45 protein-coding genes, 1 other RNA gene and 3 pseudogenes (1 of these 49 cut by a window edge) are annotated in these 55,103 nt (G+C 42.5%); 41 read left to right on the top strand and 8 right to left on the bottom strand.

What is annotated here, in order from left to right:
- From ACVR1G_RS07390 to ACVR1G_RS07340, 11 genes and pseudogenes are all read left to right on the top strand, one after another.
- Window positions 1-1,069, top strand: a pseudogene (locus ACVR1G_RS07390) (hypothetical protein); the annotation flags it as partial.
- A 15-nt stretch (window positions 1,070-1,084) separates the two neighbouring features.
- Window positions 1,085-1,747 (top strand): DUF443 family protein, encoded by a 663-nt coding sequence (locus ACVR1G_RS07385; protein WP_447452539.1) that lies wholly within the window; start codon window positions 1,085-1,087, stop codon window positions 1,745-1,747.
- Between the two features lie 35 nt (window positions 1,748-1,782).
- Entirely contained in the window at window positions 1,783-2,091 is a 309-nt protein-coding gene (locus ACVR1G_RS07380; protein ID WP_447452538.1) for a DUF4176 domain-containing protein, read from the top strand.
- 5 nt (window positions 2,092-2,096) lie between these two features.
- Entirely contained in the window at window positions 2,097-3,557 is a 1,461-nt protein-coding gene (locus ACVR1G_RS07375) for a hypothetical protein (RefSeq protein ID WP_447452537.1), read from the top strand.
- A complete protein-coding gene (locus ACVR1G_RS07370; RefSeq protein WP_447452536.1) occupies window positions 3,547-4,056 on the top strand; it encodes a hypothetical protein in 510 nt (169 codons plus the stop codon). The genes ACVR1G_RS07375 and ACVR1G_RS07370 overlap by 11 nt, the downstream gene beginning before the upstream one ends.
- Window positions 4,057-4,076: 20 nt before the next feature.
- Window positions 4,077-4,580 carry a hypothetical protein gene (locus ACVR1G_RS07365; RefSeq protein WP_447452535.1) on the top strand — a complete coding sequence of 168 codons (504 nt, stop codon included), beginning with the start codon at window positions 4,077-4,079 and terminating at the stop codon, window positions 4,578-4,580.
- 70 nt (window positions 4,581-4,650) lie between these two features.
- Complete coding sequence (locus ACVR1G_RS07360; RefSeq protein ID WP_447452534.1) at window positions 4,651-4,854, top strand: hypothetical protein; 204 nt, start codon at window positions 4,651-4,653, stop codon at window positions 4,852-4,854.
- Window positions 4,841-5,158 (top strand): hypothetical protein, encoded by a 318-nt coding sequence (locus ACVR1G_RS07355; protein ID WP_447452533.1) that lies wholly within the window; start codon window positions 4,841-4,843, stop codon window positions 5,156-5,158. Before ACVR1G_RS07360 ends, ACVR1G_RS07355 begins: the two co-directional genes overlap by 14 nt.
- Before the next feature lie 85 nt (window positions 5,159-5,243).
- Window positions 5,244-7,552: pseudogene (locus ACVR1G_RS07350) on the top strand (AAA family ATPase); the annotation flags it as partial.
- A gap of 78 nt (window positions 7,553-7,630) precedes the next feature.
- Entirely contained in the window at window positions 7,631-7,912 is a 282-nt protein-coding gene (locus tag ACVR1G_RS07345) for a ClpB D2-like domain containing protein (protein WP_447452543.1), read from the top strand.
- A 376-nt stretch (window positions 7,913-8,288) separates the two neighbouring features.
- Window positions 8,289-9,950, top strand: coding sequence for a CHAP domain-containing protein (locus ACVR1G_RS07340; RefSeq protein WP_447452532.1), 1,662 nt, complete (start codon window positions 8,289-8,291; stop codon window positions 9,948-9,950).
- 488 nt (window positions 9,951-10,438) lie between these two features.
- Here ACVR1G_RS07340 and tyrS read toward each other — a convergent pair whose 3' ends face one another.
- Window positions 10,439-11,695, bottom strand: a complete 1,257-nt coding sequence (tyrS, locus tag ACVR1G_RS07335) for a tyrosine--tRNA ligase (RefSeq protein WP_447452531.1) — start codon at window positions 11,693-11,695, stop codon at window positions 10,439-10,441.
- Between the two features lie 103 nt (window positions 11,696-11,798).
- Between tyrS and pbp1b the strand changes: the two genes are divergently transcribed.
- From pbp1b to tnpA, 10 genes and pseudogenes are all read left to right on the top strand, one after another.
- Window positions 11,799-14,192, top strand: coding sequence for a penicillin-binding protein PBP1B (gene pbp1b / locus ACVR1G_RS07330; protein WP_447452530.1), 2,394 nt, complete (start codon window positions 11,799-11,801; stop codon window positions 14,190-14,192).
- A gap of 319 nt (window positions 14,193-14,511) precedes the next feature.
- The gene (gene rpoB, locus ACVR1G_RS07325) at window positions 14,512-18,105 is read left to right on the top strand and encodes a DNA-directed RNA polymerase subunit beta (protein ID WP_447452529.1); all 3,594 of its coding nucleotides are present in this window, start codon (window positions 14,512-14,514) and stop codon (window positions 18,103-18,105) included.
- 155 nt (window positions 18,106-18,260) lie between these two features.
- A complete protein-coding gene (rpoC, locus tag ACVR1G_RS07320; protein ID WP_447452528.1) occupies window positions 18,261-21,899 on the top strand; it encodes a DNA-directed RNA polymerase subunit beta' in 3,639 nt (1,212 codons plus the stop codon).
- A gap of 703 nt (window positions 21,900-22,602) precedes the next feature.
- Entirely contained in the window at window positions 22,603-24,270 is a 1,668-nt protein-coding gene (locus tag ACVR1G_RS07315; RefSeq protein ID WP_447452527.1) for a peptide ABC transporter substrate-binding protein, read from the top strand.
- A 256-nt stretch (window positions 24,271-24,526) separates the two neighbouring features.
- On the top strand, window positions 24,527-25,441 hold the full coding sequence (locus ACVR1G_RS07310) for an ABC transporter permease (RefSeq protein WP_447452526.1): 915 nt from the start codon (window positions 24,527-24,529) through the stop codon (window positions 25,439-25,441).
- Between the two features lie 12 nt (window positions 25,442-25,453).
- Window positions 25,454-26,485, top strand: coding sequence for an ABC transporter permease (locus ACVR1G_RS07305; RefSeq protein ID WP_447452525.1), 1,032 nt, complete (start codon window positions 25,454-25,456; stop codon window positions 26,483-26,485).
- 10 nt (window positions 26,486-26,495) lie between these two features.
- Complete coding sequence (locus tag ACVR1G_RS07300; RefSeq protein ID WP_447452524.1) at window positions 26,496-27,545, top strand: ABC transporter ATP-binding protein; 1,050 nt, start codon at window positions 26,496-26,498, stop codon at window positions 27,543-27,545.
- Window positions 27,542-28,465: an ABC transporter ATP-binding protein gene (locus tag ACVR1G_RS07295; RefSeq protein ID WP_447452523.1), complete on the top strand. Its 924-nt coding sequence runs from the start codon at window positions 27,542-27,544 to the stop codon at window positions 28,463-28,465. The genes ACVR1G_RS07300 and ACVR1G_RS07295 overlap by 4 nt, the downstream gene beginning before the upstream one ends.
- Before the next feature lie 221 nt (window positions 28,466-28,686).
- On the top strand, window positions 28,687-29,055 hold the full coding sequence (locus ACVR1G_RS07290) for a DUF1033 family protein (RefSeq protein ID WP_447452522.1): 369 nt from the start codon (window positions 28,687-28,689) through the stop codon (window positions 29,053-29,055).
- A gap of 395 nt (window positions 29,056-29,450) precedes the next feature.
- Window positions 29,451-29,900, top strand: a pseudogene (tnpA, locus tag ACVR1G_RS07285) (IS200/IS605 family transposase).
- A gap of 126 nt (window positions 29,901-30,026) precedes the next feature.
- On the opposite strand, the gene ACVR1G_RS07280 reads toward tnpA, so the two are convergent.
- The 4 genes from ACVR1G_RS07280 to ACVR1G_RS07265 all read right to left on the bottom strand — a co-directional run bounded on the left by ACVR1G_RS07280 (window position 30,027) and on the right by ACVR1G_RS07265 (window position 33,562).
- Window positions 30,027-31,106, bottom strand: coding sequence for an ArsR/SmtB family transcription factor (locus tag ACVR1G_RS07280; RefSeq protein ID WP_447452521.1), 1,080 nt, complete (start codon window positions 31,104-31,106; stop codon window positions 30,027-30,029).
- A 68-nt stretch (window positions 31,107-31,174) separates the two neighbouring features.
- A complete protein-coding gene (locus tag ACVR1G_RS07275) occupies window positions 31,175-32,251 on the bottom strand; it encodes an alpha/beta fold hydrolase (RefSeq protein WP_447452520.1) in 1,077 nt (358 codons plus the stop codon).
- Window positions 32,252-32,296: 45 nt separating this feature from the next.
- The gene (locus ACVR1G_RS07270; protein WP_447452542.1) at window positions 32,297-33,301 is read right to left on the bottom strand and encodes an MFS transporter; all 1,005 of its coding nucleotides are present in this window, start codon (window positions 33,299-33,301) and stop codon (window positions 32,297-32,299) included.
- Between the two features lie 21 nt (window positions 33,302-33,322).
- Complete coding sequence (locus ACVR1G_RS07265; RefSeq protein ID WP_447452519.1) at window positions 33,323-33,562, bottom strand: hypothetical protein; 240 nt, start codon at window positions 33,560-33,562, stop codon at window positions 33,323-33,325.
- A 572-nt stretch (window positions 33,563-34,134) separates the two neighbouring features.
- On the opposite strand from ACVR1G_RS07265, the gene comGA reads away from it, so the two are divergent.
- The 11 genes from comGA (at window position 34,135) to ACVR1G_RS07210 (ending at window position 43,981) form a co-directional block, all read left to right on the top strand.
- Window positions 34,135-35,076 carry a competence type IV pilus ATPase ComGA gene (comGA, locus tag ACVR1G_RS07260; protein ID WP_447452518.1) on the top strand — a complete coding sequence of 314 codons (942 nt, stop codon included), beginning with the start codon at window positions 34,135-34,137 and terminating at the stop codon, window positions 35,074-35,076.
- Entirely contained in the window at window positions 34,958-36,043 is a 1,086-nt protein-coding gene (gene comGB, locus ACVR1G_RS07255) for a competence type IV pilus assembly protein ComGB (RefSeq protein ID WP_447452517.1), read from the top strand. The genes comGA and comGB overlap by 119 nt, the downstream gene beginning before the upstream one ends.
- Window positions 36,040-36,366 carry a competence type IV pilus major pilin ComGC gene (comGC, locus tag ACVR1G_RS07250; RefSeq protein ID WP_447452516.1) on the top strand — a complete coding sequence of 109 codons (327 nt, stop codon included), beginning with the start codon at window positions 36,040-36,042 and terminating at the stop codon, window positions 36,364-36,366. Before comGB ends, comGC begins: the two co-directional genes overlap by 4 nt.
- Entirely contained in the window at window positions 36,320-36,754 is a 435-nt protein-coding gene (gene comGD / locus ACVR1G_RS07245; RefSeq protein WP_447452515.1) for a competence type IV pilus minor pilin ComGD, read from the top strand. Before comGC ends, comGD begins: the two co-directional genes overlap by 47 nt.
- Window positions 36,726-37,019: a competence type IV pilus minor pilin ComGE gene (gene comGE, locus ACVR1G_RS07240; protein WP_447452514.1), complete on the top strand. Its 294-nt coding sequence runs from the start codon at window positions 36,726-36,728 to the stop codon at window positions 37,017-37,019. Before comGD ends, comGE begins: the two co-directional genes overlap by 29 nt.
- Window positions 37,003-37,440 (top strand): competence type IV pilus minor pilin ComGF, encoded by a 438-nt coding sequence (gene comGF, locus ACVR1G_RS07235; RefSeq protein ID WP_447452513.1) that lies wholly within the window; start codon window positions 37,003-37,005, stop codon window positions 37,438-37,440. The genes comGE and comGF overlap by 17 nt, the downstream gene beginning before the upstream one ends.
- Entirely contained in the window at window positions 37,418-37,852 is a 435-nt protein-coding gene (gene comGG, locus ACVR1G_RS07230; RefSeq protein ID WP_447452512.1) for a competence type IV pilus minor pilin ComGG, read from the top strand. Before comGF ends, comGG begins: the two co-directional genes overlap by 23 nt.
- Before the next feature lie 227 nt (window positions 37,853-38,079).
- Complete coding sequence (locus ACVR1G_RS07225) at window positions 38,080-39,042, top strand: class I SAM-dependent methyltransferase (RefSeq protein ID WP_447452511.1); 963 nt, start codon at window positions 38,080-38,082, stop codon at window positions 39,040-39,042.
- A 62-nt stretch (window positions 39,043-39,104) separates the two neighbouring features.
- Window positions 39,105-40,301 (top strand): acetate kinase, encoded by a 1,197-nt coding sequence (locus ACVR1G_RS07220; RefSeq protein WP_447452510.1) that lies wholly within the window; start codon window positions 39,105-39,107, stop codon window positions 40,299-40,301.
- Window positions 40,302-41,076: 775 nt separating this feature from the next.
- A complete protein-coding gene (locus ACVR1G_RS07215; RefSeq protein WP_447452509.1) occupies window positions 41,077-41,544 on the top strand; it encodes a CtsR family transcriptional regulator in 468 nt (155 codons plus the stop codon).
- Window positions 41,537-43,981, top strand: coding sequence for an ATP-dependent Clp protease ATP-binding subunit (locus ACVR1G_RS07210; protein ID WP_447452508.1), 2,445 nt, complete (start codon window positions 41,537-41,539; stop codon window positions 43,979-43,981). Before ACVR1G_RS07215 ends, ACVR1G_RS07210 begins: the two co-directional genes overlap by 8 nt.
- Window positions 43,982-44,037: 56 nt before the next feature.
- Here the strand turns inward: ACVR1G_RS07210 and ACVR1G_RS07205 are convergent, their stop codons facing one another.
- Genes ACVR1G_RS07205 through hslO form a run of 3 tightly spaced genes read right to left on the bottom strand, consistent with a single transcriptional unit; the run spans window position 44,038 to window position 46,817 of the window.
- On the bottom strand, window positions 44,038-44,940 hold the full coding sequence (locus tag ACVR1G_RS07205; protein WP_447452507.1) for an SLAC1 family transporter: 903 nt from the start codon (window positions 44,938-44,940) through the stop codon (window positions 44,038-44,040).
- Between the two features lie 37 nt (window positions 44,941-44,977).
- Window positions 44,978-45,958 (bottom strand): tRNA dihydrouridine synthase DusB, encoded by a 981-nt coding sequence (gene dusB / locus ACVR1G_RS07200; RefSeq protein WP_447452506.1) that lies wholly within the window; start codon window positions 45,956-45,958, stop codon window positions 44,978-44,980.
- Window positions 45,945-46,817, bottom strand: a complete 873-nt coding sequence (gene hslO / locus ACVR1G_RS07195) for an Hsp33 family molecular chaperone HslO (RefSeq protein WP_447452505.1) — start codon at window positions 46,815-46,817, stop codon at window positions 45,945-45,947. The genes dusB and hslO overlap by 14 nt, the downstream gene beginning before the upstream one ends.
- A gap of 149 nt (window positions 46,818-46,966) precedes the next feature.
- Here hslO and yajC point away from each other — a divergent pair, with 149 nt between their 5' ends.
- The 9 genes from yajC to ACVR1G_RS07150 all read left to right on the top strand — a co-directional run.
- Entirely contained in the window at window positions 46,967-47,329 is a 363-nt protein-coding gene (gene yajC, locus ACVR1G_RS07190; protein ID WP_447452504.1) for a preprotein translocase subunit YajC, read from the top strand.
- Between the two features lie 119 nt (window positions 47,330-47,448).
- Entirely contained in the window at window positions 47,449-48,204 is a 756-nt protein-coding gene (uppS, locus tag ACVR1G_RS07185) for an undecaprenyl pyrophosphate synthase (RefSeq protein ID WP_447452503.1), read from the top strand.
- Between the two features lie 11 nt (window positions 48,205-48,215).
- Entirely contained in the window at window positions 48,216-49,010 is a 795-nt protein-coding gene (locus ACVR1G_RS07180) for a phosphatidate cytidylyltransferase (protein WP_447452502.1), read from the top strand.
- 243 nt (window positions 49,011-49,253) lie between these two features.
- On the top strand, window positions 49,254-50,519 hold the full coding sequence (rseP, locus tag ACVR1G_RS07175; protein ID WP_447452501.1) for an RIP metalloprotease RseP: 1,266 nt from the start codon (window positions 49,254-49,256) through the stop codon (window positions 50,517-50,519).
- Between the two features lie 83 nt (window positions 50,520-50,602).
- Window positions 50,603-52,465 carry a proline--tRNA ligase gene (locus ACVR1G_RS07170; RefSeq protein ID WP_447452500.1) on the top strand — a complete coding sequence of 621 codons (1,863 nt, stop codon included), beginning with the start codon at window positions 50,603-50,605 and terminating at the stop codon, window positions 52,463-52,465.
- 276 nt (window positions 52,466-52,741) lie between these two features.
- Window positions 52,742-53,521, top strand: a complete 780-nt coding sequence (locus ACVR1G_RS07165) for an MBL fold metallo-hydrolase (protein ID WP_447452499.1) — start codon at window positions 52,742-52,744, stop codon at window positions 53,519-53,521.
- Complete coding sequence (gene tadA, locus ACVR1G_RS07160) at window positions 53,518-54,033, top strand: tRNA adenosine(34) deaminase TadA (protein ID WP_447452498.1); 516 nt, start codon at window positions 53,518-53,520, stop codon at window positions 54,031-54,033. Before ACVR1G_RS07165 ends, tadA begins: the two co-directional genes overlap by 4 nt.
- A 59-nt stretch (window positions 54,034-54,092) precedes the next feature.
- An RNA gene (gene ffs / locus ACVR1G_RS07155) (signal recognition particle sRNA small type) lies at window positions 54,093-54,173 on the top strand.
- 203 nt (window positions 54,174-54,376) lie between these two features.
- A protein-coding gene (locus tag ACVR1G_RS07150; protein WP_447452497.1) for a glucose-6-phosphate isomerase crosses the window boundary here: on the top strand, window positions 54,377-55,103 show its 5' portion. The gene runs 623 nt beyond the window's last position; 727 of the gene's 1,350 nt are visible here — the first part of the coding sequence; it begins with the start codon at window positions 54,377-54,379; the stop codon falls past the right edge of the window.

Below are 55,103 nucleotides of genomic sequence, written 5' to 3'. Positions count from 1 at the left end.
TTACGACGCAGCATCGTCAGGTTTCTTTAGTGATATAGCTGGGCTTGAGGCTGATGTCAGCTCAGGCTTAACGCTATTAAACCAAGGGATTGCCGGGTTCAACGGGAGCTTCACTATGCCGAGTAAGAAGGACCTAGAGTGGACCAAGACGATTAATTCTCAGTGGGATGAGCGGGATAGGAGGTTGACGGAAGCTTACCAATCAGTTGTCAGAAAAGTTAGCAATGGTGAAGAACTGACGGATAGTGATATTAAAGCCTTAATTACCTATGCACAGAACCATCCAAATACGCAACTTTCCACTCCAATGATGAATGCTATCAACACCTATTATACAAACCATGGTGTTAACGTTCCAACAAAAGAAAGTAATAAGGATTCAGGGCCTTCCATTGCTAATACTATTTTACAATATATGAGTAATATTGGTGATCTGGTAAAAGGAGCTGGTGGCTGGGTTGTATCTAGCGGAACGGACAGGCTAGCTAAGATTATTAGTAAAATCACTGTGGCCTCTCAAGGGGGGGCTGGTGGTTTTGTGATACTTGACACAGGCAAAAGGTTATATAGGAATGGTTATCAGAAAGGGCTTGCAACGGTAAGCAAAGGGAATGCAATCAGTAAATTTGGTAGAGTTTTAAGTAATCCTTATGTCCAACTTGCTGCCTTTGGTGTAGGTGTTTGGAACGACGTTGCTAATAAGGGGAAAACAGTCGGTCAAGGCATTACTCATACAGGAGCAAGTACAGCAGTCGGTTTAGGAACTAGCGCCTTGACTACAGCAGTGATAACTGGTATTGCAGGTGGACCAGTTGGCTGGGCTGCTTTGGCAGGAGCTGCTGTGGGATACGGAGCAGTTCAATTGTTCGAGTTGGGTTATGATCATAATTTCTTAGGAATGCAAGATGGCTTAGACGCTGCTGGAGAATGGATTGATAAGGGGGCTGGAAAGGCAAAAGACTGGGTTGAGGATAATGCAGGAAAAGCAAAAGACTGGGTTGAAGATAAAGCGGATAAGGTAGGCGACGCTATATCAAGCGGCATAAGTGCCATTAATCCATTTGATTAATGAGAGGAATTCACAATGCAGAAAGCCGAAATCGAATTTTTGAGAAAAAGGAATTTACGATACCGTATTTTAAAATCTACGAATCAATATTACCTTTTAGATGCAGATACTCCCCTTCTCATTGTTTACTTTTTTCCAGTTCTTATTTACTTTGTTCCTCACCGTTGTTATCCTATAACGCAAACAGAGTATCAACAACTATCTAACTCTCCCGAAATGAGTGAGCATATTCGTGAAGTTTTCAGCCGCTATGGTTTTCGCTATAGCTTAGGTTCGGGATTGTTAGCCATGCTGCTTGGAATTGGTTTTAATGTTAATCAATATCTATATTTTTCTGCAGGAATGTTCAATTATATATTAGCTATTTTTATAGGCTTTATGGTTATAGGCTTACGTATTTGGATGACACAAGCTTATAAGTTGCCAGATAGTTACTACAAAAGAAGCTATCAAAAAATTTGGATTTTTCCCCGTTTTGTAAAACGTCTTCTGCTGTTTGCTTTTTCCTATTTGGTTATTTTAGCTGTTTGTACAGCTATTATCTACGCCTTTTTGACTGCTCAAGTTGATAACTATATTGTCCATATCAATTTGTTAACTCTTCCACCCCTATGTTTATGCGCTGGTAATTTTGTATTTCTTGCTCCCAACAAATACTGGATCAAGCTTCAAAATTAATCGTATGTAAATTTTAAAAATCAGGAGAATAAGATATGCTTAGTATTGGTTCGATTGTACAATTACATGATGGTACACAAAAATTAATGATTTTAAATAGAGCTCCTCTTATAAATGATGGTGAGAGGATTGTTAGATATGATTACAGTGCTTGTAAGTACCCTGTAGGTTTGAATCCTCAAAAGGTTTTCTATTTTAATGAGAAAAATATTAAGAAAGTCGTTTTTGAAGGATATCATGATGAAAGCGAAGATAAATTTGACGAGCTCTATCAGCAATGGTTAGAAGAAGAAGGTTCTCAAATTCCTCAAGGGGAAGTTATAGGACCCTTGGAAGGAGATTAGATAATATGGTAAAAATGGTCTTGGGGAGTTCAGATACCCAAGCGAGTTCTGTGGCGACGCTAGCCGATAACTACACGACTGGCTTTGAGAGTATCCTCTCAGCGATTTCCACGCTGAAGGGTTCCGATAAGCTCAAAGGGACAGCCTATACCAATGCCAAGGAGTATGGGGATACAGTTGTCACCCCCTTGGCTAAAGGGATGATTCTTTTAGCCGAAGCGGCTAAGACCGATACGCAGATGTTGCCGGATAGGTACCGCTCAGATGTGGGTGAGGATGAATTATCCGATGATACGGAGGTGTTGTCGGCAGAGATCGAAGCCTTGAATACTACAATCAATACCAACAATTCGCTTTTGGAAGGGATGGCGTCTGACGATCCCAATAGGACAACCACAGAGAATGCGGTGAACAGTGATACAGCGGAGCGGGACAAGCGCCAAAAGAAGCTGGATAAGATCAATGCTTACGACGCAGCATCGTCAGGTTTCTTTAGTGATATAGCTGGGCTTGAGGCTGATGTCAGCTCAGGCTTAACGCTATTAAACCAAGGGATTGCCGGGTTCAACGGGAGCTTCACTATGCCGAGTAAGGGACAGCTCAAGTGGGCGAAGAACATCAATACCAACTGGGAAAAGCTTATCATAGTTTTGGATTATGTTAATTCCTATGGATTTGATCGTGAGACAGCCGAGACGCTGTATAGGCTACAGCAAGGAATTCTTGAAAAAGCTGACAAGGAGAACTGGAGCAATGAGAAGGTTCTTTATGAATATAATCGATTGATTGCTTCTTTCGCACCGGACAGCTATGTTTCAACCCGTTGGAAAGCGATTTGCGGGACAGAAGAAAAATCTGAACGGGATAAGCTATGTAAAGAATACGGATTATCAAGCAGCGATATCAAAAAACTTGAAGACGGAATTGAGGCCCAACATGCAAATCCTGACGCTTCCAAGGACTTTGCCCATGAAGCAGTTCAAATCGCTGCTTTTACAGAGGAAAGCTGGGATACTTTTTCAACGGATAATGCGGTTCATAATTTATCTCATCTCGCTAACGAGGGTCTAGAGCACGAGGAAATCTCTTTTAAAGGTGATGTGGATTCTGGGCGATACAGTGATTCAGATTTTAATTCAGATTTGGATGCTATTAATTACTACAAACGGGCAACTGCCGATAAAGTCGACAGAGATGATATTTTTACAATTGGCGCTGAATATAACTCTGGTATTTCTGATAACAGTATCAATCGTGTCAATGAGTTTTACGATAATTATGATGATCCTGGCACTATTTTTGGATGGGGCAAGAAATCAGGTGAGGATGTTGTCGAAGATATTATTGAAGACGAGACTATAGGAAGCAACCATATTTCGTCCCCATACAGTGATGACGAAAAAGATAAGCACAAACAGGACTTTTATGATTACTTGGAAAGAGGAGAGAAGAAAAATGTCAGGTAGACAAAAAGGGTACATCATTGTGAGCATGTTTGCGCTTGTTTTCCTTTTAGTTGGAGGGGGGCTTTGGGGGTGGCACCGCTATCAGTCAAGTGCTTTTCAGAGAGCCTATGAGCAAGGCAATGCCTATGAGCAGTTGAACAGTCTAATGAATACCACTCGCTATGCGAAAGAAGTTCGCAAGGCCGGTTACTCAGTAGACGACTATGGTCTCAAGATGAATGAACGAATCGATAACTTAACAACCAAGACGACTCCAGCAGTTGTAATAAGTGTTCCAACAAAAAGCGGTATAGATACAGCCATATCATTAAAAGAAAACGAGAGATTTCGTTTAGAATTTAATTCTGAAATGAAGTTAGTCTCTATCCTTTATTATAAAGATGGAAAGTATTTACTTAATAATGAGATCTCCAAAGAAGAACAGGAGAAGTATGAAGCGTTCGTCCGCAAAGCCATAGCCAAAACGATTAAAGATATCTATGATAGTATGGCTTCTTAGAATAAAGAGGGATCAGAATCATGTCAGTTAAACGACAGCAGCGGCTCCTATTGACTCTCCTCTTGCTTCTCCCTCTGTTAATCGGCAGCTTTTTCTGGGGGCGGCACCGCTATCAATCTAGTGCTTTTCAGAGAGCCTATGAGCAAGGAAATACCTATGAGCAGTTGAACAGTCTAATGAATACCACTCGCTATGAGAAAGAAGTTCGCAAGGCCGGTTACTCAGTAGACGACTATGGTCTCAAGATGAATGAACGAATCGATAACTTAACAACCAAGACGACTCCAGCAGTTGTAATAAGTGTTCCAACAAAGAGTGGAGTTATTATCCGCATGGATATTAATACAGAAGAAGACCTTATGGTGGAATTTGATGAAAGGATGAGAGTGAAGTCGATTCTTTACCACAAGGATGGTAAAAATTTATATAACGATGAAATTCCCAAAGAAGAACGTGATAAGTATGAAGGGTTCGTCCGCAAAGCCATAGCCAAAACGGTTAAAGATATTTATGATAGTATGTAGACCCAGAAGAATAGGAGAATAAAATATAGCAGACAAAAGAAAAGCTGCACCTCAACCTCAACTCGATGAAGTGTCTTATGCCTCAGAGATAGAATTTCATGCTGACGCTGTTGATAATTGGAAAAAATATATATCAGGTTTTAATTGGCAAGAAAGAGCCCTTAGAGCAGATATGGGACTTGGTGAAGAAGATGAAAGCGGTATTTATGACCGATACTATATCTTAGAAGATGACAGTGTAAAAAAACAGAAGGAAGCTCATGGTGAAAAATAAAAAAATAGTCTCAATAATGCTAATTTCTTTTGTTATATGCATTGTTTCATTATTTCTTTACTTTCATAATCAAGTTTATTGGAAATATGATAATCATTGGATGCTAGGAAAAAACAGAACCGAAATTGAAACACGATACGGCAAGTTTGACCCATCCATACTGGGTCATAACAAAGAAGTTTATGTGATAAAAGATAATCCTTTGTCTCTAATATACGATAATGATAAAGCTTACTTTGTTATGGCCTTTGACAATAAAGGTAAGTGCGTTAAAGTCTACCAATATACGCCACCAGGCTTATAAGTATGCATTTTAACGATTATAGTGACGAATATGACAAAGTTACATTATCCTTAGAGATTACGATGGATTTTAGATTATTTTTTATATGACAATGGCAGGAAGTAATGAGGAAGTTAAAGTCTACCATTTGGGAAACGAAAGGATTACTATGACGGAAGCTAACACTGTTCTTAACTATCAGATGACCCCTCAGACTAGGGAAGCCTTAGAACTGGCTGCCGCTGTGGTTGGTGATCATAAAGAAGCCTGCCTGACATCGCAACTGTTACTGCTATCCCTTTTGAGCGCTAGAGATTCTGGAGCCGGATTTGCTTTGGGAAGATATGCTATTACGAAAAGCAAGATTTCAAAGGAAATAGCTGCTGCTTCCCATGTTCGAGCAAGGGAGTCCTTTGTCTTAGAAGAGAGTTCGGATTCGAGTTACGCAGTTACATCAGAGCGCAAGTATCAAGAAAAACGGCGGCAGTGGCTGAGTGAGCACCCTGTTCAACTACTACCTGAGCCACCTTCTGATAAGGTTCTACAAGGGATTGATTGTCCTATCAGTCAAGTGGTGCTTGATATTCTTACCTTCGCTGACGAATTGCGCTTTCAAGAAGATCCCACTGAGGGGATGGATACCTACTATATTCTGTTGGGGATAATTCACCATCCAGAGTCTAACGCAGCGGTCATTCTTGAAAAATTGATGGCTGAAACTCCTAGTCTCTCTTATGAAGAGCCTCTGAAAGCTATTTTCACGATGAAGGAAGACCGACAGTATCGTAAAGCCCGAGATGGGCATTCTACAATGTCCTCCAGAGAGCGCTATTCCCGAAAGCAGGTGCCAGATCAGCCTATCTTAGAGTTGATTGCTTTTGACATCACGGCTCAAGCTGAACAGGGACTAATTCAGCCAGCTGTTGAACGTGATCAGGAATTAAAACAGATAGAAGCAGCCTTGCTCCGTCGTCATAAGAAACCTGTTCTCCTTCTGGGAGACAGTGGCGTTGGAAAGGCGGCAATAATTGACGCCTTAGCCTTAAAAACTGCTCAACAGGGACTTGTTAGTCTTGAGGAAACGCGAATTCTGCGGTTAGATCTTAGGACACTCCCTAGTCTGACCAAAGAGTTTGATGGCGATGCGATAGCCATGGCTTTGGCAGAGGAATTAAGACAGGAGCCAGATTTGTTACTGTATATTGACGACCTCCGAAGCATTCAGGATGACTATTATTTGAAAAAGTCGATTCAGCCTCTTCTCCTTAAAGAAGGGTTTAATGTGATTGGAACAGCAACACCTGCCGATTGGGAGCATTTGCTCTTCCATGAGACTACTCTGACTCAGTATTTTAGTATCATTAGAATTTCTGAGCCTTCCGAGACGCAAGCCAAAACCATGCTTAAGCACCGATTGCCTTTTTATGAAGCCTATTATCAGATAAACTATGCTCCAGAGGTAGTGGATATCGCTGTTGATTTGGCAAAGAAATATTTAACTGGTGAATGCCTTCCAGCCAGTGCATTCAGCCTAATTGATGATGCCGGGGCTCTTCTGAGCAATCAGGAAGGTCAGCCTACTCTCCGTCAGGAACTGGAACACGAAATGAGATACTGGCGGCAGCAACTGGCTAAAGCGCGTGCAGCACCTATCCCTGACTCGGTTATTATTGAAACACTTGAAGAACGTATAGACAAGGCAAAAGAGAAGTTCCAAAAGACCCAGCTGTCTTTCAGCAGCGTACCCCAAGAAACTTCCCTAACGGTGACACCTGAACAGATTAGGGAAATAGTGGAGACTAGGACAGGAGTACCTGCAAAAGAACTGGTAGTTGTGTTAAACCAAGAAGCGCCCTTATGCAAGCTGCAGAACTTGCCGAAACGTCTCTCAGAAAAAGTCATTGGGCAGCCAGAAGCAGTTGATCTCATCTCCAAGGCTATTGTCCGCTCCTATACCGGATTTCGTGATCCTAACCGCCCAGTAGGTGTCTACTTGTTTCTGGGGACAAGTGGTGTTGGTAAGACCGAGACAGCTAAGGTACTAGCTGAAGAACTATTTGGCAGCCCTAAAATGATGATGCGTTTTGATATGTCCGAATACCAACAAGAGCATACAGTTTCTCAACTTATCGGATCTCCTCCTGGTTATGTCGGATTTGAACAGGGCGGACGACTGACAGAGCATATCAAGAATCACCCCTATTCTGTTATTTTGTTCGATGAAGTTGAAAAGGCTCATCCTAAAATGTTTGATTTGATGATGGTATCTTGACTAGCAGTCGCGGAGAGACAGTTGATTTCACACATACAATTATTATTTTAACGTCTAATTTAGGAACTAAAGACATTTACCAGTCTCATCCCATTGGTTTTAATACAGAATTGGCAGCTCGAGACCATCAATATATTCATGATAATGTTCAATCGGCTGTTAAAGATTATTTCCGACCAGAGTTCTTAAATCGTATTGATGAAACAGTTGTTTTTAGACCCTTGGATGATGATAATATTTTAGAGATCACGCGACTATTGCTGCAGCGGGAACAAGTTATACTGGCACAGCAAGGAATTGAAGCTGATTTTGACGAAAAAGTTGCAGCTTATATTGCAAAGACCTGTTTTGATCCTATCAACGGTGCTCGTCCAATCAAACGAGGGATTGCTCGTCTAATTGAAGATAAGCTATCTCAACTTTTGATTTATCAAGAAATTACAAAAGGTGATCATATCCTGATTACAGAAGATAATCAAGAAATCAAAATTATCAGACATTAATTTTTGGACGGGCGGATAGTAGCGAGATAAAGCAGTTAATCAAAACTTTCAGATATAAAACAGTCCGCCTGCGTTCCAAGTTTCTATATGGATGAACCTTTGTTTTAAAAGAACCAGAAATATAGCAATTTTGAGTTCAATCGATTGACAAAAGACTGCCCAATGGCATAAAATCGTTTATATACCAGTAAAAAGAGTCGCTTTTTAAAAGCGCAGCTCTTCTTACAGATTTAGTATTTTATTACAGGAGCGCCCACTCCTACTAAAAGCTTCAAGAAAAAGATTACCTCGCTTGTCTTCAAGGACACAGTTTTACTCTCTTATTTTTTCTTGACGCCCTTAGTATCCTATAAAGAAAGGAAAGTGATAATCACTTATGAAACTCCCCAAATGGCTATCCTTGGCTATGCTGGTGACCTTTTCAGGCTCTTATCTAGCACCGAGCTTAGCTCTAGCACAAACAAATGACGGCCTTTTACCATCCAGCGAGGCTCCTTCACAACAGACTCAAGAGTCTTCCAAATCCCAAGAAGACAATGATCATAATGGTATTCCCGACCATGAGGAAGACAAGAACCACAACGGTGTTCCCGATGACGAAGAGGATGCCAACAAAAATGGGATCCCTGATGATTTAGATGCTAAGGAGGAACAGTCCTCATCAAGTTCTGAGGCTAGTTCTAGCCAAGAGACGGGCACTGATCAGGGTCAGTCTCAAGCTTCTTCGAGTGCACAAAGCTCTCCAAGCAGTTCGACGAACGAAGCTAGCTCAAATGCAGCTGATGATCAGTCTAAAACTGAAAGTTCTGCTTCACCAACCAGTGAAGAGGAGGCGAAGGCCCATTCTTCAGGTTCTAAGGAAAACGATATTCCCGCCAAGGAAGAGCCTAAAACTAACTTAGGCAAAAATTCAGCTGAAAGTAAAAAGCAAGTCATTCTAAATTCTTTTCAAGTAGATCTTAAGCTTCCGTCAAACTCAGCTAGTAACACAAGGCAGACAAGTCAAGCTGATCGTTGGTTTGGCCCTGTTGATAATACACCGACAACACCGCCAAGCTATACGGCCTACGTAGAACACTGGTCAGGCGACTCTGCCTATACCCACAACCTTCTGTCCCATCGCTACGGGATTACGGCTGAACAGCTAGATGGCTATTTGAATTCTCTGGGAGTTTCCTACAATCACAATCGGATTAATGGTAAACTTTTGCTTCAATGGCAAAATGACAGTGGCCTAGATGTGCGCGCGATTATCGCTATTGCTATGGCAGAGAGCTCGCTAGGAACAGCTGGTGTCGCTACTATTCAAGGCTCCAACATGTTTGGCTATGGTGCTTTTGATGCCAACCCTGATAATGCGGCCAACTTTTCTGATGACAAGGCTATTACAAAAATGACAGCTGAAACCATCATTCAAAATAAAAATTGGACCTTTAAGATTCAAGACGATAAGGCCAAGAAGAATGCCATGGGTCAACTTAACCCTATTGCAGATGGGGGTGTTTATTTCACCGATACCTCGGGAACTGGCAAGCGCCGGGCGCAAATCATGCAAGATATTGATACTTGGATTGACCAGCATGGTGGCACACCGCCTATCCCAGAGGATCTTAAGCACTTAAATGGTACCAGTGCCATGGCTGTCCCTAGTGGCTATCAGATTTCGCATCCCATGAGTACAGATAGCTATATAGCAGCTTCTTACCCTTGGGGGCAATGTACATGGTATGTTTATAACCGTGCCAAAGAACTGGGTTACAGCTACGATGCTTATATGGGTAATGGCGGTGATTGGCAGCATAAAGCCGGCTATGATGTGGGTCATACGCCCAAAGTTGGCTATGCGGTATCCTTTGCACCAGGACAGGCCGGTGCTGATCCTAGCTATGGTCATGTCGCTATTGTCGAAGAAGTTAAAGCTGATGGCTCCATTCTTATCTCAGAATCCAACGCCCTTGGTCTAGGAGTCGTTTCTTACCGCACCTTCTCTGCAGCCCAAGCCTCAACCCTCACCTACGTCATCGGTCATAAAAGCTAAGATACTAAAACCGTAAAATATGAGATTTTAAGAAGGTAATGCTGTGTGCTTGCACACAAGGAAGCCTACCTAAATCCTGAGTTTCTAGCTTGTGCTTACCTAACAAAAATATAAGAAAAAATCCCTTTGCTCTGAAGGGATTTTCGTGTATACAAGAGACACTTTGTTAGCCGATGAATAACTTATCTTAACATCAAACAGGGGACAAGTTTTGTCTAGATCTTAGTTTACCTTATAAGAGGCTTTTTGTACTTCGCATAAAGGGTGTCCTAAGCTCAATATATGAAGACTAATGGCTTGGTTGCTGATTAGGAATTTTATTTCTTGTTTTTAGCCTAAACTTTTGACAGTTCCTTTTAACTGTTAAAGGGGAAACTATAGACCGCTAACTTTGTCAATCTCAAATCTTAATCAACTGTGTAGGGGTGAGGTAAGGAAATTGAGACCTCGCCTACTAATTTTTATCATCCCCCTCTTCCTTAGCTTACTTAATAAGTTAATACAAAGTATTTTTTCTTACCACGACGAATGACTGTTAATTCATTATCAATCTTATCTGTCGCAGATAGAGTATAATCGAGGTCTTGAATACGCTCACCATTAATATAAATAGCACCATTTTGCACATCTTCGCGAGCTTGGCGTTTAGAGTTAACTATTTGAGCAGTTACAAGAATGTCAACAATATTAAGACTGTCGCTTTTTTGGATAGCATAGTTAGGGACGTTGCTCAACCCTTGTTTTAGCTCAATTGCAGATAGATTTTTGATATTACCTGCAAAAAGTTGTTCGGTAATTTTTAGAGCTTCTTGATAGGCTTCCTGGCCGTGAACAAGTGTGACCACTTCACGTGCAAGGATTTTTTGTGCTAAACGTTCATGGCGGGCACCATCAAATTGTTTTTCGATTTCGGCGATTTCATCCAAAGATAGGAAGGTGAAAATTTTCAAAAAACGTACAGCATCGTCATCCATGACATTAAGCCAGAATTGGTACATTTCATAAGGAGATGTTTTGTCAGCATCTAGCCAAACAGCATTGCCCTCTGATTTTCCGAATTTTTTACCAGTGGAATCAGTAATGAGCGGAACAGTGATGACATGGGCGGTCTTGTCAGCTTTACGACGAATGAGTTCGGTACCGGCAGTCATATTTCCCCATTGGTCAGACCCACCAATTTGCAAAGTGACATTGTATTTTTGGTTTAGCTCATAGAAATCATAACCTTGCATGATTTGATAAGCAAACTCTGTGTAAGAGATACCGGTTTCGATTCGCTTTTTTACAGATTCCTTACTCATCATGGTATTGACGGTGAAATATTTTCCAACGTCGCGCAGGAAATCGATGAAACTGATAGAGCCAAACCAATCATAGTTGTTGACCATAACGGCCTTGTTATCGCCATTATCAAAATCAAGAAAACGAGATAACTGGTTTTGAATCTTTTTTACCCATCCTTGAACGGTTTCTTTCGTTTGTAGATTTCGTTCAGCGTCCTTAAAGGAAGGATCGCCAATCAATCCTGTCGCTCCGCCGACTAAAGCATACGGTTTATGACCAGCTAGTTGTAGGCGACGGGATGTTAAAATAGCCACTAAATGCCCCAAATGCAGGCTGTCAGCTGTTGGATCGTAACCAGTATAATAAGAAACTGTCCCTTCTTCAAGAGCCTTTTTTAAACTGTCTTCATCGGTGGTCTGAAAAATTAAACCGCGTTCTTTTAATTCATCAAAAATTGTCATAGTATCTCTCCAGTGATTTATAGTGCTAAGGCTCATTATACCAAAAACTCTGAGGCTCATGCAAGTTGACCTTGATTTTGGTATAATGGCTTAGAGGTAGATTATGGTTGAATTCTTCAAGAAGCTTTGGCAAGATTTAGTTGCCTTTTTTAAAAGGTCAAGGACTCCAAAGCATTTAAAATCTAAGAATAAGCTGGGCAAAGGGCAGAAAAATAGTGATTCTGATTCGGAATTCGAACTGTCAGGGGCAGATAGAGTTTCTGTTGTGCTCAGCAGTTTAAAGATGATATCGGATTTCTTTTACATTGTCGTTTTGCTTGTTTTTATGCTTGTTTCTGGATTAGGTGTAGGTTATCTAGCCAGCCAAATTGATAGCGTTAAAGTTCCTGATCGAGCGACCCTTGTCATGCAGGTGCGTTCGATTAGTCTAGTGTCCACTTTGGCCTATGCTAATGGACACGATATTGCGGAAGTGGATACAGACTTGCAGCGCAGCCCCGTAAAGGGGGAAGATATCGGTAGTAATATCAAACAGGCAGTTATTGCAACTGAGGATGAAAATTTCAAATCTCATCACGGTGTTGTCCCAAAAGCGGTATTTCGTGCTCTCGTTTCCTCGGTGTTAGGCGTTGGTTCTAATAGTGGCGGTTCTACCTTAACTCAGCAGTTGGTCAAACAGCAAGTAGTTGGTGATGACCCTACTTTTAAGCGTAAAGCACGCGAAATTATTTATTCATTAGCCTTAGAACGCTATATGACAAAAGATACAATCCTAACCTCTTATTTAAATGTATCCCCTTTTGGTCGTAATAATAAGGGGGAGAATATTGCCGGTGTAGAAGAGGCTGCTAAGGGGATTTTTGGAGTATCGTCAAAGGCATTAACAGTTCCACAGGCAGCTTATATCGCGGGATTGCCCCAAAGTCCGATTACTTACTCTCCCTATGCTGCAGATGGACGTTTAAAAGATCAGGAAAGTTTGACTTATGGCCTGAAACGTCAGCAAGCGGTCCTCTATAATATGTATCGAGCAGGTTATTTGAGCAAAAGAGATTATCGCCACCATAGACAATACGATATTCAACAAGATTTCATAGCTTCTGAAGAATCCAGTAGTGTTAGTCATGATTATCTCTACTATGCGGTTATGGAGGAAGCTCAACAGCATATGTATGACTATCTGATTAAGCGGGATGAAGTTTCTCAATTTGACTTGAAGAATGATGAAACTGTGGCCAATTATCAACAATTGGCTTTAGAAGCTTTACAGACAGGAGGATACAGGGTTACAACAACTATCAATGAAAATATCTATAAAGCTATGCAAGAATCCGCACAAAATTCCGGAGGCCAATTGGATGCTGGCAACAGCAGCAGAGTAGACGTTGGTAATGTTTTGATGGATAATAAAACTGGAGGGATTCTCGGTTTTGTTGGTGGCCGCGATTATAAGGTTAATCAAAATAACCATGCGCTAGACACAAAGCGTTCTCCTGGTTCTAGTATCAAGCCTATTATTGCTTATGGCATTGCTCTTGATCAGGGGATGCTGGGGTCAGCCTCTATCTTGTCTAATTATCCAGCGACTTTTTCGGGTGGAACAAAGATCATGCATGGCAATGATGAGGGGACTGGGGCTGTTAGTCTTCAGGAAGCTCTAGATACTTCTTGGAATATTCCAGCCTACTGGACCTATCGCATGTTACAAGAACAAGGTGTTGACGTTGAAGCTTATATGACTAAAATGGGGTATCAGATTGATCATTACGATATTGAAAGCTTGCCATTGGGTGGAGGTATTGAGACAACGGTCCTGCAACAGACCAATGCTTATCAAACGTTAGCTAATGAGGGTATATATCAAAAAGGTTATATGGTTCAGTCCATTACTGATAATAAGGGTCGAAAGATCTATGAGCATGCCGAGAATCCTATTCCTGTTTATGGTAAGGAAGCGGCTAGTATTATGACTGATTTGCTTAAGGGACCGATTGCATCGGGCAAAACAACTAAATTTAAAGACCATCTAACATCAATAAATGCAGGATTGGCTTCCAATATTGACTGGATTGGTAAAACTGGAACAACCGATAATTACAGTGACGTTTGGCTCATGTTATCTACCCCAACGGTTACCTTAGGTGGCTGGGCAGGTTATGATAATAACGCCTCAATGAGTTCTAATACGGGCTATGAAAATAATGCACAATATATGGCGAATTTAGTCAATGCTATTGATGCTGCTGATTCTTCTGTTTTTGGAGGTGGACAGAAATTTTCACTGGCTTCCAATGTTATTAAATCGACAGTGCTTAAGTCAACAGGTTTGAAACCGGCAACGGTGTCTCATAATGGTAACAGCATCAATTTATCTGGTGAAACAACTACTAGTAATTGGGCTAAGAATGGCGCTGGTGATACAACATACAGCTTCATGGTCGGTGGTAGTGACAGTGATGATGAGGCAGCTTGGAAGACAGTAACAGGGCAGCAATAAACTTGCGTAATGGTACAAAATAGGTTATAATGTAAACAACTATTTGTCGTCTTACTTGGTTGAAATATTGTCCAATCAAGAGATACAGCAGTTAAATCAAACTTTTTCAGTCAGATTTAGCTGCTCTTTTTGTGCCTAATTTCAGGAATTTTTATATTTGTAATAAAAAAATAAAAATTCTAAAAATTACGGGTGCAAAAGGTGTCCCGCGACAAATAAACTGTTAATCGACCTCGACCTAAGTTCTGTTTGCTGATGAGGCTAACCTTGCTCCAACAGACGAATGGTCTTTGTATCTTACTATAAAGGAGATAGAAACGTGGCAGGACATGACGTTCAGTACGGGAAACACCGCACCCGTCGCAGTTTTTCTAGAATCAAGGAAGTTCTTGATTTACCCAATTTGATTGAAATCCAAACGGATTCATTCCAAGAGTTTTTGGACAATGGTTTGAAAGAAGTATTTGAGGATGTACTTCCAATCTCTAACTTTACAGATACCATGGAACTGGAATTTGTAGGTTATGAGCTGAAAGAACCTAAGTATTCGCTTGAGGAAGCGCGTATTCACGATGCGTCTTACTCAGCACCGATCTTTGTGACTTTTCGTTTGATCAATAAGGAAACCGGTGAAATCAAAACTCAGGAAGTTTTCTTTGGTGATTTTCCAATTATGACGGAAATGGGTACCTTTATTATCAATGGTGGTGAACGCATTATCGTATCGCAATTGGTACGTTCTCCGGGAGTTTACTTTAACGACAAAGTTGATAAGAATGGCAAAGTTGGCTATGGTTCAACGGTTATCCCCAACCGCGGCGCTTGGTTAGAGTTGGAAACAGATTCGAAAGATATTGCCTACACTCGTATTGATCGTACGCGTAAGATCCCATTTACGACTTTAGTGCGTGCCCTTGGTTTTTCAGGTGATGATGAAATTCTGGATATTTTTGGTGACAGCGAATTGGTTCGCAATACTATTGAAAAGGATATCCATAAGAATCCAGCAGATGCGCGTACAGATGAAGCTCTCAAAGAAATATACGAGCGCTTGCGCCCAGGAGAGCCAAAGACTGCTGACAGCTCGCGTAGTCTGTTGATGGCCCGTTTCTTCGATCCGCGTCGTTATGATTTGGCAGCTGTTGGTCGTTACAAGATCAATAAGAAACTCAGTGTTAAAACACGTCTCCTGAATCAAGTCCTTGCCGAAAATTTGGTAGATAATGAAACGGGTGAAATTCTTGTTGAAGCTGGTACTGAAATGACACGTGATGTCATTAATTCAATCTCAGAACAAATCGATAAGGGCTTGAATAGCTTCATGTACACACCAAATGATTATGCGGTAGTGACAGAACCTGTTGTCTTGCAAAAATTTAAGGTCGTATCACCGATTGATGCTGACCGTGTTGTGACAATTGTTGGGAATGCCAATCCAGACGACAAGGTCCGTGCCCTTACGCCGGCGGATATTTTGGCGGAAATGTCTTACTTCCTCAACTTGGCTGAGGGGCTAGGTAAGGTAGATGATATTGACCACTTGGGTAATCGTCGTATCCGTGCGGTAGGTGAACTTTTGGCTAACCAGTTCCGTATTGGTTTGACTCGTATGGAACGTAATGTGCGTGAACGTATGTCCGTTCAAGATAACGACGTTCTGACACCACAACAAATCATCAATATTCGTCCTGTGACAGCAGCGGTTAAAGAGTTCTTTGGATCATCTCAGCTGTCTCAATTTATGGATCAACACAATCCATTGTCAGAGCTGTCTCACAAACGCCGTTTGTCAGCCTTGGGACCTGGTGGTTTAACCCGTGACCGTGCTGGATATGAAGTGCGTGACGTGCACTACACCCACTACGGTCGTATGTGTCCGATTGAAACTCCTGAAGGACCAAATATTGGTTTGATCAATAACTTGTCTTCATACGGACATCTGAACAAGTATGGATTCATCCAAACGCCCTATCGTAAGGTTGATCGCGCAACTGGTAAGGTCACTAATGAGATTGTCTGGCTGACTGCGGATGAAGAAGATGAATATACTGTTGCTCAGGCCAATTCAAAACTTAATGAAGATGGCAGCTTTGCGCAAGAAATTGTTATGGGTCGTCATCAAGGTAACAACCAAGAGTTCCCTGCAAGCTCTGTCGATTTTGTCGATGTATCGCCTAAACAGGTCGTTGCGGTTGCGACAGCATGTATTCCATTCTTGGAAAACGATGACTCCAACCGTGCCCTTATGGGGGCTAACATGCAGCGTCAGGCTGTGCCATTGATTGATCCTAAGGCACCATTTGTTGGTACAGGGATGGAGTATCAAGCAGCCCATGACTCAGGTGCTGCTGTGGTAGCTAAGCATGACGGCCGCGTCACCTTCTCGGATGCTGAGAAAGTTGAAGTGCGCCGCGAAGATGGTTCACTTGATGTTTACCATATTACCAAATTCCGTCGTTCAAACTCTGGTACAGCTTATAACCAACGTACCTTGGTTAAGGTTGGTGACCAAGTTGAAAAAGGGGACTTCATTGCAGATGGTCCTTCTATGGAAAAAGGAGAAATGGCTCTCGGACGTAATCCTATTGTTGCTTACATGACATGGGAAGGTTACAACTTCGAGGATGCCGTCATCATGTCTGAACGCCTAGTCAAAGAAGATGTTTATACGTCTGTTCACTTGGAAGAGTTCGAGTCAGAAACACGTGATACAAAATTAGGCCCTGAAGAGATTACCCGTGAGATTCCGAACGTCGGCGAAGACGCTCTTAAGGATCTCGATGAAATGGGGATTATCCGCATCGGTGCCGAGGTTAAAGAAGGCGACATCTTGGTTGGTAAGGTAACACCAAAGGGGGAAAAAGACCTTTCGGCTGAGGAACGACTCCTCCACGCTATCTTTGGTGATAAATCACGCGAAGTGCGTGACACATCACTTCGCGTGCCGCACGGTGGTGATGGTATCGTGCGTGATGTTAAGATCTTTACACGTGCAAATGGTGATGAGCTGCAATCAGGTGTTAATATGCTGGTTCGTGTCTACATCGCCCAAAAACGTAAGATTAAGGTTGGAGATAAGATGGCTGGCCGTCACGGGAACAAGGGTGTCGTTTCGCGCATCGTTCCTGTTGAAGATATGCCCTATCTTCCAGATGGAACTCCGGTTGATATCATGCTGAACCCGCTCGGGGTACCATCACGCATGAATATCGGACAAGTCATGGAGCTCCACCTTGGTATGGCAGCTCGCAACTTGGGGATCCACATTGCGACACCAGTCTTTGACGGAGCATCTTCTGAGGATCTCTGGGAAACTGTGGAAGAAGCTGGTATGGCTAGTGATGCCAAGACAGTTCTCTATGACGGCCGTACAGGTGAGCCGTTTGATAACCGCGTTTCTGTTGGTGTCATGTACATGATCAAGCTTCACCATATGGTCGATGATAAGCTTCACGCTCGCTCTACTGGTCCTTATTCACTCGTTACGCAGCAGCCACTCGGAGGTAAGGCTCAGTTTGGTGGACAACGTTTCGGAGAGATGGAAGTTTGGGCCCTTGAAGCTTATGGTGCATCAAATGTCCTTCAAGAAATCTTGACTTACAAGTCAGATGATGTTACAGGCCGTTTGAAAGCCTATGAGGCAATTACCAAGGGCAAACCTATTCCAAAACCAGGAGTTCCAGAGTCTTTCCGTGTCTTGGTCAAGGAATTACAATCGCTTGGTCTGGATATGCGTGTCTTGGATGAGGATAACCAAGAAGTTGAACTTCGTGACCTTGATGAAGGTGAGGATGACGATGTGATGCACGTTGATGACTTAGAAAAAGCTCGTCAAAGACAAGCAGCCGAAGCAGCTCGTGCAGCTCAAGAGGCTCCAGAGACTGCTGAGGCGCAGGAAGCTAATCAGGATTGAGCAGGGGCAAAGAGCAGTTAATTAAAAGGCTAATTCAGCTACTGCTTATTCATTAAAGCATAAAATAATTGGGAGTTTGGGATTGGTTGTCCTAAACTCATCGTGTCAGCATCTAAAAGACTGTTGACATTACTTGCAATAGAAAGGTAATACTAGTGGTTGACGTAAATCGTTTTAAAAGTATGCAAATCACTTTAGCTTCGCCTAGTAAGGTTCGTTCTTGGTCTTACGGTGAGGTTAAGAAACCTGAAACTATCAACTACCGCACGCTCAAACCAGAACGTGAAGGTCTCTTTGATGAAGTTATCTTCGGACCAACTAAAGACTGGGAGTGTGCCTGTGGTAAATACAAGCGTATCCGTTATAAAGGTATTGTCTGTGACCGCTGCGGAGTTGAGGTGACCCGCGCCAAAGTTCGTCGTGAACGCATGGGACACATTGAGTTAAAAGCTCCTGTGTCACACATCTGGTACTTCAAAGGGATTCCATCACGCATGGGTTTAACCCTTGACATGAGTCCGCGTGCTTTGGAAGAAGTCATCTATTTCGCGGCCTATGTGGTTATCGATCCCAAGGATACACCGCTGGAACCCAAATCTATCTTGACCGAACGCGAATATCGCGAAAAACTGCAAGAATATGGTTACGGTTCATTCGTCGCTAAAATGGGGGCTGAGGCCGTCCAAGACCTTTTGAAACAGGTAGATTTAGAGGCTGAAATTGCTGAACTCAAGGAAGAATTAAAGACAGCTTCTGGTCAAAAACGTATCAAGGCTATCCGCCGTTTGGATGTCTTGGATGCTTTTTATAAATCTGGTAATAAGCCAGAGTGGATGGTGCTTAACATTCTGCCGGTTATCCCACCGGATTTACGGCCGATGGTACAGCTGGATGGCGGCCGTTTTGCAGCTTCTGACTTAAATGATCTTTATCGCCGTGTTATCAACCGTAACAATCGTTTGGCTCGTCTACTTGAATTGAATGCACCTGGTATCATTGTTCAAAATGAAAAACGGATGCTTCAGGAAGCCGTTGATGCTCTTATCGATAATGGCCGCCGAGGACGTCCAATTACTGGGCCAGGTAGCCGTCCATTGAAATCTCTCAGTCATATGCTTAAAGGTAAGCAGGGCCGCTTCCGTCAAAACCTGCTTGGTAAGCGTGTCGATTTCTCTGGTCGTTCAGTTATCGCTGTGGGGCCAACCCTCAAGATGTACCAGTGTGGTGTGCCACGTGAAATGGCAATTGAGCTCTTTAAGCCTTTTGTTATGCGTGAAATCGTTAATCGTGAGTACGCTGGTAATGTCAAGGCCGCTAAACGTATGGTCGAGCGTGGAGATGAGCGCATTTGGGATATTTTGGAAGAAGTCATTAAAGAACACCCTGTTCTTCTTAACCGGGCACCTACTCTTCACCGCCTTGGTATCCAAGCCTTTGAACCTGTGCTTATTGACGGTAAAGCATTGCGCCTTCACCCGTTGGCCTGTGAAGCCTACAATGCCGACTTTGATGGGGATCAAATGGCTATCCATGTACCCCTATCAGAGGAAGCACAGGCTGAAGCACGTCTCTTGATGCTGGCAGCTGAACACATCTTGAACCCTAAAGATGGTAAGCCAGTCGTAACTCCATCCCAAGATATGGTGCTAGGTAATTATTACTTGACGATGGAAGATGCTGGTCGTGAAGGCGAAGGTATGGTCTTTAAGGATAGGGATGAAGCGATCATGGCTTACCGCAATGGATATGCGCATCTTCATACGCGCGTAGGGATTGCAACGGATAGCATGCCAGAAAAACCTTGGACCGAAAATCAAAAACACAAGGTCATGGTTACTACTGTCGGTAAGATTCTCTTTAATGACATCATGCCAGCAGAGCTTCCTTATCTGCAAGAACCAACCAATGCTAACTTGACAGACAGAACACCAGATAAATACTTCTTGGAATTGGGAGCTGATATCAAACCGGTTATCGAAGCCCTTGAGCTCAACGAACCTTTCAAGAAAAAACACTTAGGTAATATTATCGCTGAGACTTTCAAACGTTTGCGGACAACAGAGACTTCAGCCTTTCTTGACCGTTTGAAAGACCTTGGTTACTATCACTCAACCCTGTCTGGATTGACGGTCGGTATTGCTGATATTCCTGTTATAAATAATAAGCAGGAAATTATTGCGGCTGCCCACAGCAAGGTTGAACAGATCAATAAGGCTTTCCGTCGCGGTTTAATGACGGATGATGATCGCTATACAGCTGTTACCAATACCTGGCGTGAAGCTAAGGAAGAATTGGAAGCTGCCTTGATTGCCAATCAGGATCCTAAGAATCCAATCGTTATGATGATGGACTCGGGAGCGCGTGGTAACATTTCTAACTTCTCTCAATTGGCTGGTATGCGTGGGTTGATGGCAGCTCCAAATGGACAGATTATGGAATTGCCTATCTTGTCTAATTTCCGTGAAGGACTCTCTGTTCTGGAAATGTTCTTCTCAACCCACGGTGCTCGTAAGGGTATGACCGATACAGCTCTTAAAACAGCTGACTCAGGTTATTTGACCCGCCGTTTGGTTGATGTGGCTCAAGATGTTATTATCCGTGAGGATGACTGTGGAACAGATCGTGGCTTGACGATCACAGCCATTACTGATGGTAAGGAAGTGACTGAAACCTTGGAAGAACGCTTAATTGGCCGTTATACCAAAAAATCAGTTAAGCATCCTGAAACTGGTGCCATTATTGTTAAGCCGGATACTTTGATTACAGAAAACATGGCTGCAGAGATCACTCAGGCTGGTGTTGAAGAAGTAACAATCCGTTCAGTCTTCACATGTAACACACGCCACGGGGTTTGCCGTCATTGCTATGGTATCAACTTAGCAACAGGCGATGCGGTTGAAGTCGGTGAAGCTGTTGGTACTGTTGCCGCTCAATCTATCGGTGAACCTGGTACCCAGCTGACTATGCGTACCTTCCACACCGGTGGCGTTGCCTCTAATACCGACATTACTCAAGGTTTGCCACGTATCCAAGAAATTTTTGAAGCTCGCAATCCTAAAGGTGAAGCTGTTATCACTGAAGTTAAAGGTCGCGTCACTGATATTGAGGAAGATGCTGCTACCCGTACCAAGAAGGTCTATGTAGAAGGTAAGACCGGTAAGGATGAATATGTAGTACCATTCACAGCTCGTATGAAAGTTGAAATTGGTGATGAAATTTCCCGCGGGGATGCCCTTACAGAAGGTTCTATCCAACCTAAACATCTCCTAGAAGTGCGTGATACACTTTCTGTTGAAACTTATCTTTTGGCTGAGGTACAAAAGGTTTACCGCAGCCAAGGGGTAGAAATCGGAGATAAGCACATCGAGGTTATGGTTCGCCAAATGCTTCGTAAGGTGCGGGTTATGGATCCAGGTGATACGGATCTGCTGCCAGGAACTTTGATGGATATTGCAGATTTCACTGATGCTAATAGAGATATTGTCATCTCCGGCGGTATTCCTGCAACCAGCCGTCCAGTTCTGATGGGAATTACTAAGGCATCGCTTGAAACTAACTCATTCTTGTCTGCCGCTTCCTTCCAAGAAACTACTCGTGTGCTCACCGATGCTGCTATTCGTGGTAAAAAGGATCATCTTCTTGGTCTTAAGGAAAATGTTATCATTGGTAAGATTATTCCAGCTGGTACAGGGATGGCCCGTTATCGTAATATTGAGCCTCAGGCGGTCAATGAAGTCGAAATTATTGAAGATACGGTAGACCAAACAGAGTCGGAAGTTTCTGTCATCGAATAAAGAGTAGGATCGATAGTTTAATTGATTCAGCTTTTGGGAGTGAATCAAAACTAAGCCTATTACACCAGAAAGCTTATTACCAACTTGCAGCTGAATGATGATAAGCAGTACCCAGAGAAGTGGGACTCAAGCAGTAGAAGGCTGGGCAAAAACTCGTCTAATCTTCCTGTTTTTGAATAAGCTCTTGGCGGGGTGGTTCATTGGTGCTAAAGCACCTAATGAACTGTGCAGGAGTAAGGCTTCTAGGCATAGCCAGCAAGTCCTACTCCTAACCACTGCGTCAATCTGGTAAAACTAGAATATGCTAAAGAGTCTGGATTTTTGTCTCAGACTCTTTTTCTATGGCCAAAATGATAAGGCTACTTTTTTACTTTTTCTATTAATTGATACTAGCGATTAGATGAACGATCACTCTTGCATGGTTTTTACCATCAGATAAAATTTTTGGAGTTATATCAAAAGAGTTTTGAAAGAACAGACCGTTTTGCTAAAGGTATTTCATACCGTCAAGCTATTGAAATATTGAAGCTGATAAGAAACAGAAACACAATATTTACTTTCTCTTAATAAACTGCTATAATTGTTGGCGTTATAACCCTTTAAAGGATCTGGAATACTCTCTTGTGATTGAGTTTCCTCTATTTTTGGGCAAGATAAGGTAAGAACTTAGATTTTTCTGCTTGATAGAATTAGAAAGACTCTTATGGTAATAATTAAACGAAAATTTCGAAAAAGACTTCGTAAAAATGCTAAGTGGTTTGTCCTAGCTGGCTTAATTTGTGTCGGAGTTGGTGCTGTGCATTACCATTTTACTCAAAAGTCTAATACTGAGAACGACATTAACTGGTATACACCGACTGAGATGATCACTCTTGATGCTTCCAAGAATACAGACCAGTATTCGGCCATGGCGATTGGAAATTCAGGTAGCAATCTGTTGAGGGTTGATAAGAAAGGTAATCTAAAACCAGATTTGGCTAAAAAAGTTGATGTTTCTAAAGATGGAAAGATCTATACTGCAACCTTGCGCGACCATCTCAAGTGGTCAGATGGCAGTGTTTTGACTGCCAAGGATATTGTTTATTCTTGGCAGCGAATGGTGGATCCTAAAACAGCATCAGAATATTCTAACCTGACTGTCGACGGGCATCTGTTAAATGCTGAAGAGATTATTGCCGGTAAGAAGCCTGTGTCTGATTTGGGGGTTCGGGCGGAAGGCAATAAGGTCATTTTTACCTTATCTCGTCCGGCACCGCAGTTTAAAAATCTTTTGTCTTTTTCAAATTTCATTCCTCAAAAGGAAGCCTTTGTCAAGAAATCTGGCGATAAGTACGGGACGAATGCTAAATATGCCATGTACTCTGGTCCCTATAAAGTCATCGATTGGAATGGGACCAACGGCAGCTATAAGCTAGTTAAAAATAAGTATTATTGGGACGCTAGGCATGTCAAGACTCAGGTTGTTAATGTGCAAACCATCAAGAAACCTGATACAGCTGTACAAATGTACAAACAGGGTGATATAGACTGGGCTAATATTTCTGCAACCTCTGCCATGTACAATGCTAATAAGTACCGTAAAGATGTGATTAAGGTACCAGAGGCGACAACTACCTATATGGTTTATAATCAAACAGGAAAAATACCTAGCTTGACGAATACAAAGATTCGCCAGGCTCTCAATTTAGCAACCAATCGTCCAGGCATTGTTAAGGCGGCTATTGATACAGGTTCAGCACCAGCCAGGGCTTTTGTGCCAGCCGATATGCAAAAATTACCCAATGGTAAGGATTTAACAGACTATGTTGCACCGGGTTACACTTACGATCCAAAGAAAGCTGCTCAGCTCTTTAAAGAGGGATTGACTGAAGAAGGTCTGACATCTTTGACGCTAACAATAACAGCTGACTCGGATCAGCCTGTTGCTAAGGCTACGGTTGACTATACTAAAGAAATTTGGGAGAAGGCCTTGCCAGGTCTGACTGTTGAGGAAAAATTTGTCCCCTTTAAACAGCGTCTTGACGATACGAAAAAACAAAATTTTGAGGTGGCTCTAGTTCTGTGGGGAGGCGACTATCCAGAAGGCTCCACTTTCTATGGTCTGTTTACTACTGATTCGGCCTATAACTATGGTAAATTCTCCAGTCCAACTTATGATGCTGCTTATCAAAAGGCCCTGACAACAGATGCTCTTGATCCATCTGCGATTGCCGATGACTATAAGGCAGCTGAGAAAGCGCTATACGATGAGGCACTTTACAATCCTATTTACTTCCGCTCAAACAGGGCTCTCCAAAACCCTAAGTTAAAGGGATTGGTGCGCAATGCGACGGGACTTTACACAGACTTCACTTATGCTTATAAGGAGTAGTCGTGCTAGGCAAGGCAGAGTTAGAAAACCGTGCTGTCTTTCACGGTGATTCTGTAAGCTAACGCCTAAAAGGATTTTTATCCAATCAACTTTTTCCTTTGGAGTCTTATTGGTTACTGTGTCTTATGTGAAACAGCCTTAACACTTGAAACATAGAATAGTTTGGTATTGGCTCTAGAGGTTAGGCTAAAGATCGAAAGAGCAATGGGAAAAGTTCATTTGTCGCAGTCTCCCAGCTGTAAAGGAAACGATAATTATGGTGAAATATTTATTAAAACGTCTTGTGATTTTAGTGGTTACCCTCTGGGTGGTGGTTACCCTTTCATTTTTTCTGATGCAGATTTTGCCAGGGACACCGTATAATAATCCCAAGTTGACCGATGAGATGATTGCCTTGATGAATAAACAGTATGGATTGGATAAACCAGTGTGGCAGCAGTACCTCACTTACTTGTGGAACATTCTGCATGGTGATTTGGGAACAAGTTATGCTTCTGTCAATCAGTCGGTTTCTACCTTGATTAGTCAGCGTTTAGCTGTTTCAGCCCAGTTGGGTGTTCAGGCTTTAGTAGTTGGTATCATCGCAGGATTGTTTGTTGGGGCTGTTTCTGCTCGCAATAAAAACAACTGGGTTGACGGTGTGCTAAGTGTCTTGTCTACCCTTGGTATTTCGGTGCCGTCTTTTATTATCGGCCTACTCTTGCTGGATTACCTTGGGTTTAAGTGGAATTTATTGCCCTTAGTTGGCTGGGGAAGCTTTGGTCAGTCTATTTTGCCGACTCTTGCTCTAGCTATTCCTGTCTTTGCGCAAGTAACGCGTTTCTTTCGCAGCGAGGTGATTGAAACACTCAATACCGATTACATCCAATTAGCACGTGCCAAAGGATTAACAGCATCAGAAGTAACTGGACAACACGCCTATCGCAATTCTATGATTCCGGTTTTAACCTTGATTGGGCCATTGGCAGCCAATATTTTGACCGGCTCGGCTCTAATTGAGCAGATATTTTCTATTCCTGGTATTGGTCAGCAGTTTGTCAGCTCGATTCCGACTAAGGACTATCCTGTTATTATGGGAACGACTATTGTTTACGCTTTGATGCTGATGGTAGCTATTCTGGTAACTGATATTATCATCAGTATTGTCGATCCTCGTGTGCGTTTGCAGTAAGGGAGAAGACTTATGGAAGATACAAGAACATTTAAATTGGTGGGGGTCGGCAGTAGAGACTCGCAGGAAAAAATTCAGAAGCCTACTCTCTCGTTTATACAGGACGCTTGGCGGCGTTTAAAAAAGAATAAATTAGCCTTTGTGGCTCTTTGGTTTTTGGTTGCGATGATGGCCTTGGCTCTGATTTCAACAGCCTTTGTCAGTCGGGAAGATGCTAATAATTTTAACAGTGACAAGGTGACAACTTACCGCAATCTCCCTCCCAAAATCAGTGAGCAGCTACCTTTTTGGAATGGCACTATCAAGTATTCTGGTGTGGCTAAAAAGATAGATGTATATAAGGAACAAAAGGTACCTAGAGGTAGGAAGTTTATCCTTGGAACAGATAATTTGGGACGTAGTGTTGCTAAACGGGTCATTGTGGGGGTCAGAATTTCCCTCTTGATTGCTATTGTTGCCACTTTGATTGATCTTTTGATTGGTGTCAGTTATGGTTTGATTTCTGGTTTTGTCGGCGGTCGAACTGATACGATTATGCAGCGGATTATTGAGGTAATTTCTTCGATTCCCAATCTGGTTATTGTGACTATGCTAGGCTTGCTCCTGGGGAATGGAGTGACAGCTATTATTATCTCGATCGCTATTGTGGGTTGGACAGCTATGGCTCGTCAAGTTCGTAATATGACTTTGTCTTATAAGGAAAGAGACTTTGTTCTAGCGTCACGGACCTTGGGTGAAAGCAGCCTGCGTATTGCTTTTAAGCATATTTTGCCCAATATTTCTGGTATTATTATTGTTCAGATTATGATGACAGTACCTAGCGCCATCATGTATGAGGCAGTCTTATCAGCTATCAATTTAGGTGTTAAACCGCCGACGGCTTCCCTAGGTTCTTTGATTACCGACGCCCAAGAATACTTACAATATTATCCTTATCAGTTGGTTATTCCAGCTATGGCTTTGGTTCTTATCTCCCTTGCTTTTATCCTTTTAGGAGACGGCTTGCGGGATGCCCTTGACCCTAAGTCAAATACGGAAGAATAGGGGGAAACTCATGACAAAAGAAAAAATTTTAAGCGTGAAGAATCTCCATGTTCATTTTCATACCTATGCTGGGGATGTTAAGGCTATTCGGGATGTTAATTTTGAGCTTTATAAAGGGGAAACTCTTGCGATTGTGGGGGAATCGGGTTCTGGTAAATCTGTAACGACGCGTACCCTTATGGGCTTATCTGCCAAAAATGCTGAAATTAGTGGGGACCTTCAATTTAAGGGAGTCAATCTCAACGATTTAAGTGAAAAAGATTGGGTTGGCATCCGTGGTAATGATATTGCTATGATTTTCCAAGATCCTATGACCAGCCTTGATCCAACCATGAAAATTTGGAAGCAAATTGCTGAACCTAGGCTAATTCATGATGAGGATTTAGAGTATGATGAGGCCTTTGAGCAGGCTGTCGATTTGATGGAGAAAGTCGGTATTCCGAATGCACGTGATCATGCCAATGATTATCCACATCAGTGGTCTGGAGGTATGCGTCAGCGGGCAGTCATTGCTATTGCCTTAGCTGCTAATCCTGAAATTCTCATTGCTGATGAACCAACAACAGCTCTTGATGTCACCATTCAAGCACAAATTCTGCATCTGATGAAGGACATTCAGAAACAAACACAAAGCTCTATCATCTTTATCACCCATGATTTAGGGGTTGTAGCTGGTATGGCCGATCGGGTGGCTGTGATGTATGCTGGTAAAATTGTCGAGTATGGCACGGTGGATGAGGTCTTCTATCATCCGCAGCACCCTTATACTTGGGGGTTATTGGGTTCAATGCCAACTATCGGTACAGAATCTGGCAGTTTGCAAGCGATTCCGGGGACTCCGCCTGATTTACTTAATCCTCCCAAAGGGGATGCCTTTGCTTCGCGCAATGTTTTTGCCCTTGATATCGATCATGAGGTAGAACCGCCCATGTTTCAAGTATCCGATACGCATTTTGCTGCAAGCTGGCTTTTGGATGAAAGGGCGCCATCGGTTACGCCGCCTGAATTTATTCAAAAGCGTTGGAGATACTGGCAGGATTTAGAAGGGAGACGAAAATGACTCAAGAAATGAAAAAATTAGTAGAAGTCAAAAATGTTTCTCTTATCTTTAACAAGGGTAAATCCAATCAAGTCAAGGCTATCAATGATGTCAGCTTTGATATTTATGAAGGCGAAGTTTTTGGTCTGGTAGGAGAATCCGGCTCGGGAAAGACGACTATTGGTCGCTCTATCCTTAAACTTTACGATATTGACAGCGGTACTATTACGTTTAGGGGGCAGCCCGTCAGTATGCTAAGAGGAAAGGAACTGCATGATTTTCGTAAGGATACTCAGATGATTTTTCAGGATCCCCAAGCCAGTCTGAATAGTCGGATGACCATTCGCGATATTATTGCAGAAGGTCTTGATATACATAGACTAACGACTACTAAAGAGGAGCGCCAGACCAAGGTAGAGGAGCTGATTGAACTAGTTGGCCTGAGTAAGGATCACTTATCACGCTACCCGCATGAATTTTCTGGTGGGCAGCGTCAGCGGATTGGGATTGCTCGGGCTTTAGCTGTTAATCCTAAGTTTATTGTAGCCGATGAGCCTATATCAGCTTTGGATGTTTCCATTCAGGCGCAGGTTGTTAATCTTATGCAAACTCTACAGCACGATCACGGTCTCACCTATCTCTTCATCGCCCACGATCTATCAATGGTTAAGTATATCTCTGATCGTATCGGCGTGATGCACTGGGGCAAGCTTTTGGAGGTTGGTCCAGCTGATGAGGTCTACAATAACCCTATCCACCCTTATACTCAGTCTCTTTTGTCAGCCATTCCTGAGCCTGATCCGGAAAAGGAACGAATGCGTGTACCGAAAGTTTATGATCCTAATGCGAAAGAAGATGGACAGCCGCGTCAGATGTATGAAATCACGCCTAATCATTTTGTTTATGCTACAAAAGAAGAAGCAGAAGCTTATCAGAAATAGTCTGAGGCAGAAAAAAAGAACACGTTTCTTTTCCACTCTCAGGTAAAGTAACCCTTGTGTAGCAGTGCTGGCCTCTCTCATCTCTTCTTCACATCTTAATTTTTGAAGGAAGATGCTGACGTGAGCAGTTGTTCTAAAACATTATTTTGATATTTCCAAGCAAAATTTTTTAAATTATTAAATTTTTCCTATATAATACTTGATAAGTTAGGAAAAGGACTATGTATCAGATAATTAAAATGTACGGAGATATGGAGCCTTGGTGGTTCCTTGAAGGATGGAAAGATGATGTTGTTGAGGTGCAAGAGTTTGACAGTTACTACGATGCCCTCAAATGTTATAAGCAAGAGTGGTTTGCACTTTTCGAGCGCTACCCTAGTTTCAATAGTAAAAGCAGTGTTATGACAGCTTTTTGGAATAGTCAGGATCAACGCTGGTGCGAAGAGTGTGCTGAATTTTTGCAGCAGTACTATTCATTGACTCTGTTAAAGGATTGGGAAGCTATTCCCAAGGATTGGTATCGCCCAGGATATAATCGCAGTAATGATAACCCTATTCCGCCTAGTTGCCCAGTTAAGATTGCTTTATAGAAACGATAGGCTCTTTGTCAACTGTAGTGGGTGACTTATAACGAACATCTAGAGAAGCCCAGATTGGTCTTCTCTTTTTGAGTATGATGGGCATGTCGCACATCTGAGGTGTAAGTCCTCCGTGGTCACCCGCTATCGGTGAACCCCATAGTGACTCCCAAGCCTGACTATCGTAAGGAAGCGGAGAGAGGAAGGAATAGCGAAATTCTGGCTCTGCAAATAGAAACGTGATATCAAGGTGTTTATAGCGGATGGGGAGGCAAATAAACCACCCGCTATGCGAGTGCGCAACGGTTATACCAAAAAACTCCAAACGCATTACAATAGAGGTGTTCGAGCCAATTGTAAAGCGAAAAGAGAAAAATATAGCACATAGTTTATCACACACAAAGTGGATGTGTAATACCACATTGTGTTCACTCCCAAGTATAGACGAAAAGTAATCATCAATATCGCAACAGTTTAGGTGAGATATTTCACCTAAACTGTTGCTATAAGGGTGTTGAGATTATTGAAGGGCATTTGATGCTTGATCATGTTCATATGTTAGTCAGTATTCCGCCTAGAATTAGCGTTTCAAGTTTCATGGGGTATTTAAAAGGTAAGAGTGCTCTGATGATGTTTGACAAACACGCCAATCTCAAATATAAATTTGGGAATCGCTATTTTTGGGCAGAGGGCTAGGATGTCAGTACAGTTGGACTTAACGAAGCCACCATAAAGAAGTATATTCAGGAACAAGAAAACCATGACATAGCCCTTGATTCTTGAGTGTGAAAGAATATGAAGATCCCTTTAGGGAGATAGTAGCAAGTAATACGAATGCCTCTTTAAGAGGCTGGTGACGAGTCAAGAGCAATGAGGCTTGAACAACGTGAAAGCCAGCGTCTTTAGACGCTGGCTGGTATTTTGGGCTTATAGCCCTGATTCAAACCACCCGTTTGACGGGTGGTTTATTTGGTTTCTCACAATTAGAGGCCAAAATCTTCCTTCAAGCGTTCCAAAAGAAGTTTCATCGTCGCCTTGTTAAGTCTATACTTGGTTGTTCCCTTTTTATCTGCTTTAATCAGGAGCAACTGGGCATTGATCAGTTTTTGCGTATGGAAGGAGACATTGGCTGCGGTGATGCCTAGTTTCTCAGCAATTTCCTTACTCTTCAAATCACCCTTGAGCAACTCTAGGAGAACCCGATAACGATTTTCATCCCCTAGAGTTCTAAGGGTCAGGGCCATATTCTCATCAGATAGGTGTCGCTCAGTTTCTACTAGCAGGTTAACCCTAGGATAGATATAAAAATATATCCGTTTGTCAGGTTTTTGTTCATCAAAGGTAAGGACAATAAACATGTGCCAAGGCGACATGACAAAGATCTCACAGGTTTCTCTTCGGAGGTTTTTAAAAGTCCCTTTAAAGTCAATAACCTCTGATCCTTCAAAAAGTTTTTCTAGGTCTAGGTTCTGGGCAAATCGGTCCCGCTCCTCCTCGTACTGTTTCTGAAAGGGTTGATAGAGGGGGATGAGGTCCTCGTAAAGAGCAACCAGACCATCGATTAGAGTTCTAGGATGGTGATAGGCCCAGAGCAGGCGCCAACGCCCCTCATCAGAAATTTCACTATTTTCCAAGACCTCAAGAAGGGCATCTTGGGGCAAGGCATTCGCTTCTACCTTGACCTCCAGAAAGGCCAGAAAGAGCTTCTGAATGCTTTCATCTGATAAGGTTTGGAAGGCCAGAAGGGCCTCAGCCATATCCTGGGGATCCTGCCCCTCTTCCAAGAGATAACGATAAAGGTAGTCCGAAAAGGGGATTGCTTCCTTCATCACGAAATAACGGTTGATACGTCCTTTAAACGGATCCAGCAACTGCTGAAACTGCGTCAGCAAAGCCATGATATCCTTGATTTGCTCTTTTTGTGTAGTAGTCAAATCCTCTAAAAACGTAAATATGGCATTGCCCAGTAAATTAGGGAAATACAACTGGTCCATGATAAGACTGCGGTGTTTGTGGTATTGGTAGTTCATAGTCTCTTTCTTTCTGATATTGTGATAGACCATGCTTTCTAGTATCTCTGCTATCATCTAGGCACTAGGCAAATGGAGAAAAGTCCTAGAGGCGACTGGTATTAAATTGGGGTTTGGGACTTTTTAAGAGACTCGGCAATCTCACAAATCGTCTGTCTGTAGGCCTCAGGATTGTCAGACATCATCGCATGCCCAGCATCCAAGAGGTAAAGTTTCTTGTCAGGAGCACTAATCCTTTCAAAATAAGTCATGGCTGACTCAAAAGGAGAGTAATCCCAGTCCTGATTACCAAGGATATAGTAAACTGGTATCTGGTAATCACTCCCAAGTTTATATAGGTCGATGTGCTCCAAAGAATTTGTCAATTCTCTGCTAGCAGTAGAAAAAATTCCTGTGGCAAGTCTCCAAAGATCTTTTATGCCTAAACCTTTGATAATAGGTGACTTGAAAAACAGCTTAAGCAAGGAAACTATTCCGTCATCACTCACTGCTGCGCTTTGAGAATCACTAAGGTCAAGGCGAGGCCCTCGATTGACATCAGGTCTATCTAAGGCATCCGTGTCTCTCCCATCATTGGCTTGCCTTGAGTAAGGCTTGTATTTCCTACTGAGTTGCCTGACCCTCAGTATCTGTTTTCTGTCCAGAGGCAGACTAGGATAAGCTCCAATCTTCTCTAGTTTTTTTCTATCTCGAAGATTACCAGATTTTTCAATCTTTTGCCTCAATTTAGCATGAATTAGCCTTTCCCCTTCTACAAAATTGATAGACTGGGCACAACCGATATAACATAAGATATCCTGAGGATGGTCTAGAACAAAAAGACTACCCAAGACGCTACCAAAGGAATGCCCGATAAGACCAATCTTATCCTTCTGATAGACTTGCTTCAGATAGGCGACCAACTCCTTTAAATCTGCTTTGAGTAGGTCTAGGCTAACCTTGGTCTTGCTCCCCTTGTAGCGGGATCTTCCTGCCCCCCTCTGGTCGTAGTAGACAATCGTATAGTTGCGCTCCTCATAGTCTTCAACCAGATAGGCAAAGGGACTTGAGGGCTCGCCTGGCCCCCCATGGATAAAAATAAAGACTGGATTCTCTGGCATAGATTTGTAGTGAAGGAGGTAGTGGTTACAGCCGTTGATCAGGACATATTCTTCAATAAATGTGTGCGATTGTTTCATCTGCCAAGTCCTTTCTAATTGCTACTATAATTTCTTTTTTAAGAGTTAGTGAGATAGGCGACTTTGGGGGCTAGTTTTCATCCCTAAGGCATAAGCCACAAGACCTAAGGAAAGCAAGAGGAGCAACCAAGAAATCTGATCCGCACTGAGGACTAAGACAAGTCCTGACATCAAGAGTTGGAAAAAAGCCATCCCCGCCATAAAATAAGTACTTATCCCATTGGATATTAAGGCTAGTTTATCCTCTGGCAGACTGTTGAAGATCAGGGCATTGAACTTGGGATTAACGGCTCCAGACGATAGTCCCAGAAGAAAAGAGACAGAGAGCAAGAGGTAGGCATTATGGAGCAAAAGACTTACATAGAGCAGGATCAAAAGCACTGTAGTCAGGCGGATAATAGATATTAGCTTGACCTTCTTCAGGGCTGATATCGCTAGGATGTTTCCCAAAATACTACCAAGTAACACCGAAATAGAAATAGCAGCTAAGGTCACACTTGGATTGATGACCAAAAAGCCCTTATCTGTTTTCATCATTAAGACTACGAGCAAGCTGAGTCCACCTAACAAACCGTTGAGGGCAGGCATAATAACCATATTCATCTTAATCTCAGGGATTTTAAACATCTCCTCGATAACCAACTTAATGGAGGCTCTGAAATCTTTGATAAAGCTGACCTGTTCTTGGGACTGATGAGTCGTTTGGATAGGATTAGCTACCAAAAGTTTATTGAGTTTTGGACAAAGCATGAGCATGATGACTGCTGCCAGAGCGAAGGTTCCTGCATTAACAAGGGCCAATTGACTATGGTACATGAAGGAAATCAACACCGCACCAATCCCATTAAAGACCATTTGGCAAGTGGTCTTTAAGGCCTGACTAAAGCCCATCGCTGCTTCACGGTCCTCATTTGACACCACGCGCAGACTGACTGGGGCATAGAGGCCATTTTCATATTGTCCAGCTAGATCGGAAAAGAGATTAACCACAATGGCCACCATCACAATCCAAAGGGCTGGACTGAAGGTCATGCTGAAACCTACGAACAGATAGAGTAGCGCACGAAAGAGCTAAGTGGCAATTATGGTTTTGACCTTATTAGGTGTGCGGTCAGCTACATAGCCCAAGACTACCTGCGAAAAAATAGGGATAATCTCTGACAGACCTATGAGGGAAAGGGCAAACTTAGCATCTGGCAAGAGGAGAACGTAGTTCATCAGGGCTAGGTAATACAGGATATCTCCAAAGTTGGATAGGAGATCACTAGCAAGCATGGTAAGGTAAAGTTTGTTAGAGAGAATCGTCTTCATAGCTGTCCTTTTAAAAATAACTAAATTAAAAATCAAGTAATTACTTTACTTATAGTTTAACAAATACCAAAAATTAGGTCAAGAATAAGTTATAAAATTTATCAATTATTTTATTGCATAACAAATTGGAACGGAAATAAGTCCCTAATCCCATAGACCAGAAACCCTAGTATGTGTAGGCATTAGTTTCAGAAGGGTAGTCTGGTTTGTCACTCATCCTTATGAGAACATGGAAACTACTCCCTAGCACTATCGTTTAATAGACTATCATGTTAAGAACTAGAGAAAGTCACAAAATGGTGCCGCTGGTCTCCGTCCTAGTCAAAGAGAGTGGGACTCAATCGGTCAATCGTCATGACAGGGCGATTGACCGATTTTTCTCGCTGTCCTATTTTAAGGTTCAGACCTCTGCGCTTTTGTTTTTAGGTGGCAGACTTTGTCAGCCTAACCTCAGACTGTTAAAGGCCACCGGGAGCATTTAATCCCACTCCCTGTGCAATTGTCTAGTCCAATCAGTGTTTCTTTCACTTTCTTTTTGTTTTACGAATAGATAGGTAAGAGGAGGTTAGGTTATGGTTCAAATTTTAGGGCGGCAGCTGATTAAGCAGGCTGTTGAATGGGAAGCTCAAGATATTTATATTCTTCCCAGAGGAGACACTTATAAGGTTTACATGAGGGTTGGTGATGAAAGACGCTTTATCGATACTTACCCAACAGAAACAATGTCTGGTTTAGTGAGTCATTTTAAATTTGTCGCTGGTATGAATGTTGGTGAAAAGCGACGCAGTCAACTGGGATCTTGCGATTACGAATTTATAGACGGAGAAAGGGCAGCTCTACGTTTATCAACAGTTGGTGATTATCAGGGACATGAAAGTATGGTGGTTCGCCTACTTTTTGATCAACGTCGTCAGCTACATTTTTGGTTCGATGGCCTAAAAGAGTTGTTACCGCGAATTATCGGTCGAGGGCTCTATCTTTTTTCGGGGCCTGTCGGTTCAGGTAAGACAACGCTGATGTATGAATTAGTTACTCAGAAATATGCTGACAAGCAGATTATTACCATTGAAGATCCGGTGGAAATTAAACAGGAGGACATGCTTCAGTTGCAGCTTAACCCGAGTATTGATATGACTTATGATAATTTAATTAAGCTATCTTTACGCCACCGTCCGGATGTACTCATCATCGGTGAAATCCGCGACAGCCAGACAGCGCAGGCTGTTATTCGAGCCAGCCTGACAGGGATTACGGTTTTTTCGACTGTTCATGCAAAGAGTATTCCCGGTGTTTATGCCAGACTTTTGGAACTTGGGGTAGCTCCCCAAGAGCTAGATAACAGCTTGGCAGGCATTGCCTATCAGCGCTTGATTAGAGGAGGGGGAATGATTGATTTTGTCACAGAAAATTTCCAAACATACTCGGCTGAAAGCTGGAATAATAAAATTGACCAGCTTCTTGCAGCAGGACATATCACTGAGGCACAGGCAGCAGCCGAAAAAATTAAAGATTAACCGTCAGCGTAAAGTCATTCAGCTTTTTAACAATTTATTGGAGTCTGGATTTACTCTGACAGAAATTGTTGACTTTCTGGAACGCAGTCAACTTTTGTCCAGCGCTTATACTCAGCAGATGCGATCTAGTATGCTGTCTGGGGAAAATTTGGCTGTGATGATGGCAGGTTTAGGGTTCTCAGATGATGTGGTTACCCAACTTTCTTTGGCTGAGATCCATGGCAATACCCAAGGAAGTCTGATTAAAATCGAAAACTATCTAGTCAATCTAATGACCGTTAGAAAAAAGTTGATTGAGGTTGCGACTTATCCTGTTATTTTGCTGCTCTTCTTGGTATTGATTATGTTGGGACTGCGTAATTATCTTCTACCTCAATTAGAAGGAGGAAATCTAGCGACAAGAATTATTAACAATTTGCCAGTGTTTTTTCTAGGCAGTGTTTTGGCAGTGAGCCTCCTAATTCTGGTGATATTATGGCTGAAAAAGCGTTCAATTAAGATTGTCTGGTACTCAAAATTGGTAAAATTTCCGTTTTTAGGGCGGTTTTTACAGCTGTATTTAACAGCTTATTATGCTAGAGAATGGGGCAATCTTATCGGTCAAGGGGTGGAAATGAGCCAGATTGTTCAGTTAATGCAAGACCAAAAATCCCAGCTCTTTCAGGAGATTGGACGCGATATGGAGGTAGCCTTACTGGCAGGTCAAGAATTTCATGATAAAGTCTTAGACTACCCTTTCTTTTTGCCTGAACTCAGTCTGATTATTGAATACGGTCAAGTCAAATCTAAATTAGGAAGTGAGCTAGAAGTTTATGCCCAAGAAACCTGGGAGACCTTTTTTGGTAGAGTAAACCGAGCAACTCAAATGATTCAACCCCTTGTCTTTATTCTGGTTGCTCTAGTTATTGTGATGATTTATGCAGCTATGTTGCTACCTATGTATCAAAACATGGAGGTTCAATTATGATGAAAACATTATGGAAACGTTTAGTTTCCCAAAAAGTTAAGGCCTTTACTCTTATTGAAATGTTGGTGGTTCTTCTTATTATTAGCGTTTTGCTTTTGCTGTTTGTCCCAAACCTAGCCAAACAAAAAGATAATGTCAAAAATACCGGTGGAGCAGCTATTGTCAAAGTAGTAGAAAGTCAGGCAGAGCTGTATGAACTTAATCATGCAGATAATGCGACTGTCTCGAAACTTGTATCTGAAGGGGATATTACACAGAAACAGGCGGACTCTTATAATGACTATTACAAGAAACATAAGGAAAATCGCAACGTACCGAATTAAAGCTTTTACACTATTAGAAAGTTTACTTGTTTTATTTATTACAAGCTTTTTGCTGCTAAGTTTTACAGGAGGCGTGCAGCACATCTTTACGGATGTTCAAGAAAAATTGTTTTTCCTATCCTTTGAGCATCTCTATCAAGACACTCAGAAACTCAGCAATGCCCAGCAAAAGGAGATGACATTGAGTATTTCTGATGGAAAGGTAACCAATGGAGTATCCAGTTTAGCAATTCCTGCTAGTGTTGATCCTAATCAGAACTACAGCTTGGAGTTTTCTCCTACTGGGGGCAACTCCTCTCTGGAAAAGCTGAGCTTTTCTACCAGTGAAGAGACGGTGACTTATCAACTTTATATAGGGAGTGGTCGTTATAAAAAAACAGAGTATTAATGCTTACATTCTTTTAGAAAGTCTTATCGCCTTGGCAGTTCTCGTTACCATCGTGACTCTAGTGTTAGGGGAGATTAATCGTAATCGTGAGGAGCTTGCTGCTAGCCTTCATCGCCAGGAAGTGCTTAATGTTGCCCAAATGGCCGTTCAAGCAGACGAGGACAGCATGACTTTGAATGGTGTTAGGGTTAGTGTACAGCGAGATTCGCATGCTATAAGAGTCTATGAGGGTGATGAGGAGGTTTTATATGTGGCTAAAAACTAAATCAAAAGCGTTTACCCTGCTGGAATGTTTGGTAGCTCTTTTGGTTATTGCTGGCAGTGTTATGGTATATCAGGGATTAACGCAGGTTTTGACCAGCAATGTTGCTTATATCAGCAAAAACGACGAAGAAGATTGGCTACTGTTTTGTCAACAGCTGCGTTCGGAATTATCTGCGACTAAGTTAGATGATGTTTCCGGCAATAAGCTTTATGTGAGCAAGGGCCAGCAATCTTTAGCTTTTGGCAAGTCCCGCTCTAGTGATTTTCGCAAGACAAATGCCGATGGTCGCGGTTTTCAGCCGATGCTCTATGGTTTAAAAAGCAGCCATATCAGTCGGTCTGGCCAAACGGTGACAATCAGGGTTTTATTTGAATCAGGCTTAGAAAGGACCTTTGTTTATGCATTTAAGGAAACAGGTTGAAGCAGGGGTTCTCATCTATGCTTTACTAATGGCTGCCATTTTCGTCTTATTGCTACAGTTTTATCTGGAACGTTTGGTCGCTAATCAAAGGCAAAATCAAGCCTTAGAAAGTAATGCTCAAGCTTATTTGATGGCTCAAATGATCGCTAAAGAAGCCTCTGACTCATCAGGCCAGTACTCTTTTAATCAAGGAAAAGCGATTTACCAGCAAGGTGATCAGTTTCTTAGAGTAACGGTTGAGCTGTCTGATGGCGGTCGCTACACTTATGATTTCCCTCGGAAAAGTTCTGATGATTCAAATACCAGTAATGAGGATAAGAGTAAACCTTCGAGTTTGGAAGAAAAGGGAAAGTCAAGCGATAGCAGTCATTCAAGCAGCAGTACAGATGGAAAACAATCTGTAGCGAGGTAGAGCAATTAGGTTCTATCTTGTTTGGCACTGTAAATTTAGCGATTCGAATTTCAAGAAGCTCAAGCTCTCTTTTCGTGGTTTGGATAACAATTAAAGGGCGGACCAGATAAAAATTTGTATGAAGTGCTGAGTCTATTCTTGTGCATTAGAGCTGGAGACCAGCTGTTTATCTTCGGCCACGTGTTTCTAGGTTTTCCATTTTGTCTTAATTTTGTTATGATAGAACTATGAATTTTGAGAAAATAGAGGCAGCCTACGAGCTGATTTTAGAAAATGTACAACTGTTGGAAAACCAGTTGAAAACTAATATTTATGACGCTTTGATTGAGCATAATGCTATCTATTTAAGTGGTGGTAGCGACAGTCAAGATCAAACTATACTGGCTAATATCGCTAAACTGCATCAGTTAAATTTATCAGCTGAAGAATGGCGTCGAGCCTATCAGTTTATCTTTATCAAGGCAGCTCAGACTGAACCGCTGCAGGCTAATCATCAGTTTACACCTGATACGATCGGCTTTGTCCTGCTCTTTTTATTGGAAAATCTAGTATCTGCTGATAAGCTTGACTTATTAGAAATCGGCAGTGGAACAGGTAATCTTGCCCATACTCTTATCAATAATAGCAGTAAGCAGCTGGATTATATGGGTTTGGAAGTTGATGATTTGTTGATTGACTTATCAGCTAGTATTGCGGATGTTATTGGCTCAGATATTGGTTTTGTTCAAGAGGATGCGGTACGTCCGCAACTCCTAAAGGAGAGTGACATCATTATCAGTGATTTACCAGTTGGTTACTATCCAGATGATACCATTGCTAGTCGATATCAGGTGGCAGTTAAACATGAACATACCTATGCTCATCACCTTTTGATGGAACAGTCTTTGAAGTATTTAAAGAAGACTGGGTTTGCTATTTTTTTAGCCCCGGTTAATCTTTTGACAAGTCCCCAGAGTGATCCGCTTAAGGAGTGGCTAAAGGGCTATGCGAATCTTGTTTCAGTTATCACCTTGCCAGATCAACTTTTTGGTAGTCCTAATAATGCTAAATCTATCTTTGTCTTACAGAAGCAGGCTGCACAAGCCCCTGAGACTTTTGTCTATCCTCTGACTGATTTACAAGATCGTGAAAATTTGCTGGAATTCATGGAAAACTTCAAAAAATGGTCAGCTGATTATATTCTTCCGTAAAAAAATCTGTTATAATGAGGTTGCTGTTTTAGAAAGCGATTACATTTTATGGGAGGTAACTTATGTCAAAAACAATCGCAATTAACGCTGGAAGTTCGAGCCTTAAATGGCAGCTTTATCAGATGCCTGATGAAAAAGTTCTAGCTAAAGGACTAATTGAGCGCATCGGTTTAGAAGATTCTATTTCAACTGTTAAATACGATGGCAAATCGGACTCACAAACGCTTGATATTCCAAATCACACGGTTGCCGTCCGTATCTTGCTAGAAGATCTAACCAAACATGGTATCATTGCTGATTTTGCTGAAATTACCGGAGTTGGGCATCGTGTTGTTGCTGGTGGTGAGTACTTTAAAGAATCTGCTCTAGTGGATGAAAAGGTTATTGAGCAGGTAGAGGAATTAGCACTTTTAGCACCGCTTCATAATCCTGGAGCAGCGGCTGGTATTCGTGCTTTTAAGGAAATCCTGCCAGATATTACTAGTGTTGTTGTTTTTGATACTTCCTTCCATACAACTATGCCTAAATATGCCTACCTCTATCCTATTCCGCAGAAATATTATCGCGATTACAAGGTACGCAAATATGGCGCCCATGGTACCAGTCACAAGTATGTTGCTCAGGAGGCGGCTAAGCTTTTGGGGCGTCCCTTGAAAGAACTTAAATTGATAACAGCCCATATTGGTAATGGTGTATCTATAACGGCGAATTACCATGGCGAGTCAGTTGATACTTCGATGGGCTTCACTCCTTTGGCTGGTCCTATGATGGGAACGCGCTCAGGTGATATTGATCCGGCTATCATCCCCTATCTGATTGCTCAAGATCCAGACTTAAAGGATGCTGCTGATGTAGTCAATATGCTAAATAAGCAGTCGGGCTTGGCTGGGGTATCAGAAAACTCTAGTGATATGCGTGACATTGAAGCTGGTATTCAGGCTCAGGATAAAAATACTGTCTTAGCCTACAATATCTTTATTGATCGATTGAAAAAATTTATCGGACAATATTTTGCCGTTCTCAATGGAGCCGATGCATTAGTCTTTACGGCTGGTATGGGTGAAAATGCCATCGGTATGCGCCAAGATATTATTGCTGGTTTGAGTTGGTTCGGTATGGAGCTTGATCCTGAGAAAAATGTTTTTGGCTATGTTGGTGATATCTCATCTCCAAAATCAAAAGTCAAAGTTCTAGTTATTCCAACTGATGAAGAGCTCATGATTGCACGTGATGTTGAGCGTTTAAAAAATATTGACTGATAGTGCGTCTGCATTGTAAAAATGAGTCTTACTATTAGAGTAAAGTCGTTATTCCTCGTAAATGTCTTAAATTAGGGAGAGTGTCACAGCTGGTCTAATTTCAAAAAAAATTAGTGCGGGGGAGCTCATCGTGTTCTTTGCCTATCGACTGATAATTAACAAATACGGTGATAGAGAAGAAGAGTGGGACAGAAATCAGTAAATCGTGGTAAAATCACGATTTTGATTTTCCTCGCTCTCTTATTTTATGGCTCAAACCTCTGCCACTTTCTTGTTTTTAGATGACAGGTTTTGGCTATCCCCAGATTGCCAAACTCCATCGGAGCATTTTGACACTGGCTTACTGGCTTTACAAGCTTTATTTCTCAATTAAAAAGGTCTACTAGATCTTTTAACTCACGTTCATAGAATTGGCTATCCTCCAACAGTTCCCCAAACTGTTGGAGCTATCACTTGCGTGGTCGTTAAACAGTCCACTGGACTGTTTAAGGGGACGCCTAAAGTTAGGGAAGCGGGACCGCCAATCAGCATCATTGGTGCTAAAGCGAACTGTGCAGGGGTAAGACTTCTTGGATAGCCAACAAGTCTTACTCCCAACCACTGCGTCGATCCGGTAAATCTAGGATAATACTAATGGGTCTGGCCTTTTGTCCCAGACTCGTTTTTTGTTTTCCCAATCACTTGAGATTTCTTATCATTGCATGCTTTTAACTTTCCAAAATTGTCTTTTTGAGGTATAATAGTCAAAGTTAGTCAAAGATAGGAAGGGTAGTCTATGCCTATAAAAAATACTTCAGATAGTATTGAAGAGTACATCAAAAAGATCCTAGCTCAGTCGGGAATTGCGGAGCTTAAGCGCTCGCACTTAGCAGATTCATTTGATGTTGTACCCAGCCAAATCAATTACGTAATCAAGACCCGCTTCACGGAAAGCAGGGGCTATGTTGTTGAGAGCAAACGTGGTGGGGGCGGTTACATCCGTATCGCTAAGGTAGCTTTCTCTGATAAGCACCATCTCCTCGGGGCATTGGCTAATTCTATTGGTGAGAGTATTAGTGAACAGGTTTTTGATGATCTCATTCAGCAGCTCTATGACCAAGATATAATCAGTGAACGTGAAGGCAACATCATTCTAGCTTCATCTTCAGATGCTGTTTTAGGTGACGATGCACCGCACATTCGTGCTCGTATGCTCAAAAAGATTATTCAACGATTAGATAGAAAAGGAAATCCTTATGACTGATTATTCCCTGAAAATGCAAGAGATATTTGGGCGTGCCCAGTATCAAGCGGCTCGTTTTCAGAGTCAATATTTGGAAACATGGCATATTTTGTTGGCTATGGCCGATATTGATGAAACAGTCGCCCGTCTGACTTTGGCAGATTTTGCTGATAAGATTGATTTAGATGAATATGAGGACGCTGCTACTCTGATCATGCGTCGTAAGCCCCTGCGAACTGTTAATGCCCAGCATATTCTAACTGCTTCACTGGGCTTGAGGCGTGTTTTAGACTATGCCGGTCAGATTGCTCAGGCCGTGAAAGCTGATGAAATTGGCAGCGAGCACGTTTTGATGTCTCTCTTGCTGACGCGTGATAATATGGCCCTGCGTATTTTGGAACAGGCTGGTTTTTTGACACAGGATGAAGGCGATGCCCAGCTCCGCTTAATTGATTTACGTAAGGTCTTGGAACGCTATGCCGGTCTTACCAAAGATGATATCAAGGCTATTTTTGAGCTGACCAAACCTAAGAAAAGTGGCAGTAGCAATTTTAATAATATGATGACTCCCCAAGCTAGTCCCGGAGAGCTGGCAGATTTCACTCGTGACTTAACCGCCTTATCTGAAAGCGGCCAGCTGGAAAAGGTTATTGGTCGAGACGAAGAAGTGACCCGTATGCTTCAGATTCTCAGCCGTAAAACTAAAAACAATCCGGTTTTAGTCGGTGATGCTGGTGTCGGAAAGACGGCTCTGGCTTACGGACTGGCTCAGCGCATTGTGGAAGGAGAGGTTCCTTATGAGCTGGCTGATTTCCGTGTCTTGGAATTGGATATGATGTCAGTAGTAGCTGGGACCCGTTTTCGCGGTGATTTCGAGGAGCGCATGAACCAAATTATTGCTGAAGTAGAAACTGATGGTCATATCATTCTCTTTGTTGATGAGGTTCACACCATTATGGGTTCTGGTAGTGGTATTGACAGTACCTTAGATGCTGCTAATATCTTGAAACCGGCCTTAGCGCGTGGTAGTCTGCATATGATTGGAGCAACAACCCAAGAGGAGTACTCCAAACATATCGAAAAGGACGCCGCTCTTTCTCGCCGTTTTGCTAAAGTTTTAATCGAGGAACCAACAGTAGATGAGGCTTACCAGATTATCCTAGGATTGAAAGGTAGTTACGAGAACTACCACAATGTTACAATTTCTGACCAAGCCGCTTTAACGGCTGTCAAGGCTGCCCACCGTTACTTAACTAGCAAGAATCTACCTGATTCAGCTATTGATCTTTTAGATGAAACCAGCGCTGGTGTCCAAAATACGGTAAAAAAATCAGCACCTGAGTTTCTAACATCTGCTGATCAAGCCTTGCTGGCTGGTGATTTTCGTTCTGTCGGTAGACTTCTTGAGCAAGATTCAGAGGTTGCTGACAAGCCTGAACCAAGTCCTATCACAGATGATGATATTATGCGTACCCTCAGCAAGCTCTCGGGTATCCCCGTTGAAAAGATGACACAGGCGGACAATAAACGCTACCTCAGTTTGGAAAAGGAGCTGCATAAGCGAGTGATTGGTCAAAACGACGCTGTGTCTGCCGTAGCACGTGCTATTCGTCGCAATCAATCAGGTATCCGTACAGGCAAACGTCCGATCGGTTCCTTTATGTTTCTTGGGCCAACGGGGGTCGGAAAGACCGAGCTGGCTAAGGCTCTAGCAGAACTCCTTTTTGATGATGAATCTGCTCTTATTCGCTTTGATATGTCTGAATATATGGAGAAATTTGCGGCCAGTCGCCTCAATGGCGCCCCTCCAGGTTACGTTGGCTACGACGAGGGTGGAGAACTGACAGAAAAGGTTCGCCAAAAGCCTTATTCTGTCCTCCTTTTTGATGAAGTTGAAAAGGCCCATCCAGATATTTTCAACGTTTTGCTGCAGGTCTTGGATGATGGGGTCTTGACCGATAGCCGGGGACGCAAGGTTGATTTTTCCAACACCATAATCATCATGACCAGCAATTTGGGGGCAACGGCCTTGCGTGATGATAAGACAGTTGGTTTTGGTGCTAAAGCGCTCAGTCAAGATTATGATGCTATGCAGTCACGCATCATGGAAGAACTCAAGAAAAATTATCGACCAGAATTCATCAATCGAATCGATGAAAAAATTGTCTTCCATAACTTAACACCTGAAGATATTCGGCAAGTTGTCAAATTGATGATGCAACCTTTGGAGCAAGCCTTGGCTGATAAAGGGATGACTCTCAAGGTACAGCCAGCAGCTCTTAAAATTCTAGCTGAGCATGGTTATGATCCTGAAATGGGGGCCCGTCCTCTGCGTCGCAGCATTCAAACGCAGGTAGAAGATAAATTGTCAGAATTGCTTCTCTCAGGTGAGCTTGAAACAGGGGCAACACTGAAAATCGGCAGCCACAATGGTAAGTTAAAGTTTACTATTGCCTAAATCAGAATGACTACAGTACGACAGACAGAAAAGAAAAAACATCTTAGATTTTAAACCTAAGATGCTTTTTTAGAATTAAAATAGATAAGGTAGCCGATAGCAACATAAGCAACAACAACCGTGGCTAATAAAATTTCAAACTGACTCAGCCTCAATAGCCAACCATCATTTAATTTAAGACGCATAAGGCTGAGAACTAGGGCAGTTGCTGTGCTGACGCTAGGAAAGGTAAAGGCAGAAAAAGTTGGAACAAACCAAGTTTTGATCTGTTTGGCTAGAAAAATTACCGTCCCCCAATAAAATCCCTGCGACAAAATAAGAAACCAGCTTACCATGATACCAGAGTAACTTGGAGAAAGCTGAAGCAAAGCCAGAAGTAAGAGGGAGCTGGGGGCCGCCATAATAGCAGCATTGGGAATCTGCGCAGGGAGCAGCGGCCACTTGACTAAGCGATAAAGTAGAAGCAGCATTAAGATAACATAGGCTAGAGAGGTCAGGTAAAAAATAGCCCACCCAATGTTTGTTTGGTCAATGACTCTTGCTGAAATAGAAGCAGCAGCTGGTCCTACATAGATGACAAACCAACCAGGATAAAGTGTTTTCCAGCTAGGTTTAGTCAAGGCTAACTTTGTAAAAAGGAGCAGAAAGCTTAGATGCCCGATAAGCCCCGCAGTCCAAATCAGCGTCAGAGCTAGTTTAGGCAAAGGTAGAACTAAGGGGGACAGCATCATAGCCATAAAGTAGGTTGGAAAGGTTGATGCTGGCAGGAGGTCTGCTAACTGCTTTCGGCAATCCTCTTGATGGCTGATGAGATAACCTGTTAAAATCAACCATAGAATGACTGTAAGAATTAATAGCATTTGGGCGATTGGCTGGCTGACAAATTTCCCGATTAAGTTAACTAAAGCGGTCATTCCCAGTAATAACCCAGTCAAAGCTAGGGGCAGTGATTGCTTCATAAATTCTCCTTGTGCGGGGGGCAGCATTAGGAGCCACTCAGTTTGGAACAGCTTCAAAGATTTCTTTGACTTGTGCTAAACTGTTGGCGCGAGCAACAGCTCCGCGGATTTTAGCAGCACCCGATGTTCCTCTGAGGTAGTAAGGTGCCAGACCACGGAATTCACGTACGGCGATATCTTCTCCTTTAAGCGTAACTAACCGTGTCAAGTGCTCAAAGGCGATGTCCAACTTTTCAGCAAAGGTTAAATCTGCTAGGATTTCTCCGCTTTCAAAGAAATGGTTGATTTGTGTAAAAAGGTAAGGATTGTTTAGGGCCCCTCGGCCAATCATGACAGCATCAGTTCCTATTTCTTCAAGCATAAAACGGGCGTCTTCCACTGTCTTGATATCACCATTTCCGATGAAAGGAATGGTTTTAATGGCCTTAGCGACACGTGCCAGTGTGTCATAGTCACAGCTGCCAGTATACATTTGTTCACGCGTACGACCGTGCATAGCCAAAGCGGATACTCCGGCTGCTTCGGCAGCTAGAGCGTTTTCGACCGCCAGAGTGTTATCCGACCATCCCGTCCGCATTTTGACAGTTAAGGGAAGGTCAAGGACAGACTTTACAGTCTTGATAACCTTGTAAATCTTATCGGGATCCTTCAACCACATAGCTCCAGCCTCATTCTTGACAACTTTGTTGACAGGGCACCCCATGTTGATGTCGACAAGATCGGCCTTGGTATTTTTTTGGATAAATTCTGCCGCCTGAGCCAAGCTCTCACCATCATTACCAAAGAGTTGGATAGAGACTGGGTGCTCGCCTTCGTCAATATGAAGCATGTGCAAGGTTTTTTCGTTATTATAGAGGATACCCCGGTCTGAGACCATCTCCATGACAACCAAGCCAGCCCCGAACTCTTTAGCGATGGTTCGAAAGGCAGAGTTCGTTACTCCAGCCATAGGCGCTAAAACAGTACGGTGGGGGATTTCAACATTTCCAATCATAAATGATGAATTAAGCTTTGTCATTGATAATGTCCTCCAAGTCAGTTTGAGTAAATTGATAGATGGTTCCACAAAATTGGCAGGTGATTTCTGCACCTTGATCTTCGTCTTTCATTGCCTGCAATTCTTCTTTGGGCAGGGTTCCCAAAGCCGCCTCAAAACGCTGACGGCTGCAGTCACAGATGAAGCTTAGCTTCTCTTCGGAAAGAACTTTATAATCATCTTCGCCATAAATAGCCTCAATCAGAGCCTGAGTAGGGTTGTCTCTTTCTAAAAGGCTGGAAATAGCGGGCATATTTTGAATACGTTTTTCAAAACGCGCAATCTCTTCTTCCTTCGCATCAGGCAGGACCTGCAGCATAAAGCCACCGGCGACCTCAACCTTATCATCCTGATCCAAAAGAACATTGAGTCCCACAGCAGACGGAGTTTGCTCACTTTCGGTCAAATAGTAGGCGAAATCTTCACCAATTTCACCAGATATCAAAGGGGTAGCTGATGTATAGGGGTGTCCTGTTCCATAATCAATAATAGATATAAACTGTCCCTGTCCCATAAAAGGGCCGACTAAGACCTCGCCGGTTGCAGTCTTTTTAATATCAACACCTGGATTTTGAATATATCCCTTGACCTGTCCTGCTGTATCAGCGACTGAAATAATATGACCAAAAGAGCTGTTACCGATGACCTTGACGGTAACTTTTGCACTTCCTTTTTGATTAGCAGCTAAAATCTGATTGGCAATTAAGGTACGTCCCAAAGCGACTGTTGATGACGATAGGGTGTGGTGTTTTTTTTGGGCAGTGCGTACCGTTTCAGTGCTATCCAGTACATAAGCGCGAAATGAGCCTGAACTGGCTATTGTTTTAATTAATTTATCCATAGTGCCCTTATTATAGCATAAATGAAGTTGTCAGAGAGTATTCTCAGCTTGTTGCAGTGTTACTTAATAATACTCATATCATATTTTCTTGCTTGCCTTTGCAAAATCTGGTATAGTTAACAGTACTGAAACATTTGGAGGACCCTAATATGCAATACAGTTCAATTATTATTCTCTTAATCATTTTAGCAGGAATGATGCTTTTTTCATCACGTAATCAAAAACGCCAAAAACAAGAGCGTGAAAACATGAAAAATAACCTAGTTAAAGGTGCTGTGGTTGAAACGATCGGCGGCTTAATTGCCGAAGTAGACGAAGTAGATAAGGAAAATCAGCGCATAGTTCTGGATGCTGATGGTGTTTATTTGACTTTTGCTGAACGCAGCATTTTTAAAGTGATTTCCTCACCAGCACAAAATGCAGCAACAGATAATACAGCCGCAGTCGAACAAGAAGAAAGCAAGCAGGCTGATACAACCGATGAGGCAGAGACGGCCATTGAAGAGGGCTGAGATTTATAAATCAGTTGTGACCTAGTAAGGGATGACGATGTTTTTCATCCCTTTTTTGTTTGCTTTCCTAGTAGCCACAGGTGCAAACTTACTTAATTTATGGTAAAATTCTAAGGAGTATGGCTATATTTAAATTTAAGAAAAAAGAAGAGGCAGCAAGCCTTGAAAAGATCCCCAAGCATATAGGAATTGTCATGGATGGAAATGGCCGTTGGGCCAAGAAACGCCTGCAGCCGCGCGTTATGGGGCACAAGGCTGGTATGGATGCCCTGCAAAAGGTGACTGTAAAGGCCTCAGACTTAGGTGTCAAGGTCTTAACGGTCTATGCCTTTTCAACAGAAAACTGGTCTCGTCCGGATGATGAGGTCAATTTCATTATGAACCTGCCAGTTGAATTTTTCGATACTTATGTTCCGGAGCTTCATGCTAATAATGTCCGCATCCAGGTTATTGGCGATACGAGCAAGCTCCCAGTGGCTACATTTGATGCTATGCAGAGAGCTGTTGAGAAAACACAGCATAACTCAGGCCTAATCTTGAATTTTGCCCTTAACTATGGGGGACGTGCTGATATCGCTGGGGCTGTCAAAGCTATTTCTCAAAAAGTGTCGGAAAATAAACTGACTCTTGATGATATCAATGAAGACCTGATATCTCGTCACTTGATGACCAATAGTCTGCCCTTTCTCTACCGGGATCCCGATTTAATTATTCGGACGAGTGGTGAATTACGCCTGAGTAATTTTCTAATCTGGCAGGCAGCCTACAGTGAGTTTTATTTCCCCAGTGTGCTTTGGCCTGACTTTGATGAGGAACAACTGGTTTTGGCTATTGCAGAATTTAACCGCCGTAAAAGGCGTTTCGGCGGTCTATAGAGGAGTTAAGTATGCGTGAACGTGTGATTTACGGAGGGATTGCTGGAGCTATTTTTCTAGCCTTTCTGGTTATCGGGAACCTCCCTTTTCAGCTATTTGTCGGACTTTTAGCCATGATAGCCATGTCAGAGCTCTTCAAGATGAAGAGATTAGAAATCTTTTCTTTTGAGGGGGTCTTGGCTATGCTGGCAGCTTTCGTCCTGACTGTACCGATTGGGAATTATTTGCTTTTCCTGCCCTTGGACGCCAGTTGGACCTGCTTTGGCCTTATCAGCTTTATGATTTTAGCGGGTACTGTTCTTAATAGTGATGCCTATTCATTTGATGATGCTGTCTTTCCTATTGCTTCAGCTGTCTACATTGGTTTTGGTTTTCAAAATTTAATTACGGCTCGTCTTGACAGTGTCACTAAGGTACTCTTTGCCATCTTCATTGTTTGGGCAACGGACATCGGTGCCTATATGATTGGCCGCCAATTCGGTCAAAACAAGCTCATGCCTAAGATTTCTCCAAATAAAACCATTGAGGGAAGTCTGGGCGGAATCCTGTCAGCTTTAATTGTTTCTTTGATTTTTATGCTGACTGATAAGTCTATTTACAGCCCAAGATCTTTCCTTGTGACCATGATTCTGGTTGTTGTGTTTAGTATCTTTGCTCAGTTTGGAGATTTAGTCGAAAGTGCTATTAAACGTCACTTTGGTGTGAAAGACTCTGGGAAATTAATACCTGGACACGGTGGTATTTTAGACCGGTTTGATAGTATGATTTTTGTTTTTCCAATCATGCACTTCTTTGGATTATTCTAATGCCTCCTTGAAAAAGCAAATTAGTATCCTATATTCTAATCTGCTGTGTTTTATACAGCTCTGGTTTTGTTGTTTTGCTTACATGTGCTTCTCTTTGGGCTTTTTAAGTACAGGCAATCGTCCTGATCTAGGTTGTCTGCTTTACCCTAATAGGGTGGAATAATCAATCTGCCGCTGTCTTTTAGACCTGTTTTCTGTATGCTCAATATGGGAAACACTTTTTGTTTAAATATGAGGTATGAAATGCTGCTAAATATTATTGTCTTCATCGTAGTTTTTGGAATTATAGTTGTTGTTCATGAATTTGGGCACTTCTATTTTGCTAAGAAATCGGGTATTTTAGTACGAGAATTCGCCGTTGGTATGGGACCGAAAATTTTTGCCCACACGGGTGAGGATGGCACTGTCTATACCGTCCGAATGCTTCCTTTAGGCGGTTATGTCCGCATGGCTGGCTGGGGGGATGATGCAACTGAGATTAAGACTGGCACACCAGTCAGTCTGAGCCTAAACGAGCGGGGGAAGGTTACCCGTATCAACCTGTCAGATAAGCAGTTGGATAATAACAGTCTGCCCATAAATGTGACTAGTTATGATTTAGAAGATAAACTGACAATCACAGGACTTACATTAGATGAGTCCCAAACTTACTCAGTTGATCACGATGCGACGATTGTCGAAGAAGACGGCACGGAATTACGGATTGCTCCTCTAGATGTGCAGTATCAAAATGCCAGTGTCTGGGGGCGAATGATAACAAATTTTGCAGGTCCCATGAACAACTTTATTTTAGGGACAATCGTCTTTATTCTGCTGGCTTTTATCCAAGGTGGCGTACCCAACCCCGATACTAATATAGTCCGTGTGGCTGATGGCGGCGCTGCCCAGCAGGCTGGTATTAAAAGCGGTGACAAGGTGCTAGAGATTGCTGGCCGTAAGGTTGATAACTGGGATGATCTAACAAAGGCTGTAACAGCTTCTACTAAGCATTTCAAAAAAGATAGTAAGATTACTCTAAAGATTCAGAATCGTGATAATCAGACTAAAACCATCAAGGTTAAACCCAAAAAGGTCGGCGATAGCTATCTGATTGGCGTACAACAATCTTTGAAAACAGGGTTTTGGGATAAGCTGACAGGCGGCTTCCAACAGGCCCTATTAGCTATGACGGCTCTTATCAAAGCCCTCGGCAATCTCGTTCTTCATTTTAGCCTCAACAAGTTAGGTGGCCCAGTAGCTATGTATCAAGCTGTCGGTCAGGCCGCTCAGTCAGGATTTGTCAATGTCCTCTACCTAATGGGGATGTTATCCATGAATTTGGGTGTTGTCAACCTCTTTCCGATTCCTGCCTTGGATGGTGGTAAGATTCTTATCAATATCATTGAGGCTTTGCGCCGCAAACCTTTGAAACAAGAAACTGAAACCTATATCACCTTAGTAGGTGTGGCAATTATGCTTGTACTCATGGTTGCTGTAACTTGGAATGATATTATGCGGGCCTTCTTCTAAGAAAATTCGTCTTGATCTAACTAAAAAAATATATGTGAAAGGAAGGCCTCAGCTGCTGACTTACTGAGGCCGAACAATTAACCATGAAACAATCTCAAATGCTGATTCCAACCCTGCGTGAAATGCCCAGTGATGCTCAAGTCATCAGCCACGCTTTGATGGTGCGTGCTGGCTATGTTCGTCAGGTAACATCAGGTGTCTATTCTTATCTTCCCTTGGCTAATCGTGTGATAGAAAAATTCAAGGGCATTATGCGTCAGGAATTTGATAAGATTGGTGCTGTAGAAATGCTGGCTCCGGCCCTCCTGACTGCTGATCTTTGGCGGGAATCAGGCCGTTATGAAACGTATGGGGAGGATCTTTATAAGCTGAAAAATCGTGACCAAGCAGACTTCATCTTGGGCCCGACCCATGAGGAAACCTTCACATCCGTTGTGCGTGATACTATTAAGTCCTATAAACAGCTGCCTATGAATCTCTACCAGATTCAGCCAAAATATCGTGATGAAAAACGTCCTCGCAATGGGCTCCTGCGCACTCGCGAATTTATTATGAAAGACGGCTATAGCTTCCATGCCGACTATGATAGTTTAGATAGAACCTATGAAGATTATCGCAAGGCCTACGAAGCTATATTTAAGCGTGCAGGGCTTGATTTCAAAGGAATTATCGGTGATGGTGGTGCTATGGGAGGAAAAGATAGTCAGGAATTCATGGCTGTAACACCAGACCGTACTGACCTTAGCCACTGGTTGGTTCTGGATAAATCCATCAGCTCCATTGAAGAAATTCCAGAGGATGTTCTAGCAGAAATTAAGGAGGAACTCAACAAATGGCTAGTGTCCGGTGAGGACACGATTGTTTATTCGAGCGAGTCTGCCTATGCAGCGAACTTAGAGATGGCTACCAGCCAGTACAAGCCTAGTACAGCTGTAGTGGCTCAAGAGGAGATGCGTAAGGTTGAGACGCCAAACTGTAAGACAATTGATGAAGTAGCTGCCTTCCTGCAAGTGGAGGAGAAGCAAACGATTAAGACCTTGCTTTTCATAGCCGATGAGAAACCGGTTGTCGCCCTTTTAGTCGGCAACGATCAGGTCAATGATGTCAAACTTAAGAATCATCTGGGGGCTGCCTTCTTAGAAGCAGCTAGTGAGGAAGAAGCACAAAAGCTTTTTGGTGCTAGCTTTGGCTCTTTAGGACCTGTTGGCCTACCAGAAGAAGTTACCATTATTGCCGACCGTAAGGTGGAGGGTCTAGCTAATGCTGTCGTTGGCGCTAACCAAGATGGTTATCACTTGGTTGGTGTTAACCCTGGGCGTGACTTTACCCCAAGTGAGTATGTTGATATTCGTGAGGTTCAAGAAGGGGAGGTCTCTCCTGACGGACAAGGTAAGCTTCAATTTGCCCGAGGTATAGAAATTGGACATATCTTTAAACTTGGGACACGTTATTCAGAAAGCATGGGGGCTAATATCCTGGATGAGAATGGCCGTTCCGTTCCGATAATCATGGGCAGCTATGGCATAGGAGTCAGTCGTATTCTGTCGGCTGTGATTGAACAGCATGCACGTCTTTTTATTAATAAGACTCCAAAAGGAGCCTATCGCTTTGCTTGGGGAATTAACTTCCCTAAAGAGTTGTCGCCATTTGATGTCCATCTCATTACCGTCAATACTAAAGATGATGACGCCCAAAATCTGACTCAGGCAATCGAGCGTCAATTGACCACGGCAGGTTACGAAGTTTTAACGGATGATCGTAATGAGCGTGTCGGCTCTAAATTCTCAGATAGTGATCTCATAGGCCTGCCAATCCGTGTGACTGTCGGTAAAAAGGCTACTGAAGGTGTAGTCGAAGTTAAAATAAAAGCAACCGGAGATACGATCGAAGTCCATGCTGAAAATCTTCTGGAAACTCTTGACATCTTGGCAAAAGAATCAAAATAGATAGATTTCCAGAGGGCAGGACGAACTTTCACGATGGCTTTGTCCTCCCTCACAGAAAAAATAAGCAACCTATAAACTCAATATCAGAAACACATGTGATAACTATTATCTATAAGTTTTACGGAGGCTGGGACAAAAGTTCCGCCTCTTTTTTGACGGTTACAGTGACATAAATCGAACTGTTCCCCTTTAAAAGAAATTTTTTAAAGGAGGAGGAATACTGTTACTCCTTTTTATTTGTTATAATAGACCTACGAATGTAAAGAAGGTGATTGTATGAAATTAACAACACTTGGTTGTTGGGGAGCTTACCCCTATCAAGATGGTGGAACGACCTCCTATCTACTTACAGGTCGCGATGGTTTCCAGCTTCTAATGGATTGTGGCAGCCGTGCCGTAACCGAATTGGAAAAGGAAATCAGCCCTCTGGATTTAGATGCTGTTCTTATCAGCCATTATCATCCCGATCATGTCGCAGATCTGGGTGTGCTCCGTCATTATTTTCAGCTCTATCCTAAGCATCTTTGGGAGCCAAAGGTTTTACCGATCTATGGACATAATGAAGATAGCTATGAGTTTAGTAAGTTATCTCTAGATGGTGTATCCCAAGGAATAGCCTATGATGTCAATGGTGTTCAGGAGATTGGTCCATTTGATATTACCTTTATTAAGACAGTGCACCCAGTACCTTGTTATGCCTTTCGTATAAAAGAGCGTGAGACTGGTCAGGTTCTTGTATTTACAGGTGATACCGGCTATCTTGATGCTTTAGCTGCTTTTGCTAAGGACGCTGATCTCTTCTTAGCCGATGTTTACCTTTATGAAGGTAACGAAAATCATATGGCTCACCTGACATCTAAGGAAGCAGGACAAATTGCTCTGGAAGCAGGAGTAAGGCAGCTTGTCTTGACTCATGTGCCTCCTCTGCCGCCAGAAGGTATTGATGCTTCGCGCCATCTGATTGTTTTGCAAGAGCAGACACAGAACTATGCAGCTTCTGTGCCAGTTGAGCTAGCTCATCCGCATAAAACTTGGGACTTGGGAGCCCTGCAATGATCGATTTAACACAAGCTCAAAAAGAGCTTTTCATGGCAGAAGCGCTAAAGGAGGCTCAGCAATCTCTAGCTAAAGAGGAAATACCTATCGGCTGTGTTATTGTTAAAGATGGCAGGATCATTGGCCGCGGTCACAATGCGCGTGAAGAATGCAATCAAGCAGTGATGCATGCTGAAATTATGGCAATCAATCAAGCCAATCAAACAGAAAAAAACTGGCGCTTGCTGGAGAGTACCCTCTTTGTCACAATTGAACCTTGTGTCATGTGCAGCGGTGCTATTGGACTGGCTCGTATTCCTCGGGTAATCTACGGTGCCGCCAATCAAAAGTTTGGTGCAGCTGGGAGTCTTTACAATATTCTGGCTGATGAGCGCCTCAATCATCGTGTTCAGGTAGAATCTGGAATCTTGGAAGCTGACTGTGCTCAGATTATGCAGAGTTTTTTTCGTCAGCGGCGCGGTAAAAAAGTTAAAGAGGGACTTCAGCCTAGCGATGAAAAATTGAAGGAATAATGCCTGCAATGAGAAGGATAAAATCATTTGCAGTTATATCAAATTATGATATAATAAGCTTTGGAGCAACATCTTCGCGTGAAGTGGGTCAGGGGAGGAATCCAGCAGCCCTAAGCGATGCAGGATGTGTGCTCTTTTTTATGTTGCACAAAGCTATGGGGACGGTGGCATGTATGACGGTTAGGAGCAGAAAAGTGATTTTTCAAGCCATTGACATTCTGCTTAGTGAGTTTTATCTCCTTGCCACCCTGCCCCAGCCCTTGATTTTTAGCGAAAAAGATTGAAAATTGGGGTAGAAAAGAGTAAACTAGTAAGGTATATTGACTTAAAAGGGAGTAAAATCATGACTCATATTCAATTTGATTATTCAAAGGTTTTAAATAAGTTCATTGAACCGCATGAATTAGATTACTTGCAAATGCAGGTTACGGCAGCAGATGCTGCTTTGCGCAATGGTACTGGTCCAGGCGCTGAAATGACTGGCTGGCTCACCCTGCCTGAAGATTATGACAGAGAAGAATTTGCCCGTATTCAAAAAGCAGCAGAAAAAATCCAATCCGATAGCGATGTCCTCATTGTGATCGGTATCGGCGGTTCTTACCTTGGTGCCCGTGCAGCAATTGATTTTTTGAATAATTCTTTTGTCAATCTGCAAACGGCTCAAGAGCGAAAAAATCCACAAATCCTCTATGCCGGTAACTCTATTTCCTCCAACTATCTGGCAGACCTTGTGGACTATGTAGCTGACAAGGATTTTTCGGTCAATGTTATTTCTAAATCAGGAACAACTACAGAGCCAGCGATTGCTTTTCGTGTCTTCAAGGAACTTTTGATTAAAAAATATGGTCAAGATGAAGCCAACAAGCGTATCTACGCTACGACCGACCGAGTAAAAGGAGCTGTCAAGGTTGAAGCCGATGCCAATGGCTGGGAAACTTTTGTTGTCCCAGATAGCGTAGGGGGACGTTTCACCGTCTTGACACCAGTTGGTCTGCTTCCTATTGCTGCAAGCGGTGCAGATATCACCCAATTGATGGAAGGTGCTAACGCAGCACGCAAAGCATATTCTT

The sequence above is a fragment of the Streptococcus dentasini genome, from assembly GCF_053206945.1.
This window is presented reverse-complemented; position numbering and strand designations above follow the sequence as displayed.

Coding starts and splice junctions, on each gene's coding strand:
- ACVR1G_RS07385 (WP_447452539.1), top strand. CDS start 1,085: ATGCAGAAAGCCGAAATCGAATTTTTGAGAAAAAGGAATTTACGATAC.
- ACVR1G_RS07380 (WP_447452538.1), top strand. CDS start 1,783: ATGCTTAGTATTGGTTCGATTGTACAATTACATGATGGTACACAAAAA.
- ACVR1G_RS07375 (WP_447452537.1), top strand. CDS start 2,097: ATGGTAAAAATGGTCTTGGGGAGTTCAGATACCCAAGCGAGTTCTGTG.
- ACVR1G_RS07370 (WP_447452536.1), top strand. CDS start 3,547: ATGTCAGGTAGACAAAAAGGGTACATCATTGTGAGCATGTTTGCGCTT.
- ACVR1G_RS07365 (WP_447452535.1), top strand. CDS start 4,077: ATGTCAGTTAAACGACAGCAGCGGCTCCTATTGACTCTCCTCTTGCTT.
- ACVR1G_RS07355 (WP_447452533.1), top strand. CDS start 4,841: ATGGTGAAAAATAAAAAAATAGTCTCAATAATGCTAATTTCTTTTGTT.
- ACVR1G_RS07340 (WP_447452532.1), top strand. CDS start 8,289: ATGAAACTCCCCAAATGGCTATCCTTGGCTATGCTGGTGACCTTTTCA.
- tyrS (WP_447452531.1), bottom strand. CDS start 11,695: ATGACAATTTTTGATGAATTAAAAGAACGCGGTTTAATTTTTCAGACC.
- pbp1b (WP_447452530.1), top strand. CDS start 11,799: ATGGTTGAATTCTTCAAGAAGCTTTGGCAAGATTTAGTTGCCTTTTTT.
- ACVR1G_RS07315 (WP_447452527.1), top strand. CDS start 22,603: ATGGTAATAATTAAACGAAAATTTCGAAAAAGACTTCGTAAAAATGCT.
- ACVR1G_RS07310 (WP_447452526.1), top strand. CDS start 24,527: ATGGTGAAATATTTATTAAAACGTCTTGTGATTTTAGTGGTTACCCTC.
- ACVR1G_RS07305 (WP_447452525.1), top strand. CDS start 25,454: ATGGAAGATACAAGAACATTTAAATTGGTGGGGGTCGGCAGTAGAGAC.
- ACVR1G_RS07300 (WP_447452524.1), top strand. CDS start 26,496: ATGACAAAAGAAAAAATTTTAAGCGTGAAGAATCTCCATGTTCATTTT.
- ACVR1G_RS07295 (WP_447452523.1), top strand. CDS start 27,542: ATGACTCAAGAAATGAAAAAATTAGTAGAAGTCAAAAATGTTTCTCTT.
- ACVR1G_RS07290 (WP_447452522.1), top strand. CDS start 28,687: ATGTATCAGATAATTAAAATGTACGGAGATATGGAGCCTTGGTGGTTC.
- ACVR1G_RS07280 (WP_447452521.1), bottom strand. CDS start 31,106: ATGGTCTATCACAATATCAGAAAGAAAGAGACTATGAACTACCAATAC.
- ACVR1G_RS07275 (WP_447452520.1), bottom strand. CDS start 32,251: ATGAAACAATCGCACACATTTATTGAAGAATATGTCCTGATCAACGGC.
- ACVR1G_RS07265 (WP_447452519.1), bottom strand. CDS start 33,562: ATGAAGACGATTCTCTCTAACAAACTTTACCTTACCATGCTTGCTAGT.
- comGA (WP_447452518.1), top strand. CDS start 34,135: ATGGTTCAAATTTTAGGGCGGCAGCTGATTAAGCAGGCTGTTGAATGG.
- comGC (WP_447452516.1), top strand. CDS start 36,040: ATGATGAAAACATTATGGAAACGTTTAGTTTCCCAAAAAGTTAAGGCC.
- comGD (WP_447452515.1), top strand. CDS start 36,320: ATGACTATTACAAGAAACATAAGGAAAATCGCAACGTACCGAATTAAA.
- comGF (WP_447452513.1), top strand. CDS start 37,003: ATGTGGCTAAAAACTAAATCAAAAGCGTTTACCCTGCTGGAATGTTTG.
- comGG (WP_447452512.1), top strand. CDS start 37,418: ATGCATTTAAGGAAACAGGTTGAAGCAGGGGTTCTCATCTATGCTTTA.
- ACVR1G_RS07225 (WP_447452511.1), top strand. CDS start 38,080: ATGAATTTTGAGAAAATAGAGGCAGCCTACGAGCTGATTTTAGAAAAT.
- ACVR1G_RS07220 (WP_447452510.1), top strand. CDS start 39,105: ATGTCAAAAACAATCGCAATTAACGCTGGAAGTTCGAGCCTTAAATGG.
- ACVR1G_RS07215 (WP_447452509.1), top strand. CDS start 41,077: ATGCCTATAAAAAATACTTCAGATAGTATTGAAGAGTACATCAAAAAG.
- ACVR1G_RS07210 (WP_447452508.1), top strand. CDS start 41,537: ATGACTGATTATTCCCTGAAAATGCAAGAGATATTTGGGCGTGCCCAG.
- ACVR1G_RS07205 (WP_447452507.1), bottom strand. CDS start 44,940: ATGAAGCAATCACTGCCCCTAGCTTTGACTGGGTTATTACTGGGAATG.
- dusB (WP_447452506.1), bottom strand. CDS start 45,958: ATGACAAAGCTTAATTCATCATTTATGATTGGAAATGTTGAAATCCCC.
- hslO (WP_447452505.1), bottom strand. CDS start 46,817: ATGGATAAATTAATTAAAACAATAGCCAGTTCAGGCTCATTTCGCGCT.
- yajC (WP_447452504.1), top strand. CDS start 46,967: ATGCAATACAGTTCAATTATTATTCTCTTAATCATTTTAGCAGGAATG.
- uppS (WP_447452503.1), top strand. CDS start 47,449: ATGGCTATATTTAAATTTAAGAAAAAAGAAGAGGCAGCAAGCCTTGAA.
- ACVR1G_RS07180 (WP_447452502.1), top strand. CDS start 48,216: ATGCGTGAACGTGTGATTTACGGAGGGATTGCTGGAGCTATTTTTCTA.
- rseP (WP_447452501.1), top strand. CDS start 49,254: ATGCTGCTAAATATTATTGTCTTCATCGTAGTTTTTGGAATTATAGTT.
- ACVR1G_RS07170 (WP_447452500.1), top strand. CDS start 50,603: ATGAAACAATCTCAAATGCTGATTCCAACCCTGCGTGAAATGCCCAGT.
- ACVR1G_RS07165 (WP_447452499.1), top strand. CDS start 52,742: ATGAAATTAACAACACTTGGTTGTTGGGGAGCTTACCCCTATCAAGAT.
- tadA (WP_447452498.1), top strand. CDS start 53,518: ATGATCGATTTAACACAAGCTCAAAAAGAGCTTTTCATGGCAGAAGCG.